This window comes from Nocardia carnea NBRC 14403 (assembly GCF_000308515.1).
Taxonomy (GTDB): Bacteria; Actinomycetota; Actinomycetes; order Mycobacteriales; family Mycobacteriaceae; genus Nocardia; species Nocardia carnea.
The window spans coordinates 1-56987 of sequence record NZ_BAFV01000067.1; the positions used below are offsets into that span (position 1 = coordinate 1).

At 66.9% G+C, this 56987-nt stretch carries 51 protein-coding genes, 4 tRNA genes and 1 pseudogene (1 of these 56 running past the window's edge); 20 read left to right on the top strand and 36 right to left on the bottom strand.

The window, feature by feature from the left end; translation table 11 throughout:
* The 3 genes from ON22_RS23300 to ON22_RS23310 all read left to right on the top strand — a co-directional run.
* Positions 1-597 (top strand): pirin family protein (locus tag ON22_RS23300; protein WP_043740540.1); only part of this gene is annotated, 597 nt, incomplete at its 5' end.
* A 129-nt stretch (positions 598-726) separates the two neighbouring features.
* Positions 727-1164 (top strand): MerR family transcriptional regulator, encoded by a 438-nt coding sequence (locus ON22_RS23305; RefSeq protein WP_033246951.1) that lies wholly within the window; start codon positions 727-729, stop codon positions 1162-1164.
* Positions 1165-1178: 14 nt separating this feature from the next.
* Positions 1179-2195 (top strand): aldo/keto reductase, encoded by a 1017-nt coding sequence (locus ON22_RS23310; protein ID WP_033246952.1) that lies wholly within the window; start codon positions 1179-1181, stop codon positions 2193-2195.
* A 146-nt stretch (positions 2196-2341) separates the two neighbouring features.
* Here ON22_RS23310 and ON22_RS23315 read toward each other — a convergent pair whose 3' ends face one another.
* Positions 2342-3244 (bottom strand): helix-turn-helix transcriptional regulator, encoded by a 903-nt coding sequence (locus ON22_RS23315; RefSeq protein ID WP_081595790.1) that lies wholly within the window; start codon positions 3242-3244, stop codon positions 2342-2344.
* A gap of 101 nt (positions 3245-3345) precedes the next feature.
* Here ON22_RS23315 and ON22_RS23320 point away from each other — a divergent pair, with 101 nt between their 5' ends.
* Positions 3346-4356, top strand: a complete 1011-nt coding sequence (locus tag ON22_RS23320; protein WP_033246953.1) for an aldo/keto reductase — start codon at positions 3346-3348, stop codon at positions 4354-4356.
* Positions 4357-4451: 95 nt separating this feature from the next.
* Here the strand turns inward: ON22_RS23320 and ON22_RS23325 are convergent, their stop codons facing one another.
* The 3 genes from ON22_RS23325 to cynS are packed head-to-tail and all read right to left on the bottom strand — an operon-like array spanning position 4452 to position 5747.
* A complete protein-coding gene (locus ON22_RS23325) occupies positions 4452-4925 on the bottom strand; it encodes an SRPBCC family protein (protein WP_033246954.1) in 474 nt (157 codons plus the stop codon).
* Positions 4922-5254 carry an ArsR/SmtB family transcription factor gene (locus ON22_RS23330; protein ID WP_033246955.1) on the bottom strand — a complete coding sequence of 111 codons (333 nt, stop codon included), beginning with the start codon at positions 5252-5254 and terminating at the stop codon, positions 4922-4924. Before ON22_RS23330 ends, ON22_RS23325 begins: the two co-directional genes overlap by 4 nt.
* Before the next feature lie 43 nt (positions 5255-5297).
* Positions 5298-5747: a cyanase gene (gene cynS, locus ON22_RS23335; RefSeq protein ID WP_033246956.1), complete on the bottom strand. Its 450-nt coding sequence runs from the start codon at positions 5745-5747 to the stop codon at positions 5298-5300.
* A gap of 249 nt (positions 5748-5996) precedes the next feature.
* On the opposite strand from cynS, the gene ON22_RS23340 reads away from it, so the two are divergent.
* Positions 5997-6866 (top strand): formate/nitrite transporter family protein, encoded by an 870-nt coding sequence (locus ON22_RS23340; RefSeq protein WP_033246957.1) that lies wholly within the window; start codon positions 5997-5999, stop codon positions 6864-6866.
* A gap of 299 nt (positions 6867-7165) precedes the next feature.
* On the opposite strand, the gene ON22_RS23350 is transcribed toward ON22_RS23340, so the two are convergent.
* From ON22_RS23350 to ON22_RS23420, 15 genes are all read right to left on the bottom strand, one after another.
* Positions 7166-11119 (bottom strand): DNA-directed RNA polymerase subunit beta', encoded by a 3954-nt coding sequence (locus ON22_RS23350; RefSeq protein WP_033246959.1) that lies wholly within the window; start codon positions 11117-11119, stop codon positions 7166-7168.
* A 105-nt stretch (positions 11120-11224) separates the two neighbouring features.
* Positions 11225-14749: a DNA-directed RNA polymerase subunit beta gene (rpoB, locus tag ON22_RS23355; RefSeq protein WP_033246960.1), complete on the bottom strand. Its 3525-nt coding sequence runs from the start codon at positions 14747-14749 to the stop codon at positions 11225-11227.
* Between the two features lie 544 nt (positions 14750-15293).
* Entirely contained in the window at positions 15294-16382 is a 1089-nt protein-coding gene (locus ON22_RS23360) for an ABC transporter ATP-binding protein (protein ID WP_174375623.1), read from the bottom strand.
* Positions 16383-16684: 302 nt separating this feature from the next.
* On the bottom strand, positions 16685-17065 hold the full coding sequence (gene rplL / locus ON22_RS23365; protein ID WP_033246961.1) for a 50S ribosomal protein L7/L12: 381 nt from the start codon (positions 17063-17065) through the stop codon (positions 16685-16687).
* Between the two features lie 75 nt (positions 17066-17140).
* A complete protein-coding gene (gene rplJ / locus ON22_RS23370) occupies positions 17141-17680 on the bottom strand; it encodes a 50S ribosomal protein L10 (RefSeq protein WP_033246962.1) in 540 nt (179 codons plus the stop codon).
* 386 nt (positions 17681-18066) lie between these two features.
* Positions 18067-18786: a 50S ribosomal protein L1 gene (gene rplA / locus ON22_RS23375; RefSeq protein ID WP_033246963.1), complete on the bottom strand. Its 720-nt coding sequence runs from the start codon at positions 18784-18786 to the stop codon at positions 18067-18069.
* A 152-nt stretch (positions 18787-18938) separates the two neighbouring features.
* The gene (gene rplK, locus ON22_RS23380; RefSeq protein WP_033246964.1) at positions 18939-19373 is read right to left on the bottom strand and encodes a 50S ribosomal protein L11; all 435 of its coding nucleotides are present in this window, start codon (positions 19371-19373) and stop codon (positions 18939-18941) included.
* Between the two features lie 86 nt (positions 19374-19459).
* Positions 19460-20236 (bottom strand): transcription termination/antitermination protein NusG, encoded by a 777-nt coding sequence (nusG, locus tag ON22_RS23385; protein WP_033246965.1) that lies wholly within the window; start codon positions 20234-20236, stop codon positions 19460-19462.
* Positions 20237-20356: 120 nt separating this feature from the next.
* Positions 20357-20728, bottom strand: coding sequence for a preprotein translocase subunit SecE (secE, locus tag ON22_RS23390; protein WP_033246966.1), 372 nt, complete (start codon positions 20726-20728; stop codon positions 20357-20359).
* Positions 20729-20754: 26 nt separating this feature from the next.
* Positions 20755-20827 (bottom strand) — tRNA-Trp (locus ON22_RS23395).
* Positions 20828-21106: 279 nt separating this feature from the next.
* The gene (locus tag ON22_RS23400) at positions 21107-22129 is read right to left on the bottom strand and encodes a fused (3R)-hydroxyacyl-ACP dehydratase subunits HadA/HadB (RefSeq protein ID WP_051157994.1); all 1023 of its coding nucleotides are present in this window, start codon (positions 22127-22129) and stop codon (positions 21107-21109) included.
* A gap of 347 nt (positions 22130-22476) precedes the next feature.
* A complete protein-coding gene (gene rpmG, locus ON22_RS23405) occupies positions 22477-22647 on the bottom strand; it encodes a 50S ribosomal protein L33 (RefSeq protein WP_011211653.1) in 171 nt (56 codons plus the stop codon).
* 44 nt (positions 22648-22691) lie between these two features.
* Positions 22692-22764, bottom strand: a tRNA-Met gene (locus ON22_RS23410).
* A gap of 69 nt (positions 22765-22833) precedes the next feature.
* A tRNA-Thr gene (locus tag ON22_RS23415) sits at positions 22834-22906 on the bottom strand.
* A 185-nt stretch (positions 22907-23091) separates the two neighbouring features.
* A tRNA-Tyr gene (locus ON22_RS23420) sits at positions 23092-23177 on the bottom strand.
* Between the two features lie 299 nt (positions 23178-23476).
* Here ON22_RS23420 and ON22_RS23430 point away from each other — a divergent pair.
* A complete protein-coding gene (locus tag ON22_RS23430) occupies positions 23477-23968 on the top strand; it encodes a YajQ family cyclic di-GMP-binding protein (protein WP_033246969.1) in 492 nt (163 codons plus the stop codon).
* 5 nt (positions 23969-23973) lie between these two features.
* Here ON22_RS23430 and htpX read toward each other — a convergent pair whose 3' ends face one another.
* The gene (gene htpX / locus ON22_RS23435) at positions 23974-24846 is read right to left on the bottom strand and encodes a zinc metalloprotease HtpX (RefSeq protein ID WP_033246970.1); all 873 of its coding nucleotides are present in this window, start codon (positions 24844-24846) and stop codon (positions 23974-23976) included.
* Positions 24847-25143: 297 nt separating this feature from the next.
* A pseudogene (locus ON22_RS23440) lies at positions 25144-26165 on the bottom strand (polyprenyl synthetase family protein).
* Positions 26166-26300: 135 nt separating this feature from the next.
* Here ON22_RS23440 and ON22_RS23445 point away from each other — a divergent pair.
* The 3 genes from ON22_RS23445 to ON22_RS23455 are packed head-to-tail and all read left to right on the top strand — an operon-like array spanning position 26301 to position 28502.
* Positions 26301-27572, top strand: coding sequence for a geranylgeranyl reductase family protein (locus tag ON22_RS23445; protein ID WP_033246972.1), 1272 nt, complete (start codon positions 26301-26303; stop codon positions 27570-27572).
* Positions 27573-27578: 6 nt separating this feature from the next.
* Positions 27579-28031 (top strand): helix-turn-helix transcriptional regulator, encoded by a 453-nt coding sequence (locus ON22_RS23450; RefSeq protein ID WP_033246973.1) that lies wholly within the window; start codon positions 27579-27581, stop codon positions 28029-28031.
* An 18-nt stretch (positions 28032-28049) separates the two neighbouring features.
* The gene (locus ON22_RS23455; protein WP_033247039.1) at positions 28050-28502 is read left to right on the top strand and encodes a VOC family protein; all 453 of its coding nucleotides are present in this window, start codon (positions 28050-28052) and stop codon (positions 28500-28502) included.
* Positions 28503-28693: 191 nt separating this feature from the next.
* On the opposite strand, the gene ON22_RS23460 is transcribed toward ON22_RS23455, so the two are convergent.
* Positions 28694-29200, bottom strand: a complete 507-nt coding sequence (locus ON22_RS23460) for a DUF2505 domain-containing protein (RefSeq protein WP_033247040.1) — start codon at positions 29198-29200, stop codon at positions 28694-28696.
* Positions 29201-29538: 338 nt separating this feature from the next.
* On the opposite strand from ON22_RS23460, the gene ON22_RS23465 reads away from it, so the two are divergent.
* The 4 genes from ON22_RS23465 (at position 29539) to ON22_RS23480 (ending at position 36502) form a co-directional block, all read left to right on the top strand.
* Positions 29539-30060 carry a DUF3592 domain-containing protein gene (locus tag ON22_RS23465; protein WP_063820648.1) on the top strand — a complete coding sequence of 174 codons (522 nt, stop codon included), beginning with the start codon at positions 29539-29541 and terminating at the stop codon, positions 30058-30060.
* A gap of 5 nt (positions 30061-30065) precedes the next feature.
* On the top strand, positions 30066-31208 hold the full coding sequence (locus ON22_RS23470; protein ID WP_081595787.1) for a glycosyltransferase family 4 protein: 1143 nt from the start codon (positions 30066-30068) through the stop codon (positions 31206-31208).
* Positions 31209-31333: 125 nt separating this feature from the next.
* Complete coding sequence (locus tag ON22_RS23475) at positions 31334-32041, top strand: demethylmenaquinone methyltransferase (protein WP_033246975.1); 708 nt, start codon at positions 31334-31336, stop codon at positions 32039-32041.
* Positions 32042-32152: 111 nt separating this feature from the next.
* Positions 32153-36502 carry a bifunctional nitrate reductase/sulfite reductase flavoprotein subunit alpha gene (locus tag ON22_RS23480; RefSeq protein ID WP_033246976.1) on the top strand — a complete coding sequence of 1450 codons (4350 nt, stop codon included), beginning with the start codon at positions 32153-32155 and terminating at the stop codon, positions 36500-36502.
* Here ON22_RS23480 and ON22_RS23485 read toward each other — a convergent pair.
* Positions 36496-37548 (bottom strand): aldo/keto reductase, encoded by a 1053-nt coding sequence (locus ON22_RS23485; protein WP_033246977.1) that lies wholly within the window; start codon positions 37546-37548, stop codon positions 36496-36498. The genes ON22_RS23480 and ON22_RS23485 overlap by 7 nt on opposite strands.
* An 82-nt stretch (positions 37549-37630) precedes the next feature.
* On the opposite strand from ON22_RS23485, the gene ON22_RS23490 reads away from it, so the two are divergent.
* A complete protein-coding gene (locus ON22_RS23490; protein WP_033246978.1) occupies positions 37631-38251 on the top strand; it encodes a TetR/AcrR family transcriptional regulator in 621 nt (206 codons plus the stop codon).
* Positions 38252-38279: 28 nt separating this feature from the next.
* Here the strand turns inward: ON22_RS23490 and ON22_RS23495 are convergent, their stop codons facing one another.
* From ON22_RS23495 to ON22_RS23515, 5 genes are all read right to left on the bottom strand, one after another.
* Positions 38280-38960, bottom strand: a complete 681-nt coding sequence (locus tag ON22_RS23495; RefSeq protein ID WP_033246979.1) for a GAP family protein — start codon at positions 38958-38960, stop codon at positions 38280-38282.
* Positions 38961-39243: 283 nt separating this feature from the next.
* Positions 39244-39852: a TIGR03086 family metal-binding protein gene (locus tag ON22_RS23500; RefSeq protein WP_033246980.1), complete on the bottom strand. Its 609-nt coding sequence runs from the start codon at positions 39850-39852 to the stop codon at positions 39244-39246.
* 252 nt (positions 39853-40104) lie between these two features.
* A complete protein-coding gene (menD, locus tag ON22_RS23505) occupies positions 40105-41736 on the bottom strand; it encodes a 2-succinyl-5-enolpyruvyl-6-hydroxy-3-cyclohexene-1-carboxylic-acid synthase (protein WP_033246981.1) in 1632 nt (543 codons plus the stop codon).
* A gap of 178 nt (positions 41737-41914) precedes the next feature.
* Positions 41915-42361, bottom strand: coding sequence for a DUF6918 family protein (locus ON22_RS23510; RefSeq protein ID WP_033246982.1), 447 nt, complete (start codon positions 42359-42361; stop codon positions 41915-41917).
* 185 nt (positions 42362-42546) lie between these two features.
* Complete coding sequence (locus ON22_RS23515; RefSeq protein ID WP_051157992.1) at positions 42547-43203, bottom strand: PaaI family thioesterase; 657 nt, start codon at positions 43201-43203, stop codon at positions 42547-42549.
* Between the two features lie 106 nt (positions 43204-43309).
* On the opposite strand from ON22_RS23515, the gene ON22_RS23520 reads away from it, so the two are divergent.
* Positions 43310-44203, top strand: a complete 894-nt coding sequence (locus ON22_RS23520) for a 1,4-dihydroxy-2-naphthoyl-CoA synthase (protein ID WP_033246983.1) — start codon at positions 43310-43312, stop codon at positions 44201-44203.
* Positions 44204-44271: 68 nt separating this feature from the next.
* On the opposite strand, the gene ON22_RS34885 is transcribed toward ON22_RS23520, so the two are convergent.
* A complete protein-coding gene (locus ON22_RS34885) occupies positions 44272-44832 on the bottom strand; it encodes a hypothetical protein (RefSeq protein WP_051157993.1) in 561 nt (186 codons plus the stop codon).
* An 86-nt stretch (positions 44833-44918) separates the two neighbouring features.
* On the opposite strand from ON22_RS34885, the gene ON22_RS23530 reads away from it, so the two are divergent.
* The gene (locus tag ON22_RS23530) at positions 44919-45302 is read left to right on the top strand and encodes a VOC family protein (RefSeq protein WP_033246984.1); all 384 of its coding nucleotides are present in this window, start codon (positions 44919-44921) and stop codon (positions 45300-45302) included.
* A gap of 287 nt (positions 45303-45589) precedes the next feature.
* Entirely contained in the window at positions 45590-46753 is a 1164-nt protein-coding gene (gene menE / locus ON22_RS23535) for an o-succinylbenzoate--CoA ligase (RefSeq protein ID WP_033247044.1), read from the top strand.
* A gap of 443 nt (positions 46754-47196) precedes the next feature.
* Here menE and ON22_RS23540 read toward each other — a convergent pair whose 3' ends face one another.
* Positions 47197-47484, bottom strand: a complete 288-nt coding sequence (locus ON22_RS23540; protein ID WP_033246985.1) for an Rv3202a family protein — start codon at positions 47482-47484, stop codon at positions 47197-47199.
* A gap of 209 nt (positions 47485-47693) precedes the next feature.
* Here ON22_RS23540 and ON22_RS23545 point away from each other — a divergent pair, with 209 nt between their 5' ends.
* The gene (locus tag ON22_RS23545) at positions 47694-48566 is read left to right on the top strand and encodes a 1,4-dihydroxy-2-naphthoate polyprenyltransferase (protein WP_033246986.1); all 873 of its coding nucleotides are present in this window, start codon (positions 47694-47696) and stop codon (positions 48564-48566) included.
* A 4-nt stretch (positions 48567-48570) separates the two neighbouring features.
* Here ON22_RS23545 and ON22_RS23550 read toward each other — a convergent pair whose 3' ends face one another.
* From ON22_RS23550 to ON22_RS23560, 3 genes are all read right to left on the bottom strand, one after another.
* On the bottom strand, positions 48571-48951 hold the full coding sequence (locus ON22_RS23550; protein WP_033246987.1) for a phage holin family protein: 381 nt from the start codon (positions 48949-48951) through the stop codon (positions 48571-48573).
* Between the two features lie 323 nt (positions 48952-49274).
* On the bottom strand, positions 49275-49841 hold the full coding sequence (locus ON22_RS23555; RefSeq protein WP_033246988.1) for a Clp protease N-terminal domain-containing protein: 567 nt from the start codon (positions 49839-49841) through the stop codon (positions 49275-49277).
* Positions 49842-50063, bottom strand: coding sequence for a hypothetical protein (locus tag ON22_RS23560; RefSeq protein WP_033246989.1), 222 nt, complete (start codon positions 50061-50063; stop codon positions 49842-49844).
* A gap of 107 nt (positions 50064-50170) precedes the next feature.
* Here ON22_RS23560 and ON22_RS23565 point away from each other — a divergent pair, with 107 nt between their 5' ends.
* Positions 50171-51154, top strand: a complete 984-nt coding sequence (locus ON22_RS23565) for a daunorubicin resistance protein DrrA family ABC transporter ATP-binding protein (protein WP_033247045.1) — start codon at positions 50171-50173, stop codon at positions 51152-51154.
* Positions 51151-51975, top strand: coding sequence for an ABC transporter permease (locus ON22_RS23570; protein ID WP_033246990.1), 825 nt, complete (start codon positions 51151-51153; stop codon positions 51973-51975). The genes ON22_RS23565 and ON22_RS23570 overlap by 4 nt, the downstream gene beginning before the upstream one ends.
* Positions 51976-51993: 18 nt before the next feature.
* Here ON22_RS23570 and ON22_RS23575 read toward each other — a convergent pair whose 3' ends face one another.
* The 3 genes from ON22_RS23575 to ON22_RS23585 all read right to left on the bottom strand — a co-directional run.
* Entirely contained in the window at positions 51994-55443 is a 3450-nt protein-coding gene (locus ON22_RS23575) for an AfsR/SARP family transcriptional regulator (RefSeq protein ID WP_033246991.1), read from the bottom strand.
* 126 nt (positions 55444-55569) lie between these two features.
* A complete protein-coding gene (cds1, locus tag ON22_RS23580; RefSeq protein ID WP_033246992.1) occupies positions 55570-56655 on the bottom strand; it encodes an L-cysteine desulfhydrase Cds1 in 1086 nt (361 codons plus the stop codon).
* Positions 56652-56987, bottom strand: partial view of a DUF4229 domain-containing protein gene (locus ON22_RS23585; protein WP_063820647.1) — the 3' portion only. The gene runs 111 nt beyond the window's last position; the window shows 336 of its 447 coding nt (coding positions 112-447); its start codon lies beyond the right edge, outside the window; it ends in the stop codon at positions 56652-56654. The genes cds1 and ON22_RS23585 overlap by 4 nt, the downstream gene beginning before the upstream one ends.

Below are 56987 nucleotides of genomic sequence, written 5' to 3' on the forward strand. Positions count from 1 at the left end.
CCGGATGCGCCGGCCGGGCGCGGACTACAACTGTGGATCGCACTGCCCGATACGCACCGCGATATCGCACCGCATTTCGAGCAGCATCGCGATCTGCCGGTGCACCACATTCCGGGTTTGCGTGCGACCGTTCTACTGGGAACGCTGGCCGGGGTCACCTCACCGGCGATGATCTACACCCCGCTGGTCGGCGCGGATATCGAGATCGATCCCGCCACCACGACCACGCTGCGGACGAATCCGGCCTACGAATACGCGGTCCTGGTGGTCGAGGGCGAAGTGACCGTGGCCGGTGTCGAGATGACCGCGGGCCCGCTGCTGTACCTGGGTACCGGGCGCGCGGATATGGAGTTGTCCAGTGCCGGCGGCGCCCGGTTCGCGTTGGTCGGTGGTGAGCCGCTGGCCGAGGAACTGGTGATGTGGTGGAATTTCGTCGCCCGCGAGCATGCGGAGATCGCCGCGGCCCGCACCGACTGGGAGCAGCGCAATACCGCCCGCTTCGGTGATATCGCGGGTCATCCACCCGAGCAGCGGATCCCCGCACCGCCGCTACCCGGCGGGGAGTTGAAACCCCGTGGCCGCCGGCCGCGCGGCTGAATAGTTCTCCGCGCCGCTTGCCTGGAGTCCACTCCAGGTGGATAGCGTTGTCACTGTTCGACGAGAGGACGCGGCGCACCCGACCAAAAGGGCTGTGGCGCACTATTTTCAGGACAAAAGGGGAATCCCGTGAGCCTTTCCGTACCGACCGGCGACGAGCCCGGCCGGGATATCCCCCGGCATACGATCGGCGCCGCCGCCCGGCACTGCGGGCTGAGCCAGGACACCCTGCGCTGGTACGAGCGTATCGGCCTGCTCTCCCATATCGGCCGCGACCACACCGGTAGACGCCGGTTCAGCGACCGAGACCTCGAATGGCTCACGCTGATCACGCGGCTGCGCACCACCGGTATGTCGGTCGCGGACATGATCCGCTACGCGCAGCTGGTCCGGGCCGGGGAGAGCACCGTCCCGGAGCGGCTCGCCATGTTCCGCGCCACCCGCGCCGAGGCCCTCGACCGTATCGCCGAACTCCAGCAGACCGTGGCGACCCTGGATTACAAGATCGCGCTCTACGAGGAACACACCGCATCCGCCGCCCGGTCTCCCGACAACGCCGCATCGTGAAGGGATTTCCACGAATGACCACCCCCGCAACACTGCCGAGCACCCCGATGGGCCCAGAAGGGATCCGGGTGGGCATCCAGGGTCTGGGCTGTATGGGTATGAGCGAGTTCTACGGCCCCACCGACCGCGCCGAAGCCCGCGCAACCCTGGACCGGGCGCTCGAACTCGGCGTCACCCTGTTCGATACCGCCGATATCTACGGTTCCGGCGACAACGAAGAATTCGTCGGCGATTTCGTCCGCGCCAACCGGGAACAGGTCGTACTGGCCACCAAGTTCGCCATCGTCCGGAAACCGGACGACCCCCACTATCGCGGTATCGACAATTCGCCGGAATACATCCGCGCCGCCGTGGACGCGAGCCTGCGCCGCTTGGGCATCGAAACCATCGACCTCTACTACATGCACCGGCGCGATCCCGGGGTGCCCATCGAGGAGACCGTCGGCGTGATGGCCGAACTCATCGGGCAGGGCAAGGTACGCGCGCTCGGGCTTTCCGAGGTCACCGGGGAAGAACTGCGCGCCGCCCACGCCGTACACCCGATCGCCGCGGTGCAATCGGAATGGTCGCTGTTCTCCCGGGATGTCGAACGCACCGCCGTACCCGCGGCAGCCGAGCTCGGCGTCACCTTCGTTCCCTACTCGCCGCTCGGCCGGGGTTTCCTCACCGGATCCTTCGCCCAGGCCGCCGAACTGAACGACACCGACTTCCGGCGTCATATGCCGCGTTTCACCGGTACCAACGCGGCACACAATGCGGCCCTGCTGGCGCCCGTGTACGCGATCGCCGAAGAACGGGGGCTCACGCCCGCACAGGTAGCCCTGGCCTGGGTACATTCCCGCGCCCAGGAACACGGGTTGCCGATCGTGCCGATTCCGGGCACCCGTCGTCGCGCCCGGCTGGAAGAGAACGTGTCAGCGGCAACGGTCGCGCTGACCGCCGCCGAACTCGCCCGGCTGGAACCGATCGGCGAACAGGTCGCCGGTCCGCGCTACGCGGATATGTCCTTCACCTCCGCGGGCCGCGAGTAGGGACCGCGATCTGGGTCCGTTCGTGCACCGGCCACACCGGTCCCCCGGGTACCGCAGCGACCCCCGGGCAACACGGCGCCCCGGCGCCCCGCACGTGCGGACTGCGGCCGAACGGTGCGCCGCCGAGCGAACAGCATTGCGGGGTGTTACTCGGGCAGCGAAGCTCGCCGCTGATCGGACACTGTGGCGGGATGCACAGGCGGCGATTCCGGTCCGTCCAAGCGCTGGGTACCGATCACGCGCAGAAGTTCCAGCTTCTCCGCGGCATCAGTTCCCGGCCGCGGCCGGTAGATCAGCAGCCGCTGGGTCGCGCTGGTGGTGAGCAGCGTTTCGCAATCGAAAGCGATCGCACCGACTTCCGGATGCACGATACTTTTCACATCGGAAAGCCGCACGCTGACCAGGTGTTCGTTCCACAGCTGTTCGAATTCGGCGCTGGCCGTACGCAGCGCGCCCACATAATCCAGCACATCGGGGTCTTTGGCGCGGCGCGCCGCGGTGGCGCGCAGATCGGCCACCTGCCGGCGTGATATCCGGTCCACGTCGTCGGGCGGGCAGAAATCGCGGGCCGCCGGGTCGGTGAACCACCGCCAGGCGAAGAAGCGGTGCCGGCCGGGCAACGCGGTCTGGTCACCGATCAACAGGGTATGCATCCGGTTCTGCACCAAGGTTTCGCCGAGATCGGTGATCACGGCCGCCGGTGTGTCGTCCAGTTTCGCCAGAACATGCAACATTCCGGGCCCCACATACTTGTCCGGGCCGCTGCTACCCGGCGGAGAGTGATCGCACAAGAAGTAGACGTGGTCGCGTTCGTCGCGGGTGTAGCGCAGCGCCCGGGTGAGCGCGGCCAGCACCTGCGTGGACGGCCGGGGCCCCCGTGCCTGTTCCAGCCGGGTGTAGTAGTCGGTGGAGATCCCGGCGAGCGATGCCACCTCGTCACGCCGCAACCCCGGCGTGCGCCGGCGCGAACCCGGCGGCAGCCCGACCTCCGCGGGCGTCAACTGTTCCCGGCGCCGGCGAAGGAAGTCGGCGAGTTCGCTGCGTTCCATATCTCCACTGTCGCGCACCGCGGCGACCGCAGCCAGGGATCGCCGCTCCCCCGATAAAGCGTCTCTGCCAACGAGGCGAGCGGGTCACCACAGTGGAACCCATGACGAATACACAGACGCAGACCTCGCGGCTGGGCGCTACCGGCCCCACGGTCGGCCGGATCGGATTCGGCGCCATGGGCCTGTCGGGCGTATACGGCCCCGCCGACGAAACGGAATCGATCGCCGCCGTGCATGCCGCGCTCGATTCCGGCGCCGGCCTCATCGACACCGGCGATTTCTACGGGAGCGGTCACAACGAGATGCTGGTCGGGCGAGCGATAGCGGGCCGGCCGCGCGATGAGATCACCCTCAGCGTGAAATTCGGTGGGATGCTCGGCCCGGATATCAGCTGGCAGGGGATGGATACCCGGCCGGCGGCGGTGAAGAACTTCCTGAGCTACAGCCTGCGCCGGCTCGGCGTGGACCATATCGATATCTATCGCCCGGCCCGGCTGGATCCGGCGGTTCCGATCGAGGACACCGTCGGTGCCGTCGCCGAAATGATCGATGCCGGATACGTCCGGCATATCGGCCTGTCCGAGGTGGGCGCCGAAACCCTGCGCCGGGCCGCTGCCGTCCACCCGATCGCCGATCTGCAGATCGAGTATTCGCTGTTCTCCCGCGGTATCGAAGCCGAAATCCTGCCCACCTGCCGTGAACTGGGGATCGGCATCACGGCCTACGGTGTGCTCAGCCGCGGGTTGCTCAGCGATGCGCTACGCGGCCGCGGCGGTGCCGCCCTATCGGATTCCCGCGCCGGAATACCGCGCTTCCAGGGCGAGAACCTCGATGCCAACCTGAAACTTGTCGACACCCTGGCGGGCCTCGCCCAGGAGCGAGGTGTCACCACTGCGCAACTCGCCATCGCCTGGGTTCTCGGCCGCGGCGACGATATCGTCCCCCTCATCGGTACTCGCAGCGCGCGACGCTGGGCCGAGTCGGTCGGCGCCGCGGCGATATCGCTCACCCCGGCCGAACAGGCCGCGATCGCCGAGGCGGTACCGGCCGCCGCGGTGATCGGCAGCCGCTACCCGGAGCCGCTGATGGCCACCTTGGACAGTGAGCGATGAGCCACTGACATCCGGCCCCCGAGCGGTGGACCGGTGGCCGGCACGCCTCGCGCCCTCGGCTCCGATTCGGCCCCGGGGGCGCGGGCGCCCACCGGTTACTTCGCCAGAAGGGCGTCCAGGGCCCGGTAACTGGCGTTGAGCCCTTCGGCCATACCGGATTGCAGCATGCCGTCCCGCTCCTCGGGTGTATGGAATTGGCTGACGGTAACCACCCGGGTACGCCCGTCACCGAGGTCCTCGAAGGTCGCGGCGTCGATGGTGATATGCGCGGGCATACCGTCCCATTCGAAGGACTGCACAATCCGTTCCTGGGGCACGATCTCCCGGAACCGGCCCTCGAATCCGTGGGACTCGCCGTCGGCGCGTTCGACGAAACGCCAGTGTCCACCTTCCCGGAACTCCCAGCGCTCGATATCGAGCTGATTGCCGCGGCCCCACCACTGGGCCAGCTGTTCGATCCGGCTGTAGGCGGCCCATACGCGTTCGCGGGATGCGTTGAAAACCCGTTCGACGCGAATCTCGCGGTCCGCGGGAGTCGTGACGACGGCTTCTTCAGTGGCAGTGCTCATTGTTCGTGCTCCGTTCGTTGCAGGAATTCACCGAGACGGTCCATCCGTGCTTCCAGCCTCTGCCGATAGCCCTGCATCCAGGCCACCTCCCGTTCGAATACGCCGGGACCGATCCGGCAATACCGGACCCGCCCCTTTTTCTCGGTGACCACCATCCCCGCGTCCTCGAGTAACTGGATGTGCTTCTTGATACCGGTGAGGGTCATCGAGAAGTCGTCGGCCAGTTCACTGACGGTGGCGGGGCCGCGGCCGAGCCGCTCGAGGATGCCCCGTCTGGTGGGGTCCGCGAGCGCCCCGAAGGAGGCGTCCAAGAATTCATACTGAACCATCTAGTTCAGTATTAGCGCTCGGTGCCGCAGTGTCAACACGACATCACCAGCGATAGTCGAGGAACTTCCCGTCGAATGTGATGACAACCCGATCACCGTCCGGATCCGGCCGGCGTGCGAAGTCGACTTTGAAGTTGATCGCGCTCATGATCCCGTCCCCGAACTCCTCGTGGATCAACTCCTTGAGCGCCGGACCGTATACGGAGATCGCCTCCACGAATCGGTAGATGGTGGGATCGCTCATCAGGGCCGGATCCGCACCGCGGGCGGGTTGCCGGCTCAGACTCTCCGCCACCGCATCGTCCAAGCCCAGCAGATCACACACCTGATGCGCCTGCTCGGCCGTCATCGGATGCTGCCCGAGCAGCGCGGCCGTCGTCCAAACCAGTGGAGCACCCAGCGCATCGGCAATGGCCGCCCAGGTCAGCCCGCGCCGGACGCGGGCCGCGACAACGAGTTCCGCAGCCGCACTCTTGCTCATGATCGGTTCCATAGAGACCTCCTGATATCGGAATCACCGGAAATATCGAAAGCCTGCCACCATCGGGTATATCCGACCGCACCGGTATCGCAGTGTTCACCTCGCCGATACATTCACCGCCGAAAACCTCGAACACACCGCCGTACCGAGAGAAACAGCGCCGGTGAGCACCCGGTTACACGGGTGCGCCCGACTCGATACGCCCCGGAAATCCGGGCACCGCACACTTCGCCCACGAGCACTACAAGCGAAGGACCTGACATGTCGTACCTCAAACCGGCGGAATTCGTCGGCGCAATGATCGACGCCGGCGAATCGAAAGCATTCATGTCCACGCGCGATACGGTGATCCGCGCCTTCATGGCGGGTGCGATTCTCGCCCTCGCCGCCGCATTCGCGGTCACCATCACCGTGCAGACGGGCAACGCGCTCGTCGGCGCGGTCCTTTTCCCGGTTGGCTTCTGCCTGTTGTACCTGCTGGGTTTCGATCTGCTGACCGGGGTATTCACGCTCGTCCCGCTGGCTTGGCTGGATAAACGGCCCGGAGTGAACTGGCGTGCGGTACTGCGGAACTGGTCCCTCGTCTTCGTCGGCAATTTCGCCGGCGCGTTCACCGTCGCTGTCATGATGGCCATCATCGTGACCATGGGTTTCTCGATGGATCCGAACGAGGTCGGTCAGCGCCTCGGCGAAATCGGCGAATCCCGCACCGTCGGTTACGCCGACCACGGCGCGTCCGGGATGCTCACCCTTTTCATCCGTGGCGTGCTGTGCAATTGGATGGTTTCCACCGGAGTCGTCGCGGCAATGATGTCGACCTCGGTATCCGGCAAGGTGATCGCCATGTGGATGCCGATCATGCTGTTCTTCTATATGGGTTTCGAGCATTCGATCGTCAACATGTTCCTGTTCCCTTCCGGTCTACTGCTGGGTGGCGATTTCTCGGTCGGCGACTACTTGCTCTGGAACGAAATCCCTACGGTGATAGGAAATCTGGTCGGTGGTCTGGCCTTCGTCGGCCTCACGCTCTACGCGACCCACGCGCGCACCGCGACCCCCCGGCCCCGCCCGGCCGGCGAGCCGGTTGCGGAAACCGACAGGGCACCGGCCGACGGCGCCGCCCGGGCTTGACCCAGATGGACCTCGGCCGAGCAGGGGAGATTCGAAGCGGGCCGGATCCCGGCCGAGCAGGGAAGATTCGAAGGTGCTCAACGAATTCTCGGCCGGGCGGGGCGGCGAATTCCGGCCGATCTACGGAATTCAGGCACCGCGGTTCACCGGCGCCGCCGAACCGGTACCCGTCACCACCGAGCTGACACCTCGGTACAGCCCGGCGACATCACCGCGATCGGTGTTCCGCCCGGCACCGACGCAATCGGCCCCGCACCGAAACGGTGCGGGGCCGATGTGGCTGTTACCGAACGAACCGACTACCGGTAATCGCTGAACCCGTAGTCGTCCAGCGGAACCGCGGCACCGGTGGTGGCGCCGAAGCCCTCGGGGCTGTAGTAGGTGTCGTCGTAGGACGGCACCGCATACGCCGCGGCACGGGCCTCTTCGGTCGGCTGGACCTGGATGTTGCGGTACCGGTTGATACCGGTACCGGCCGGGATCAGCTTACCGATGATCACGTTCTCCTTGAGGCCGATGAGCCTGTCGGAGCGGCAGTTGATCGCCGCATCCGTCAGGACTCGGGTGGTCTCCTGGAAGGACGCTGCCGACAGCCACGAATCGGTGGCCAGCGACGCCTTGGTGATACCCATCAGCACCGGACGGCCGGCCGCGGGCTCGCCGCCCTCGGCGACGACCCGGCGGTTGGACGCCTCGAACTCGGCACGCTCGGTGAGCGAACCGGGCAGGAACTCGGTGGCACCCGAATCGATGATCGTCACCCGGCGCAGCATCTGGCGGACGATGACCTCGATGTGCTTGTCGTGGATCGACACACCCTGCGAGCGGTAGACCTCCTGGACCTCGTGGACCAGGTGAATCTGCACCTGCCGGGGGCCCATCACGCGCAGCACCTCGTGCGGATCCGCCGCGCCTTCCAGCAGCTGCTGGCCGACCTCGACGTGATCGCCGTCGGACAGCAGACGCTCGGAACCGTCGTCGTGCTTGAAGACACGCAGACGCTGACGCTTGGACAGCTTGTCGTAGACCACTTCGTCGCCACCGTCATCGGGGATGATGGTGATCTTGTAGAAGCGGTCGTCGTCCTCCAGCCGGATCCGGCCCGACACCTCGGCGATGGGCGCCTTGCCCTTGGGCACACGCGCCTCGAACAGCTCCTGCACACGCGGCAGACCGCCGGTGATGTCGTCACCCGCGACACCACCCTGGTGGAAGGTACGCATGGTCAGCTGGGTACCGGGCTCACCGATGGACTGGGCGGCGACGATACCGACGGCCTCGCCGATATCGACCAGCTTGCCGGTCGCCATCGAACGGCCGTAGCAGACCGCGCAGACACCGGTACCGGTGCCACAGGTCAGCACGGAGCGGACCCGGACCTCGGTGATACCGGCTTCCAGCAGCGCCTCGATTGCCGGGTCGCCGAGGTCGGCGCCCTTGCCCACCACCACGTTGCCGGCGGTATCCATCGCGTCGGACGCGAGCGTCCGAGCGTAGGCGGAGGTCTCCACGTGCGGATCGCGGATCATGGTGCCGTCCGGCTGCTTCTCCGCGATATGCACCACGATGCCGCGCTCGGTGGCGCAGTCGGTTTCGCGCACGATCACGTCCTGCGAAACGTCCACCAGACGACGGGTCAGGTAACCCGAGTCGGCGGTACGCAGGGCGGTATCGGCCAGACCCTTACGAGCACCGTGGGTGTTGATGAAGTACTCGAGAACGGTCAGGCCCTCACGGAACGAGGACTTGATCGGCCGCGGGATGAACTCACCCTTCGGGTTCGTCACCAGGCCCTTCATACCCGCGAGGGTACGGGTCTGGGTGAAGTTACCCGTGGCGCCCGAATCGACGATCGTGATGATCGGGTTATCGGCCGGGTAGTGCGCACGCAGCGCCTTACCGACCTCTTCGGTCGCTTCCTGCCAGATCTTGACCAGGGCGTTGTTGCGCTCCTGATGATCGAGCGCACCACGCTGGTACTTCTTCTCGATCTGATCGGACTGCGCCTCGTAGCGCTCCATGATCTCGGCCTTCTCCGGCGGAACGAGCACGTCCGACATGGAGACGGTGACACCCGAACGCGTGGCCCAGTGGAAACCGGCGTCCTTGAGCTTGTCGACGGTCTGCGCGACCACGATCATCGGGTACCGCTCGGCGAGATCGTTGATGATCGTCGCCTGCCGCTTCTTGGGCATCGGTTCGTTGATGAACGCGTAGTCCCCGGGCAGCAGTTCGTTGAATAGCACCCGGCCCAGCGTGGTCTGGATGGTCCAGGCCTCACCGCGCCGCCAGCCGTCCGGGAACAGCTCCGCTTCGATCTCCTTGGGCGGACGCTGATCGGTCAGCCGGACCTTGATGTTCGACCGCACGGTCAGCTCACCACGGTCGACTGCCATCTGCGCTTCGGCCGGCGAGGAGTACACGCCCGTCTCCGGACCGTCGGCAGTGGCGGGCTGGTACTCGCCCTTGGCGCCGTCGTCGTACCGGGTCAGGTAGTACAGACCGGTCACCATGTCCAGACGGGGCATGGCCAGCGGTCGGCCGGACGCCGGCGACAGGATGTTGTTCGAGGACAGCATCAGGATGCGGGCCTCGGCCTGCGCCTCCGCCGACAGCGGCAGGTGCACGGCCATCTGGTCACCGTCGAAGTCGGCGTTGAACGCCTCACAGACCAGCGGGTGCAGCTGGATGGCCTTACCTTCCACCAGCTGCGGCTCGAAGGCCTGGATACCGAGGCGGTGCAGGGTCGGCGCACGGTTCAGCAGCACGGGATGCTCGGCGATGACCTCTTCGAGCACGTCCCACACCTGCGGCCGCTGCCGCTCCACCATCCGCTTCGCGGATTTGATGTTCTGCGCGTGGTTCAGGTCGACCAGCCGCTTCATCACGAACGGCTTGAACAGCTCCAGCGCCATCAGCTTCGGTAGACCGCACTGATGCAGTTTCAGCTGCGGGCCGACGACGATGACCGAACGGCCGGAGTAGTCGACACGCTTACCCAGCAGGTTCTGGCGGAACCGGCCCTGCTTGCCCTTGAGCAGATCGCTCAGGGACTTCAGCGGGCGGTTGCCCGGGCCGGTGACCGGCCGGCCGCGACGGCCGTTGTCGAACAGCGCGTCCACGGATTCCTGCAGCATCCGCTTCTCGTTGTTGACGATGATCTCGGGCGCACCGAGGTCGATCAGTCGCTTGAGGCGGTTGTTGCGGTTGATCACGCGACGGTAGAGGTCGTTCAGGTCGGAGGTGGCGAACCGGCCACCGTCGAGCTGAACCATCGGCCGCAGTTCCGGCGGGATCACCGGAACGGCGTCGAGCACCATCCCCATCGGCGAGTTGCCGTTGGTCTGGAAGGCAGCCACGACCTTGAGCCGCTTGAGCGCGCGCAGCTTCTTCTGACCCTTACCGCTGCGGATGGTCTCGCGCAGGTTCTCGGCCTCGGCCTGGATATCGAAGTTCTCCATCAGCTTCTGGATGGATTCCGCACCCATCGCGCCGGTGAAGTACTCGCCGTAGCGATCCTGCAGCTCGCGGTAGAGGACCTCGTCCACGATCAGCTGCTTGGGGGCCAGCTTGGTGAAGGTGTTCCAGATCTCCTCGAGCCGGTCCAGCTCACGCTGGGCGCGGTCGCGGAGCTGCTTCATCTCGCGCTCGCCACCGTCTTTCACCTTGCGGCGGACGTCGGACTTGGCGCCCTCGGCCTCCAGCTCGGCCAGGTCGGCCTCGAGCTTCTGGGCGCGGGCTTCGAGGTCGGCGTCCCGCTGATCGGTGACGGTCTTCTTCTCGACCTCCATCTCGGCTTCGAGGGTCGACAGCTCGTTGTGCCGCATCTCGTCGTCGACAGCCGTGATGACGTAGGCGGCGAAGTAGATGATCTTTTCCAGATCCTTCGGCGCCAGGTCGAGCAGGTAGCCGAGCCGGCTCGGCACACCCTTGAAGTACCAGATGTGGGTGACCGGGGCGGCCAGCTCGATATGACCCATCCGCTCACGACGCACCTTGGCGCGGGTCACCTCGACGCCGCAGCGTTCACAAATGATGCCCTTGAAGCGGACGCGCTTGTACTTACCGCAGTAGCACTCCCAGTCCCGGGTGGGACCGAAGATCTTCTCGCAGAACAAGCCATCCTTCTCCGGCTTGAGCGTGCGGTAGTTGATGGTCTCCGGTTTCTTAACCTCGCCGTAGGACCAGTTACGGATGTCCTCGGCGGTGGCCAAGCCGATCCGGAGTTCATCGAAGAAGTTGACGTCTAGCACGTAACTTCCTTTCCCCTGTGCGGGTCGAATACGAGCAAAAGTTCTCTATTGGTTCGAACGCACCAGCCGGGTGCCGAGTCGTGACTACGGCACCCGGCCGACGCCCTAGTTCGCCAGATCGTCGACGGTGGCCGCTTCGTTCCGGGACAGGTTGATGCCCAGGTTGGCCGCCGCCCGCTCCAGATCCTCGTCGTCGCCGTCGCGCATCTCGATCGCGGCGCCGTCGGAGGACAGCACCTCGACATTGAGGCACAGCGACTGGAGTTCCTTGAGCAGAACCTTGAACGATTCCGGAATGCCCGGCTCCGGAATGTTCTCGCCCTTGACGATCGCCTCGTAGACCTTCACTCGGCCCACCACGTCGTCGGACTTGATGGTCAGCAGTTCCTGCAGGGTGTAGGCGGCGCCGTAGGCCTGCATGGCCCAGCATTCCATTTCGCCGAAACGCTGACCACCGAACTGCGCCTTACCACCCAGCGGCTGCTGCGTGATCATCGAGTACGGGCCGGTCGAACGGGCGTGGATCTTGTCGTCGACCAAATGGTGCAGCTTCAGGATGTACATATAGCCGACAGCCACCGGGTACGGGAACGGTTCGCCGGACCGGCCGTCGAACAGCATCGCCTTACCGTCGTCGTTGACCATGCGCTCACCGTCGCGGTTGGGCAGGGTCGAGGCGAGCAGCCCGGTCAGCTCCTCTTCACGCGCACCGTCGAAGACCGGGGTGGCGATATTGGAGTCGGCCGGGGCACCCAGCATCTGCTCGGGCAGGGCCTGGGCCCAGTCCGGGCGGGTGCCGTCGGTGGCGATATCGACCTTCCAGCCCGCCTTGCCGATCCAGCCCAGGTGGGTTTCCAGGATCTGGCCGATATTCATACGACGCGGCACACCGTGGGTGTTCAGGATGATGTCGACCGGGGTGCCGTCCGGCAGGAACGGCATATCCTCGGTCGGCAGGATCTTGCCGATAACACCCTTGTTGCCGTGACGGCCGGCCAGCTTGTCGCCGTCCTGGATCTTGCGCTTCTGCGCGACGTACACCCGGACCAGCTCGTTCACGCCCGGAGGCAGATCGTCGTCGTCCTCGCGGGAGAACACCCGGATACCGATGACCTTGCCGGATTCGCCGTGCGGCACCTTCAGCGAGGTATCGCGCACCTCGCGCGCCTTCTCACCGAAGATCGCGCGCAGCAGCCGCTCCTCGGGAGTCAGCTCGGTTTCACCCTTCGGGGTGACCTTGCCGACCAGGATATCGCCGTCACGGACCTCGGCACCGATACGCACGATGCCCCGCTCGTCCAGATCGGCCAGCACCTCGTCGGAGACGTTCGGGATGTCCCGGGTGATCTCCTCGGCGCCCAGCTTGGTATCGCGGGCGTCGATCTCGTGCTCTTCGATATGGATCGAGGTGAGGACGTCGTCCTCCACGAGGCGCTGCGACAGGATGATCGCGTCCTCGTAGTTGTGGCCTTCCCACGGCATGATCGCGACGAGCAGGTTCTTGCCCAGCGCCATCTCACCGTTCTCGGTGCACGGCCCGTCGGCCAGGACCTGACCGAACTCGACCCGCTGGCCCTCGTCCACGATCGGCCGCTGGTTGGCGCAGGTGCCCTGGTTGGAGCGGGCGAACTTACGCATCCGGTAGCTGCGGCGGGTGCCGTCGTCGTGCATGACGGTGATGTAGTCGGCGGAGACCTCCTCCACCACACCGGGCTTCTCGTTCACGACCACATCGCCGGCGTCGACCGCGGCGCGCAGCTCCATACCGGTGCCCACCACGGGCGCCTCGGAACGGATCAGCGGCACGGCCTGACGCTGCATGTTCGCGCCCATGAGGGCACGGTTGGCGTCGTCGTGTTCGAGGAACGGGATCATGGCGGTCGCCACCGACACCATCTGGCGCGGCGAGACATCCATGTAGTCGACCTCGGCCGGGGAGACGTACTCCATCTCCTCGTTGCCCTTACGGGCCAGGATGCGATCGTCGACGAAACGTCCGTCGGCGCCGACCACCGAATTGGCCTGGGCACGGGTGTGCCGGTCCTCTTCGTCGGCGGTCAGGTACACGACATCGTCGGTGACCAGGCCGTCGATGACCTTCCGGTACGGCGTCTCGATGAAACCGAACGGGTTGACCCGCGCGTATACCGCGAGCGAACCGATCAGGCCGATGTTCGGGCCTTCCGGGGTCTCGATCGGGCACATGCGGCCGTAGTGCGACGGGTGGACGTCGCGGACCTCGAGGCCGGCACGTTCACGCGACAGACCGCCGGGGCCCAGCGCGTTCAGGCGGCGCTTATGGGTCAGGCCCGACAGCGGGTTGTTCTGGTCCATGAACTGCGACAGCTGCGAGGTGCCGAAGAATTCCTTGATCGCCGCCACGACGGGACGGATGTTGATCAAGGTCTGCGGCGTGATGGCCTCGACGTCCTGGGTGGTCATGCGCTCACGCACGACACGTTCCATCCGGGACAGGCCCACGCGGATCTGGTTCTGGATCAGTTCGCCGACGGTACGGATACGACGGTTGCCGAAGTGATCGATATCGTCGACCTCTACCGGGACCTCGACGCCGCCGGGGACGGTCATCACGCGATCGCCCTGGTGCAGACGAACCAGGTACTCGATGATGGCGACGATATCGTCCTTGGTCAGCACCGAACCGGTCACCGGGACGCCGGCGTTCACGCCCAGCTTCTTGTTGACCTTGTACCGGCCGACACGGGCCAGGTCGTAGCGCTTCTCCTTGAAGAACAGATTCTCGAGGAGGGTCTGCGCGGATTCCTTGGTCGGCGGCTCGCCCGGACGCAGTTTCCGGTAGATATCGAGCAGCGCCTCGTCCTGGCCGGCGGTGTTGTCCTTCTCCAGGGTGGACATCATGATCTCGGAGAAGCCGAAACGCTCGGCAATCTCCTCGTTGGTCCAGCCGAGGGCCTTCAGCAGAACGGTGACCGGCTGACGGCGCTTACGGTCGATACGCACACCGACGGTATCGCGCTTGTCGACGTCGAACTCCAGCCAGGCTCCGCGGCTCGGGATGACCCGGACGCTGTGCAGATCCTTTTCGGTGCTCTTGTCGACCGACTGGTCGAAGTAGACGCCCGGCGAACGGACCAGCTGAGACACCACGACGCGCTCGGTGCCGTTGATGACGAAGGTGCCCTTATCGGTCATCATCGGGAAATCACCCATGAAGACCGTCTGGCTCTTGATCTCGCCGGTGTTGTTGTTGATGAACTCCGCGGTGACGAACAACGGCGCCGCGTAGGTCATGTCCTTGTCTTTGCACTCGTCGAGAGAGGCCTTGACCTCTTCGAAGCGTGGATCGGAGAAGGACAGGGACATCGAGCCCGAGAAATCCTCGATCGGAGAGAGCTCCTCGAGGACTTCTTCGAGCCCGCCGACCAGCCCGCCGTCGCCGCGAGCGGCTGCGCGCTCACGCCATTCCGGCGTGCCGACCAGCCAGGCGAAAGATTCCGTTTGTAGATCGAGAAGTCCGGGCACCTCCAGCGGCTCCCGGAGCTTCGCGAAAGACACCCGCAACGGAGCCCCGGGGATACCTCCGGAAACTCCCAGCTTCGTATTGGCGCTTGTCTGGGTGGAGACTGCCAAGATGCGTCCTTCCAGCACCTCACGCGCGTCGCGTGGTGGTCCGCGACCGTCGCTTGTCTGCTACATTTTGGGATTCTCGCTGGTCACGACCCGAACGAGACTCGAACAGCAAACAACGGAAGCAACACCGGAAGGGTGGAACTTTCGTAGTGCGATCAAGGTATGGACAGGAGGCAGCCAGCGCAACGTCCAAACCTACACCTACCTATACGGAGGTGTCAAAGTACCACCCCCACGAACCGCTGCGCGGCTGACGCGCCGGGCCGGTTTCGCTGGCTGCGTTCCGGGCCACGGCCGGGCCGCCGAGGTAGGCGATTCGGCGTGGGTGGTCGTGCACTACCGAGGCAACTGATGCTGCCTCCAATAGCGTGACTGGTCCGGCGAAACTCGTCAAGTGCCCGTGCCGACCTGGTGGTCTGCCGGATCGACTGTCGCACTACAAGATCAGCGGCAACGGCTTCCGACGCGGTCCCGCGGTGCCGCGGACGCATCGCCGGGACGGCCGAAAAGAACAGCGCGCCGGGTACGAAACCCGACGCGCTGCTTCTCGCCAGCGAGCTGATCAGACCTTGGGATACTGCATGGTGTCGAAGTCCGAACCCGGGAAATCGTTACCTTGGTCACCCGCGCCGAGCTGTTGCCCGGAGTTGTAGGACATGACCATCGTTTCGTCGGCCTCGTCGAGCGATTCGCGGATGGCGGACTGCGCGGCATGCGGCAGGGTGTGCATGATCTCGCGCACCCGGTTCTTCCGCCGCTGGACGGCCTGCCGTACCGGCATACCGGGCTCGGCCTTCATCTGCGGGATGATGCCCTCGACCTCTTCGGCTCCGCCGTGATGGTGGCCGGCGTCCACGAGCGCCTGCTCGCGCGCCATCTGGGCTTCGTCCTTTTCCTCGGACATACCGATGGGCCCGATCATGCGACCGTTGAGGAACTGCTTCACCACCGGCTCATCGCTGGTCAGCAGCACCTCACGGGGGCCGAACATCACCAGCTGGCGGCGGAATAGCATGCCGATGTTGTCGGGCACCGTCCGCGCGAGGTTGATGTTGTGTGTCACGATCAGGATCGTGGCGTCGATCTGGGCGTTGATATTGATCAGCAACTGGCTGAGATACGAGGTACGCACCGGATCCAGGCCCGAGTCCGGCTCGTCGACCAGGATGATCTGCGGATCGAGCACCAGCGCGCGGGCCAGACCGGCACGTTTACGCATACCGCCGGAGATCTCGCCGGGCAGTTTGCCCTCGGCGCCGAGGAGGCCGGTCATTTCCAGCTTCTCCATGACGATCTTGCGGACCTCGGACTCCGATTTCTTGGTGTGCTCGCGCAGCGGGAAAGCCACATTGTCGAAGAGATTCATGGAACCGAACAACGCACCGTCCTGGAACAGCACGCCGAACAGCTTGCGGATCTCGTAGAGCTCCTTGTTCGAACAGGTGGTGATATCGGTACCACCGATGAAAATGGATCCACGCTCCGGCCGCAGCAGGCCGATGAGCGATTTCAGGAATACGGACTTACCGGTACCCGACGGGCCCAGCAGCGCGCTGACCTCACCGGCAGGCAGGGTAATAGAAACGTCCTGCCAAATCCGCTGTGAACCGAACGACTTGGTTGCACCCTCGGTCCTGACCTCGACGCCCACGCCAACCTCCACATTTCTCAGCGAGCTACCCACTCTGCACCGCTGACCCGGTCACGTCACAGTGGGTCCGGCCACTGTAACTCATGGGACCGCGGTAACACACCCGACCTGACTGAAGAGTAACCATCACGGAAGGTCCCGGCACCGCGGAATCGTCGTTAACCAGGGAACAAAAAAATGGGCGGCTCCCGCAGGAACCGCCCATTTCTGATGCTGCAGCGTGGGGTGAGTCAGGCCCGGAGGTGGCAGCGACGCGTCACCACGCAGGGCCCGTGCCCACGCTCAATAACCACAGCTCGGAATTACTTGACCGAAACCTTGGCGCCGGCAGCTTCCAGCTTCTCCTTGGCGGCGTCGGCGGCATCCTTGGCGACCTTCTCCAGGATCGGCTTCGGGGCGCCCTCGACGAGGTCCTTGGCTTCCTTCAGGCCCAGGCCGGAGACGATCTCACGGACCACCTTGATGACCTGGATCTTCTTATCGCCGGCACCCTCGAGGACGACGTCGAACTCGTCCTGCTCCTCGGCGGCCTCGGCGGCGGCCGGGGCGGCACCGGCGGCCGCGACGGCGACCGGAGCAGCGGCGGTGACCTCGAACTTCTCCTCGAACTTCTTGACGAAGTCCGACAGCTCGAGCAGGGTCATGTTGCCGAAGGTTTCGAGCAGCTCGTCAACGTTGGCCATTGTTGTTTCCTTTCGATAGTGAATGTCTGTGCGGGCGAGCCGGGATCGACCGTTCCGCGGGAATTGCGGAAGGTGTCACTCCGCGGCGGCGTCTCCGCCTTCGGCCTGCTTCTTGTCCTGCAGCGCGGCGGCCAGGCGGGCCACCTGCGAGGCGGGAGCGTTGAACAGACCGGCGGCCTTGGCCAGGTTGCCCTTCATGGCACCGGCCAGCTTGGCCAGCAGAACCTCGCGGGACTCCAGATCGGCGATCCGCTCGACCTCGGACACGGACAGCGGCGCACCGTCCATGTAGCCGCCCTTGATGACCAGCGCCTTGTGATCCTTGGCGAAGGTCTTGAGCGCCTTGGCCGCCTCGACGGGTTCACCGGAGATGAACGCGATCGCGGTGGGTCCGACGAACAGATCGTCCAGACCCTCCACACCGGCCTCGGCCGCTGCGCGCTTCACCAGGGTGTTCTTGGCGACGGAGTACGTGGTGTCGGCACCGAGCGCACGGCGCAGTTCGGTGAGGGCACCGACGGACAGGCCACGGTATTCCGTGATGACTGCTGCCGTCGAGCCCTTGAACTGCTCAGTGATCTCCGCGACCGCGGTAACCTTCTCGGGTTTCGCCATACTTCGCCTCCTCTCTGATGTCGGTTCGGGATTGCCCTACCGCATCAGGGGCCGGCGAAAGAACAAGCGCCCCGAACGCAGAGCGTTCCGGGGCGCGAAAAAGTATCCGGCACAGTGACGAATCCTGTGCTCGCTACCGGCCTCGGCTCTCCCTGCGTGGGCCGCCGGCACTCTCGCCGGACCTTCGGCCGATTCCATACGGGATCGGCAGACCTACGGTCTTCGGTAGAACAGATTGGGTGGTGCCGAACTGGTCGACAACCTCGGTAAGCCTACCTGCTGGAGCCCTGTCCTGGCAAAACGGCTTATCCGATGGCCCGGGAACGACGATAGCGGCGGGAACGGTTATCCCGTTCCCGCCGCTATCGATGTACTTGCCGAGCGCCTTACGCGGTCGCGTCCTCCTCGAGGAGGTTGCGGGTGCGGTTCGGGTCCACCGGGATGCCCGGTCCGGTGTTCGTCGAAACCGTCACCTTCTTGACGTAACGCCCCTTGGCGGTCGACGGCTTGGCACGCAGGATCTCGTCCAGCGCGGCGCCGTAGTTCTCCACCAGCTTGTTGTCGTCGAACGACGCCTTGCCGATGACGAAGTGCAGGTTGGCCTGCTTGTCGACGCGGAAGTTGATCTTGCCGCCCTTGATGTCGTTGACCGCTTTGGTCACATCGTTGGTGACCGTACCGGTCTTCGGGTTCGGCATCAGACCGCGCGGGCCCAGCACACGCGCGATCCGGCCGACCTTGGCCATCTGGTCGGGGGTGGCGATCGCGGCGTCGAAGTCCAGCCAGCCGCCCTGGATCCGTTCGATCAGATCCTCGGCGCCGACGGCGTCCGCACCGGCAGCCTCGGCCTCGGCGGCCTTCTCACCGGCCGCGAACACGATGACGCGGGCGGTTTTACCGGTGCCGTGCGGCAGGTTCACCGTGCCGCGGACCATCTGATCGGCCTTACGGGGATCCACACCGAGCCGCACGGCGACCTCGACGGTCGCGTCGGTCTTGGTGGTGGAGGTCTCCTTGGCCAGCCGCGCGGCGGCCAGCGGGGAGTACAGCTTGTCGCGATCGACCTTCTCGGCCGCGGCGAGATACGCCTTGCTTCGTTTTGCCATGTTTCTCTGTCCTTGTGTGTAGTTCAGCCGTGGTTATCGGGCCTGGCCGGCCCTCCCACCGAATGCGGGATCGTCGACGATCCTCGGCTTCAGCGCCTGCTGAAGGCTTCGCTTGCGTGATTACGCTGCGCTACCGCCTCCGGCGCCGACGCTCAGCCTTCGACAGTGATACCCATCGAGCGCGCGGTTCCGGCGATGATCTTGGCCGCCTGATCGATATCGTTGGCGTTCAGATCTTCCTGCTTGGTCTTCGCGATCTCGCGCACCTGATCCATGGTCACCGTGGCGACCTTGTTGCGGTGCGGCTCGGGCGAACCCTTCTGCACGCCGGCAGCCTTCAGCAGCAGCTTGGCGGCAGGCGGGGTCTTCAGCTTGAAGTCGAAGGACCGATCCTCGTACACCGAGATCTCGACCGGCACCACATTGCCGCGCTGCGATTCGGTCGCGGCGTTGTAGGCCTTGCAGAACTCCATGATGTTGACGCCGTGCTGACCGAGCGCCGGGCCCACCGGCGGAGCCGGATTCGCCGCGCCGGCCTGGATCTGAAGCTTGATGATCCCGGCGAGCTTCTTCTTCTTGGGGGGCATCTTTCTTTCCTAGTTGTGTGGTGTTCCTTGCGCTCTGCAAGGTCCGGCCCGGGACACAACCGCCCCGGGAGGCACAGGCGCCGCCGCTAGATCTTGGCGACCTTGGTGAATTCCAGCTCGACCGGTGTCTCGCGACCGAAGATCGAGACCAGCACCTTGAGCTTCTGCTGTTCGGCGTTGACCTCGGAGATGGTGGCGGGCAGCGTCGCGAACGGGCCGTCCATCACCGTGACCGATTCGCCGACCTCGAAATCGACTTCGATGGCCGGTTTGGCCGGGGTCTCGCCGGCGGTCTCCGAAGAACTCGCGGCCGCAGCGGGCGCGGGCGCCTTCTTCTGCTGGGAGGCCGGAACCAGGAACTTCACCACTTCGTTGATGGTCAGTGGCGAGGGGCGCGAGGTGGCACCGACGAATCCGGTGACGCCGGGGGTGTTACGCACCGCACCCCAGGATTCGTCGTTCAGATCCATCCGGACCAGGATGTAGCCCGGCAGCACCTTGCGATTGACGCTCTTGCGCTGACCGTTCTTGATCTCGGTGACCTCTTCGGTGGGCACCTCGACCTGGAAGATGTAATCCTCCAGATCCAGGTTCTGCACACGGGTCTCGAGGTTGGTCTTCACCTTGTTCTCGTAGCCGGCGTAGGAGTGGATGACGTACCAGTCTCCGGGAGCACGCCGCAGCACGGCCTTCATCTGCTCGACCGGATCCGGCTCGGCTTCGTCGGCGGATGCGGGTGCGGCCTCGTCGGCAGCCTCGGGCGCGGCATCGGACGCCGGCTCCTCGACGTGTACAGCGGCCTCCTCGGCCGTCTGATCGTCGACCGGGAACTCGTCGGTGGTGTCGTTCTCCGGGGTGCTCACTGGGCACTCGCTTCCTGTGTCGTCACGTGCATCCTCTGCGTGCCGGGTTCGGGCGCGGCGGTCTTGTCTGGCGTCCGGCCCGCGGGCGCGGATCGGGGCACCGGCGCCGATATCGCCTGGCTAGCCGAACAACCAGTCGACACCCTTGATGAACGCCAGATCCAACCCGCTGATGAACGCGACCATGAAGACCACGAACACCAGAACAACGGTCGTATAGGTGATCATCTGCTTCCGGTTGGGCCAGATAACCTTCCGCAGTTCCGCGATCACCTCACGCAGGAACTTGAACAAACGTTTGAACGGATTCCGGGACTGCTCCCGATCGGCTCGGCCGGACTTCTTCTCGTCCTTACGCGCGGGCCGATCGATGGTCGCGATCGAACCGGTATCGGACGCGCCCGACGTGGCGGACCGACCCCGCCGAGCGGAGCGCTTTCCGCTCGGCCGCTGCGCGGCGGCGGTGTCATCCCGCTCGTCGGTCACGTCGATCCTCTCTCATCGCCGGGCATCCTGGGCAGGGGCGACAGGACTTGAACCTGCAACCTGCGGTTTTGGAGACCGCTGCTCTGCCATTTGAGCTACGCCCCTTCGGCTGAACCGGACACTTGCGTGCCATCCAGCCACACTGCGGTATTCAATTATCGGTGCTGTGGTCACACAACACGCGCGCCGCTCCGGCAGATGCCGGCCCCGTCGGCGGGACCGGTTCGACCGGCTCGACCCGAGCCTACTCAGCCGGTGCGGCCGATACTCGAGAACCCCGCCTGGAACCAGCCTTGCAGAGCAGCGCGCATCGGCTGGTGACCCCAGAATCCCGAGTGTACGGCACGGCTGGCCGCGGAAGCCAATCCGGGGCGCTCGACCAGGTCAGGACAACTGGACGGTGGCCGTGGCCCGGCCGAAAATCTTGCGTCCACCGGATTTGGCCACGATGGCGATCACCGCGGTCCGGGTTTCCGGATCGACGGATTTGATCTTGCCGGTGAATTCGACCTCGGCCGGTTCGGTAGCACTCACGAACACCGGACTGGTGAACCGGACGTTGTACTCCTTCACCGCGCCCGGGTTGCCCAGCCAGGAAGTGACGAATCCGCCGCCCAGGCCCATGGAGAGCATGCCGTGGCCGACGCAGGTCTCCAGATCCACCAGCTTCACGACCTCGTCGCTCCAGTGGATGGGGTTGGCGTCGCCGGAGACACCGGCGTAGTTCACCAGATCGCCACGGGTGAGCCGTACGATCCGGGCGGGCAGCTCGTCGCCGACGGAGACCTCGTCGAACGAACGCGCAAATCGCGTGGCCACGGCCTTCTCCGCCGCGGGGGCCGGCGGGGCCGGGTGCGAACGGGGCGTGTGGTCCGGCATCGAGGCTTCCATCCCGTGCATCAGGACCTTGCGCACGGCCTCGTTGAGGTTGGGATCGATATCACCGCCGCTGCGGCCGACCAGGGTGGTGTAGGTGGTGAGCACCACCTCGTCGTGCTGATCGGTGACGATGTTCTTGGTGACGATGATGTCGCCGCCGAAGGCCTGGCGGAACGAATGCAGATAGACGTCGCAGGTCAACCGGTCGCCCACCAGGATCGGACGGTGGAACTCCAGGATCTGGTCGGTCTGCATGATCTGGCTCAGGTCGTAGCCGGTGACAACCGTCTCGAAGAGTTTGCGCTGCGCCAGGATGCCGACGAGAGAGATGAAGGTCAGCGGGGCGACCAGGCCGTCGTAGCCGTACTCCAGCGCGATATCTTCGTCCCAGTGCACCGGGTGGCTGTCCTGGACGGCACGGGCGTACTCGCGGACTTTCTCGCGGCCGACCTCGTAGTAGTCGTCCACGCGATAGTGGTGACCGACCATCGCGGCCGCATGGGTGGCGGGGTCGAACTCCGCTTCCATCGCGGCCACTTCGTCTGTTCCGGTGTTCGTTGTCACGGGAGGACTGTACCTATCTGACCCCGCAGCACGGAGTCTGCTTGGCGGCTGGACGTCAGTCCAGTAGGTGGTAGCCGGCGTAGCCGAGAGGGAGACCGCACAGCCGCCCGATCAATACCGCGGCCCATTACGGGCCACGAACGGGCGGAGAACCCGCCCGAGAGGGAACCATAACTGTAGCGAGTCGAACAGGCGCGCCACGGCGCGGCGATCACGACGATGCGAAACCGCAGATCGTCTCGATCGGCGTCACCCGGTCCGCCCCGGCAGGTGAGGCGTCGCTGCCGGAGCAGCGACGCCACATGCAGGGGTCAGCGGGATTCGCGATGGGCGCGGTGCGTACCGCAGTTCGGGCAGAACTTTTTCAGCTCCAGCCGATCCGGGTCGTTGCGCCGGTTCTTCTTGGTGATGTAGTTGCGATGCTTGCACTGCTCGCAGGCCAAGGTGATCTTTGGCCGGACATCGGTGGACTTCGCGGCCACGATATGCCTTCTTTCCGGTCAACCAGAGGGTCAATCAGTATGGGTAGCGATGGCCGGACTTGAACCGGCGACACAACGATTATGAGTCGTTTGCTCTACCGACTGAGCTACACCGCCTTACGCGCCATCTGCAACGGCGACGTCGCGGCTTGGAACGCCGAGTCGGACACCACCGGCAATCCGGCGAGCCCCCTAACGGAATCGAACCGTTGACCTTTTCCTTACCATGGAAACGCTCTGCCGACTGAGCTAAGGGGGCACGACTTCTCCGCAGCGGAACCGGATGATCTCCTGCCCGTTGCCTCGAAGACTTGAACGAGAGTACACACTCTCGGCCGACAGCACCAAACCGGGTGGTCAGAGCGTATTTTTAGGTTGCATCGGACGATGCGCGGCGCCCTGCATACGACAGAACCCCCGCCGGATTTCACCGGCGGGGGTTCGTGGTGGCAGGTGTAGGATTCGAACCTACGTAGGCTTTCACCGACAGATTTACAGTCTGCTCCCATTGGCCGCTCGGGCAACCTGCCTGGAACCACACCCGGCGATCTCGCGATCACTTTTCGAGTGCGCTGAGCAGAATACAACGTACCCGCACCCGGAATGCAAACCGGCTGGCCAGATCGCCCGAACGACCGAAATCGACACGACCACCCGGCCGGCGCGCATGTGCACAGAGGCGCAATACGACCGAGCATGTGCGGGCGCCCTGCGCGATGATGCCGCGCTGCCGCCCTTCGCGGCCCGACCCGCTCATGCCGTGCCACTTCCCGAACGAGGTAGCTTGCGTAAGCACTCAGGGTGATCCAACAGCGAACAGGAGCGCAGTGTGGCCGATTCATCATTCGATATCGTCAGCAAGGTCGAACGGCAGGAGGTCGACAACGCGCTGCATCAGGCCGAGAAGGAACTGAATACGCGCTACGACTTCCGGGGAACAGGCGCGGGCATCGAATGGTCGGGCGAGGACAAAGTGGTGCTCACCGCCGAATCCGAGGAGCGGGTCAAAGCCGCACTCGAGGTTTTCAAGGAGAAACTGATCCGCCGGGACATCTCCCTCAAAGCCTTCGATGCCGGCGAACCGGTCGCCTCGGGCAAAACCTATAAGGTCACCGGCTCGCTCGTCCAGGGCATCGACGCCGAACATGCGAAGAAGATCTCCAAGAAGATCCGCGACGAAGGCCCGAAAGGGGTCAAGGCGCAGATCCAGGGCGACGAGCTCCGCGTGACCAGTAAGAAACGCGATGATCTGCAGGCCGTGATCTCGCTGCTCAAAGGCGAGGATTTCGGAATCGCGTTGCAGTTCGTGAACTACCGCTAGCGCGTTCAGCGCCGCCCGGCCATCTGTTCCAGCCGTGCGATCCGGTCGGACATCGGCGGATGAGTGGAGAACAACCGGGCCATCCGATCACCGGCCCGGAACGGGTTGGCGATCATGAGATGCGATTGCGCGGTGAGCCGGGGTTCGGGCGGCAGCGGCGCCGCCTGTACCCCGCGCTCCAATTTACGTAGCGCCGAAGCCAGAGCCAGCGGATCACCGGTCAACTCCGCACCCGATTCGTCGGCCTGATATTCGCGGGAACGCGAAACCGCCATCTTGATCAGACCTGCCGCGATGGGCCCCAGCAGCGATACCAGCAGCACTCCGATGAAATTCGGACCGGAACCGCCCCGATTACCGCCGAATGCGGCCGCGAAATAGGCGAAATTCGCCAGACCGGATATCACCGCCGCCATCGCACCGGCGACCGAGGAGATCAGAATATCCCGGTTGTAGACGTGGGACAGTTCGTGCCCGAGTACCGCTCGTAATTCGCGCTCGTCCAGAATCTGCAGGATCCCACTGGTACAGCACACCGCCGCATGACGCGGATTACGCCCGGTCGCGAACGCATTCGGCGCATTCGTCGGACTTATGTACAGGCGCGGCACGGGTTGCCGAGCGGTGGTCGCCAGTTCGCGCACGATGCGATAGATCACCGGCGCCTCTAGCTCGCTGACCGGCTGCGCACGCATCGCTTTCAGCGCGAGTTTATCGCTGTTGAAATACGCGTAGCCGTTCATCGCGACGGCGAGTAGCACCGCGATCACCAGAATGGTGGTGTTCCGGAACGCTGCGCCCGCCAGCACGATGAGCGCGGAAAGGCCGACCATGAGCCCGAACGTTTTGACCCCATTCGCAAACCCGTGCCCGTGCATAGCACTCCTGTATAGGTGACGCGCTCAGATGCGCGAATTTCGGCCAGAACCGCTACACGGGGTCAACGACCGAGTCTGCGCCGGAGTTCCGGCGCCCACGCCCCTCGTCCGGCCGGACCGATTGCGGCCGGAATGGGGCGACACCGAACCGCCGCGCCCGGCAGCGCCACGAATTCAGGGATAACGGGGTCGAGCCCCACAGAGCCCGACGCAACCGACCGGGGCGCCGAGTCGAGCGCGGCACCCAGTGGGCTCGCCTCTCCCTATCCCCGCGAGCCGGCGCAACGAAGAGTCGGCTCAGCCGACCCGCTCGGTCGTGTACTGAACCAGCCGCACCAGGGCGTCGTTCGCCGGACCCGCGGGGAGTGCCTTCAGTTCCGCGTGAGCGATATCGCTGTACTCCCGCAGTTTCTCCTTGGCCTGCCTCATCCCCGGAGAACGGCCGAGCAGTTCGAGGGCTTCGTCCACCTCCGCGTCCGATTCGAGCGGGTGGTCCAGCAGGGTGCGCAAGCGGTCACCGTCGGGGCCGGGATCCCGGAGGGCATACAGGACCGGGAGCGTATGCACACCTTCGCGCAGGTCGGTGCCGGGAGTTTTACCCGACTGCGCGGAAACCGACGAGATATCGATGATGTCGTCGGAGATCTGGAAGGCGGTGCCCACCGCGTCGCCGAGGCGGGCGAGCCGTTCCACATGGTCGAGACCGGCACCGGAGAACGTACCGCCGAAACGGCCGGAAGCCGCGATCAGCGACCCCGTCTTCTCCCAGACCACCTTCAGGTAGTGCGCGACCGGATCGGCGGCTTCGCGGGCGCCCATGGTTTCGCGCATCTGGCCGGTGACCAGTTCGGCGAACGTTTCCGCGATGATGCGCACCGCGTCCGGGCCGAGGGTGGAGGTGAGGCGGGAGGCATGGGCGAACAGATAGTCACCGGCCAGGATCGCCACGCTGTTACCCCAGCGCGAGTTCACGCTCGGAGCGCCGCGCCGCATGGTGGCCTCGTCCATCACATCGTCGTGGTAGAGCGTGGCCAGATGCACCAGTTCGACGACGGTGCCTGCGGTGACGAGCTCCGGGTCGTCGGGGCGCGGGCCGAGCTGGCCGGTCAATATGGTGAACAGCGGGCGGAACCGTTTACCCCCGCCCTGGCCAGATGCAGCGCGGCTTCCTGCAGGAACGACGCCCCGTCCGACAATTCCTCGACCAGTAACTCCTCCACCCGGTCGAGACCCTCGCGCACTGTCGCGGCGAGGGCGGCGTCTCCGAGGTCCACCCCCGCCACCACCGTGCCGGCTTCGCTCACAGCAGATGTGCTCATACCTTCTCCCAAGGACGCGTCCGACCCCACGGTGATGAACCTAGCGTGTCCATGCCGCAGCGCCCATGAACACCGTCACTGTATTGACCGTACCGCCATCGACATCGCAGACCGCGGCCTGTAACTATTGTCCGCATGGGTGCACCCGAAGCCACACCAGCCGATAGCGACCGGGGGCCGCTGCCCGCACACGTGCAGGTGCTGGTAGTGGGTGCCGGACCCGCCGGTTCCGCGTCCGCGGCCTGGGCGGCCCGGGCGGGTCGCGATGTGCTGCTGCTCGATTCCGCGGTGTTCCCACGTGATAAGACCTGTGGGGACGGACTGACCCCACGCGCCACCGCGGAGCTCGAACATCTGGGCCTGGGTGAATGGGTGCGCGCGCATACCGTCAACCACGGTTTGCGGATGACCGGATTCGGGCGCGAGGCCCTGCTCCCGTGGCCGGCCGGTTCCTTCCCGACCTACGGCAGCGCGATACCGCGTACCGAACTGGACGACAAATTGCGCGAAACCGCCGTGAAATCCGGGGCCCGGATGTTCGACGGCACCAAAGTCGCCGACGTGGTACGCGACGGTGACCGGGTCACCGGGGTGGTGGTGCGCGCCGGCGAACGAACCGCCGAGATCCGCTGCGAGACCTTGATCGTGGCCGACGGTGTCCGCTCCCCGGTCGGTAAACAACTCGGCCGGACCTGGCACCGCAAATACGCGTACGGGGTGGCAGCACGCGCCTATATCGCGTCCGGGCGCAGCGACGACCAATGGATCACCTCGCATCTGGAGCTGCGTAACGCGCAGGGTGAACTGGTACCCGGTTACGGCTGGGTGTTCCCGCTCGCCAACGGTGAGGTGAATATCGGGGTCGGTTCGCTGGCAACCGAGCAACGGCCCTCGCATATCGCGTTGAAACCCCTGCTGGAGCACTACACCGCGCAGCGCCGCGACGAATGGGAGCTCACCGGCTCGCTGCGGGCAGTGTCCTCGGCGCTGCTGCCGATGGGCGGCGCGGTCTCCGGTATCGCGGGCCGCAACTGGGTGCTGGTGGGTGATGCCGCCGGTTGTGTGAACCCACTGAACGGCGAAGGTATCGACTACGGGCTGGAGGGCGGGCATATGCTCGCCGGCTTGCTCGACGAACCCGACCTGACCCGGCTGTGGCCGGATGTGCTGCGCCGCAAATACGGGCGCACGTACTCGGTAGCCCGCCGGATCGCCGGGTTGGCGACCCACCCCAGTATGGTGCCGATGGGCGGCCCGCCGGTGATGCGCTCGAAACTGTTGCAGCGCACAGCGGTCCGGGTGATGGGCAATCTGGTCACGGACGAGGATCTGGACCTGACGGCGCGGGCGTGGCGTACGGCGGGGCGTGCGTCGATGCGTTTCGACGAACTCGTGCCGTTCGGGTAAGCGACGATGGCAGCGCGGCCGGTACCCGAGGATCTGCTCCCACATCTGCGCCGGGCACGTGATTTCATCGACCGCGAATATGCACAACCGCTGGATCTGGCCTGGATGGCCGCGGCGGCGGGGGTCTCCAAGTATCACTTCCTGCGCTGTTTCGCCGCGACCTACGGCCGCACGCCGGCACTGTATCTGGCCGAACGGCGGATAGAGCGGGCCCAGGACCTGTTCCGCGCGACCAATACGACGGTCACCGAGGTATGCCTGCTCGTCGGGTACACCAGCCTGGGGTCGTTCTCGCGCAAGTTCACCGAACTGGTGGGGGTTTCACCGTCGGAGTACCAGGCGAAATTCGCCGACGGTGCGCCGCGGATCCCCGGCTGTTATGTGTTCATGCACGGGTTGTCCGACCGCCGGCCGGACACCGCAATTTCGGAGAAGCCGCAGCGTTCGCGGCGCGCCTAGGCTCATCTCATGACCCCGATCATCACCAACATTTCGCTGGTCACGGTGTACGTGACCGACCAGACCGAGGCAAAGAACTGGTATATCGACACCCTCGGATTCGTCGAGACCGCCGATGTGCAGATGGGCGACAACGGTTTCCGCTGGGTGACCGTGGCCCATCCGGACCATCCGGAACTCGAGGTGACCCTGATGGTGCCGGGCCCGCCCCTGGACGAGAACCTCGCCGAGGCAGTCCGGCGGTCGCTGGCCAACGGCACCCACGGTTCGCTGGGGCTCACCACGAAGGACTGCCAGCAGGCGTACAAGGAGTTGGCCGCCAAGGGCGTGGATTTCGTACAACCGCCGTCGGAGCGGCCCTACGGTGTGGAGGCCGTTTTCCGGGACAACTCCGGGAACTGGCTCGTGATGGTGGAGCCGAAGGAGTTCGACCCGGCCGTCGCGATGGAAGCACCCTGCGAAGAACTCTGAGGCGCAGGCGGCCCCGTCACGGAGCCGGGCGTCGACGATCCGCAAAGTCCTGACCGGGCCCCGGCTCGCCGAGGAACTGCGCTCTCCGTTCATCCGACGCGCATGGGTTGCGGCGCCCTCGGTACCGCTTTCCGCCCGCGATACTCACGGGCGGAAAGCAGCGATAGGCCGACAGCCCCAGCGCACGGATATCAGGCGTTCGCGCGCTCGGCGAACCATTTCAAGATGAATTTGCGTTCGCTTTCCACCACTCGCCGCTGCAACTGTTCGGCCAGGGGCTCGATGGCGCCGCCGACCAGCGGAACCTTCACCTTCACCGAACCGGAGACCGCCAGTTCCGACCCGTCGCCGGCGGACCGGAGCCGGTAGGTTCCGGCCATCTCCGAAGAGATCGCCGACGAGGTGCCTTCGAAGGTTCCCTCGGCGGTGTCGCCGGTCAGCGGCTGCCAGTTGTCCACGCGGGTGACGACCAGATCGCTTTTGAGGACCTTGCGGACGATGCCGGGGATTTTCTCCGGGCGGATCTTCTCGCTCATCGCGAGCCGGATCGTGCCCGGCCCGCCCGGATGGGTCAGGTCGAGCGTGGCTGTCTGCGCGCCGGCGAAACGGGCGCGCCACAGTTCCTCCCCGGTGAGCGCGGCGTGGAGTTCGGCGACCGGGATCGGATAGGTCAGCGTGAAGCCGAATTTTCGGGCCATGAGCGCCCACAGTAGCCGAACCTGCCGCACTCGCCTGTCCTTCGCCGAGGGCCCGGTCCGCGTCCGGATCCGGACCCGGACGCCGCGCGCCGGGTCGCCCGTTAGGCTGTTGCGGTGCCGCGAGGGGCGCTGCCTCGGCGAGGCGGTCCATGGCTTTCGTCGGCGCGGCAACTGCCGGATATCCGCCGGCCTCGCCCGGTCGCGGACGCCGACAGGGATCGAATCCGAAAGGAGACAGCGTGCCCGACCAGGCAGATGTGGCCGAGCCGCCCGATCCCGTGCACCAACTGGAGAAACCGACAGAGCCGGAACCCGCGGAAACCACCCCGGCCGGAAGTGTGTCCACAGAATCCACGCCACCCGATTCCTCGGCGCGGGCCGAACGGCTGCGGCGGATACGGGTCGGTGTGCTGATTGCCGCCGTCTCGGTGAGTGTGCTGGTGGTGCTGCTGGTCCTCGCGGCCTGGCGCAACGATTACCTGATCGAATCCGACAAGGGCGAAACAACGGGTGAGGTGCTGTCCGCCGGACGATTGCGCTCGGCGGTGATGTACGTCACCCCGGACGGCGTGACCCACAATCCCAAAGTGGGCGTGCTGTACCCGACCCACCTGACCGCGGGCGAACGGATCAACGTCGAATACAACCGCGCCGACCCCGACCTGGTGCGAGTGGCCGGCCGCGATGTGCGGGTCGCGATACCGCCGGCGCTGTCGGTGCTCGCCACGGTCTGGGCGCTGACACTGCCCACGCTGTGGCTGCTGTTGCGTGCGGAAACCGGTTCGATGAGTGTTCGCCGGATCTTCGATCCGGTGTCATATCGACGACGCGCCCCGGGATCCCACGACCCCGCACACTGACCCGTGTGCGCGTAGCCATCGTTGCCGAGTCCTTCCTCCCGAATATGAACGGTGTCGTGAACTCGGTCCTGCGGGTGCTGGATCACCTGGACCGGCACGGACATGAGGCGCTCGTCATCGCGCCCGATACGCTGCGCGGACGTCCCCCCGCGCCGCGGCACCACGGCCGATTCCCGGTGCACCGGGTACCGGCGGTGATGGTGCCGAAGATCAGTTCGCTGCCCGTGGGCCTGCCGCAGCCGGGAATGGTCGGGATTCTGGACGATTTCGGCGCCGATGTGGTGCATCTGGCGTCCCCGTTCCTGCTGGGCGCCGGTGGACTGGCCGCCGCGCTGCGACTGGACCTGCCCACGATCGCGGTGTACCAGACCGATGTGGCGGGTTTCGCCAAGAGCTACGGACTGGGACTGGCCGAGCGCGCGGCGTGGGGCTGGACCCGGCGGATCCACGAGGGCGCGACCCGCACCCTGGCACCGTCGAGCGCCGCGGCGGAGAGCTTGGCCCGGCACGGGATTCCGCGGGTGCACCGGTGGGCGCGCGGGGTCGATGCGGCGCGATTCACTCCCGCGGCCCGCAACCCGCGATTACGAAACGAGTGGCTCGGCGGAAGCGATCGGCTGCTGGTCGGATTCGTGGGCCGGCTGGCGCCGGAGAAACATGTGGAGCGGCTCGCGGTCCTGGCCCGCGATCCGGACGTTCAACTGGTGATCGTCGGCGACGGACCGCAGCGGCCGAAACTGGCCGGGATACTGCCGGGCGCGATCTTCACCGGCGAACTCGGCGGCGACGAATTGGCGCAGGCCTACGCCAGTTTGGACGTGATGGTGCACCCCGGCGAACACGAAACCTTCTGCCAGGGTGTCCAGGAGGCATTGGCCGGCGGGGTCCCGGTGATCGGTCCCGACGCCGGCGGCCCGCGCGACCTCATCTCGCCGTGCCGCAACGGCTACCTGCTGCCGGTCGCGGAGTTCACCGAACTGCTGCCGGGCGCCGTCGCCGCCCTGCGCGATCCCCGGCTGCGCACCCGGTTCGGTGCGGCCGCCCGGAAATCGGTACTGCATCGCACCTGGCCGGCCCTGTGCACCGAACTCATGGGCCACTACGCCGACGTGCTCGGCACCGACTACCAGTTGTCCCGTTCCGCCTGATCGGCAGCCCAGCGGCGGCACCCCGCAGCACCATTCTGATCAGCCGCCGGCACGATCCTGTTCGGCCCTCGAGGTGACAGCGATCAGCCCGTCGAGATGACAGTGGCGCCGAGTAGGGTCGGGCTGTGGCGAAAACGCAATCGGTTCGGGCCTCGCTGGACAAGCAACCGCACGAGGTCGCTTCGATGTTCGACGGGGTGGCGCGACGATACGATCTGACCAATACCGTGATCTCGGCCGGGCAGGACCGCTATTGGCGGTGGATGACCCGCAGGGCCATCACCCCGCGTCCCGGTGAGCAGATCCTCGATCTTGCGGCCGGGACCGGTGTCTCCACCGTGGAACTGGGCAAATCGGGTGCCTGGTGCGTGGCCGCCGATTTCTCCCAGGGCATGCTCGCCGCCGGACAGTTCCGCGACGTCCCGATGGTCGCCGGTGATGCCATGGCACTGCCGTTCGCCGACAACTCCTTCGACGCGGTGACGATCTCGTTCGGCCTGCGCAATGTCGCCGATATCGATCTGGCGATGCGGGAGATGCTGCGGGTCACCAAACCCGGGGGCCGGCTGGTGATCTGCGAGTTCTCCACCCCGGTGATCCCGGTGTTAAAGACGGTCTACATGGAGTATTTGATGAAGGCGCTCCCGCGGGTCGCGCGGACGGTCAGCAGTAATCCGGACGCCTACGTCTACCTGGCCGAATCGATCCGGGCCTGGCCGAATCAGCGGCAGCTGGGCCGGCGGGTGGCGGACGCGGGCTGGGCCGGGGTGAAATGGCGCAACCTCACCGGCGGGGTGGTGGCCCTGCACCGCGGCTACAAGCTCGGTAGCTGACGCGCCCGTTCATTTTCCTCACAGCTGTGATTTTCGCCGGTGAAGTGGAATGTGATGCGGCGATAACATCGGGCAAACCCGAGGAAACGGCTCGCGGGCACCATCGGAGACATGTCCGAGGGATACGGCACAAGCGAGAAGACCAGGACGGTGTGCTCGTACTGCGGGGTGGGCTGCGGCATCGAGGTCACCACGACCGCGGATACCACCGGCGCTCCGGTGATCGCCCGGGTCAGTGGCGATAAATTGCATCCCGCGAATGCCGGGCGGTTGTGCACGAAGGGCGCCACTCACCTCGAACTGATGCGGGCGCCGGGGCGGATGACCACCGCGTACCGGCGTCCGGGCCGCGGGGCCGAACCGGAGCCGGTGGGGGTGGACGAGGCGGTGGCCGAGGCCGCGGCGCGGTTACGGGCGATCCTGGACGAGCACGGGCCCGACGCGATCGCGCTGTATGTTTCGGGGCAGATGTCGCTGGAGGCGCAGTACCTGGCCACGAAACTCGCCAAGGGGTATCTGCGGACCGTACATATGGAGGCCAACTCCAGGCTGTGCATGGCGAGCGCCGGTACCGGCTACAAGCAGTCGCTGGGCGCCGACGGCCCGCCCGGTTCCTACGACGATTTCGACCACGCCGATCTGTTCTTCGTCATCGGCGCGAATATGGCCGATTGCCATCCCATCCTCTTTCTGCGCATGTCCGAGCGGCTCAAATCCGGCGCGAAGCTGATCGTGGTGGACCCGCGGCGTACCGATGCGGCCGCTCGCGCGGACCTGTTCCTGCAGATCCGGCCCGGCACCGATCTGGCACTGCTCAACGGCCTGCTGTATCTACTGGTCGAGGCCGGTGATATCGACGAGCAGTTCATCGCCGAGCACACCGAGGGCTGGGCGGCGATGCCGGATTTCCTCGCCGCCTACACGCCGGATCGGGTCGCCGGGATCACGGGCCTGGCCGAGGCGGATATCCGCACCGCTGCCCGCTGGATCGGCGCGGCGGGCGAATGGATGAGCCTGTGGACGATGGGCCTGAACCAGTCCACCCACGGCACCTGGAACACCAACGCACTGTGCAATCTGCATCTGGCCACCGGCGCCATCTGCCGCCCGGGCAGCGGGCCGTTCTCACTGACGGGGCAGCCGAATGCCATGGGCGGCCGGGAAATGGGGTACATGGGGCCCGGGCTGCCCGGGCAGCGCAGCGTGCTCTCCCCCGCCGACCGGACATTCGTGGAAACGGCGTGGGACCTACCGCCGGGAGCCATCCGTGCCGAGGCCGGTCCGGGCACCGTGGAGATGTTCCGGCAGCTCGCGGCCGGAACGATCAAAGCGGCGTGGATCGTCTGCACCAACCCGGTTGCCACGGTGGCCAATCGCAAAACGGTGATCGCGGGCCTGGAGGCCGCCGAACTGGTGATCACCCAGGATGCCTACACCGATACCGCCACCAATACCTACGCCGACCTGCTGCTACCCGCCACACTGTGGGCCGAGGCGGATGCTGCGATGGTCAATTCCGAACGGACCGTGACCCTGCAGCGACAGTCGGTCGAACCGGCCGGCGCGGCACGCCCGGACTGGCAGCTCATCGCCCAGGTGGCGACCGCCATGGGCTTTCCCGGGTTCGAATACGACTCCGCCGCCGAAGTATTCGACGAGATCCGCGGCTTCGCCAATCCGGCCACCGGCTACGACCTGCGCGGGATGAGTCACGACAAGCTGCGTGCGGGCCCCATGCAGTGGCCGTGCCCGGACCCGGCGCAGCGCCGCAACCCGATCCGCTACCGCAACGACGGAATCGGCGGGGAGCCGTTCGTCGACGGCGCCGGGCACCGGCCACGCCTGGCCTTCCCCACTCCCAGCCGGCGAGCGGTCTTCTGGCCGCGCCCGCATATGCCGCCGGCGGAAATGCCGGATGACGACTATCCGTTCCTGCTCAATACCGGCCGCCTGCAACATCAGTGGCATTCGATGACGAAGACCGGCCGGATCGACAAGCTCAGCAAACTGAACCGGGAACCGTTCGCCGAGGTCCATCCCGACGATGCCCGCGAACTGGGGCTGGCCGCCGGCGACCAGGTGGAGATCGCCTCCCGGCGCGGCCGTGCCGTACTCCCCGTGCGGATCAGCGACCGGGTGCTTCCCGGCGGATGTTTCGCACCGTTCCACTGGAACGACGAACAGGGCGAATACCTGACAGTCAACGCGGTCACCAACGATGCGGTGGACGCGGATTCGCTGCAACCGGAATTCAAGGCCTGCGCGGTCGCGCTGCGCCGGGTCGCGCCGGTGGTTCCCGTCGAATCGCCCGTGGCCCCCGGCATCCCGCGCGAACCCACGGCGAATGCCGGGGACCATCCCCTCGCGGCGGTCCTCGGCCTGGACGCGGCAGCCTCGCCCACCCTCAGCGAAACCGAGCGGATCTACCTCGGTGGCTATCTCGCGGCACTGCAGGCCTTGCCGGTCTCGGGGCAACCGGTGCTCCCGGAGACCGCGCCGTTGTCGCAGCAGAGCCGGCTATGGGTGGACGGGCTGCTGGCCGGTATGTATTCCCGTGCCGGCCAATCGGGTTCGACGGCAGTACCGGAACAACCGAGCCCGGCCGTGACGGTACTGTGGGCCTCGCAGACCGGAAATGCCGAAGAATTCGCGGCCACCGCGGCGCAGCGGCTCACGGAATCCGGCTACCGGCCGCGACTGATCGATATGGATTCCTGCGACCTCGCCGCATTGGCGGGTGATGTCCTGGTGGTCAGCAGTACGTTCGGCGACGGCGGCCCACCGGACAACGGCGCCGATTTCTGGACCCGGCTCGACGAGAGCGCGGGCAGGTTCACGGACATCCGTTTCGCCGTATTCGCCATGGGTGATTCCTCCTACGACGATTTCTGCGGCCATGGCCGGCGGCTCGATACGGCGTTCGCCGAACGTGGCGCGACCCGGCTCCTACCGCGCGTGGACTGCGAACCGGATTTCGCCGAACCCGGTTCGGACTGGCTGGACGAAGTGATCGCGGCGCTCGGCGGCGATATCGGTGGTAATTCAGGTGACGGCTCCCCCTCGAGCACGGTCGACCGGTCCTGCACGCCCGCCGCCGATGGATCCGGGGCGGGCGCAACCGAGCGCCCGGGCACCGAAGACAAGTTCGATGCAGCTGCGGCCGGTAGCGCCGCGGGCGCCGGCCTGGGCGGCCCTGGGACCGTTCTGCGGCCAGGGCGCGGGTTCGCCGGCGCAAGTCCGAGCGGGCGAACCGGATCCGCATTCGGTGTGGGCACCACGACGGGTCTGCTGGAGCGCGGGGTACCCGCCCGCCCCCGGCATCCCGCACCGGCTCCGTTCACCAGGGCGCTCCCGGTTCCGGCCCCGCTGGTGCGCAACGAGGTGCTGACGACTCCCGACTCGACCAAAGAGGTCCGGCGGATAGCCTTCGATCTCGGTGATTCGGCTGCGCGCTACGAGGTGGGTGATTCACTCGGGGTATGGCCGAGCAACTGCCCGTCGATGGTCGGTGAGTTCCTCGACGCGGCGGGATTGGCGGCCGGGCGGATCGTCGCCGTGGGTGATACCGAGTTGCCGCTGGAACAAGCGCTGCGGACCCGTTTCGATATCGCCCGGGTCTCCCGGGACCTGCTGGAATTCGTGGCCGACCGTAATCCCAGCAACCGGCTGGCCAAGCTGCTGCGCCGCGATAACCGCAACGAGCTGGCCGGGTACCTGTGGGACCGCCAACTGGTGGACGTCCTGCGCGATTTCCCGGTCCGCGCCGACCTCGTGGAGTGGCTCGATGTTCTGAAAAAGCTGCAGCCGCGCCAGTATTCGATCTCGTCCAGCCCGCTGGTCAGCCCGCGGGAAGTGGAGCTGACCGTCGGGATCGTCCGCTACGGCGATCCGCGGGTCGCGGGCTCGGCGGCCCGCCGCGGCGGCGTATGCTCCACCTTCCTGGCCGATCGCGCCGCCGCGCCCGTACCGATCTTCCTGCAGCGTGCCCCCCATTTCCGGCCGCCGCTGGATCCGAGCGTGCCGATGATCATGGTGGGCCCGGGCACCGGTATCGCGCCGTTCCGGGGTTTCCTGCACGAACGCCGCGCACTCGGTGCCACCGGGAAGAACTGGCTGTTCTTCGGCGACCAGCACGCGAGCCAGAACTTCTACTACCGCACCGAACTAGAGGATATGTTCCGTTCCGGTCACCTCTCGCGACTGGATCTGGCCTTCTCCCGTGATCAACGCGAACGGGTCTACGTGCAGCACCGGATGATCGAACACGGCGCGGAACTGTGGTCGTGGCTGCGCGAGGGCGCTCACTTCTATGTGTGCGGTGACGCAGCCCGGATGGCCGCGGATGTCGACGAGGCCTTGCTGCGCATCGCCCGCATCCACGGCAAACTCGACGAGGACGGCGCCCTGGCGTTCAAGAAGCAGCTGGTGGCCGAGAAGCGTTACGTCCGCGATGTCTACTGAACCGCTCCCACCGGTACGGCGGGCGGGTTCAGCCGAGTGAAATCGGGCAGGCGGTAGTACGGGTAATAGGGGTAGGGCGGGGTGAGCGCACTGGCCGCGTCCAGCCGCGCGATCTGATCGGTGGTGAGCTCCCAGCCGACGGCGCCGAGATTCTGCCGTAGCTGCTCCTCGTTGCGAGCGCCGACGATCACGGTGCCGACGGTCGGGCGGGAGAGCAGCCAGTTCAGCGCTATCTGCGGGACGGTCCGGCCGGTTTCGGCGGCGATCTCGTCCAGGGCATCGACGACGTTGTAGAGATGTTCCTGGTCCACCGGCGGGCCGGCCTCGGCCGTGCGGTGCAGCCGGCTGCCCGCGGGCAGCGGTTGGCCACGGCGGATCTTTCCGGTCAGCCGGCCCCAGCCCAGCGGACTCCAGACCACCGCACCTACCCCCTCGGCGACCCCCAGCGGCATCAGCTCCCACTCGTAGTCGCGTCCGGCCAGCGAGTAGTACACCTGGTGGGCGATATAGCGGGTGAGCCCGTGCCGATCGGCGGCGGCCAGCGATTTCATCAGCTGCCAACCGGCGAAATTGGAGGCGCCCAGATATCGGATCTTGCCCGCACGGACGAGATCGTCGAGAGCGTGCAGGACCTCCTCGACCGGGGTCCGGGCGTCGAACGCGTGCAACTGGAACAGGTCGATATGTTCGGTGCCGAGCCGGCGCAACGCGGCTTCCACGGCGCCGATCAGCCGGGCGCGGCCCGAACCCGCATCGAACGGGCCGGGTCCGGTGGGCAGGCTCGCCTTGGTGGACAGCAGCAGGCGGTCGCGCCGGCCACGGATGGCGGCCCCGAGTACTTCCTCGGAGGCGCCGTCGGAGTACACATCGGCGGTATCGAACATCGTGACCCCGGCGTCCAGGCTGATATCCACCAGGCGGCGGGCCTGTTCGACGTCGGTATCGCCCCAGGCGCCGAACAATTCCCCACGGCCCCCGAAGGTTCCGGCGCCGAAACTCAACGCGGGGACGATCAATCCGGAAGCTCCCAGGCGGCGGTATTCCATCTCGACTCCTAATGGATCTAGAGTGTCATTAGCAAGGTCGAAGATACACCGATCGACGACTAAATGAAACTGGAGTTCCTTTATGACGCTCGATGAGGCCGGACCCGGATCCGTCCGCCCCGGCGGCCGCACCGCCCGCGTCCGCGCCGCAGTACTCGAGGCGGCCGCCGATCTCCTGGCCGAACACGGCTTCGCGCGGCTCGACCTGGCCGAGGTCGCCGCCCGCGCCGAAGTCGGGAAGACAACGGTCTACCGGCGCTGGCGCACACCGGCCGGACTGACCGCCGACCTGCTCATCGATATGGCCGAACAGTCGCTACCGCGCGCGAATACGAGCTCGTTGCGCGGCGACCTCGAGGCCAACGCCCGCCTGGTCGCGAAAACCCTCACCGACCCCCGGCAGAGCCGCCTCTTCCGCGCGGTGATCGCCGCCGCGAGCTTCGACGAAGCGGCAGCGGTCGCACTCCGCCGGTTCTACGATGCGCGGCTCACCGAATGGTCACCTTGTGTCACCGAAGCCATCGACCGCGGCGAGGCACCACCCGGCACCGACCCGCGCGCGGTGCTCACCGCCGTTTCGGGACCGCTGTACTACCGCCTGCTGGCCAGCGGCGACCAGATCGATGACCAGGCTGTACGGGCCGCGGCGGAGGCCGCGGTGAACGCGGCCGCGGCAGGGGTTTTCGTCCGCACCGGAACCTGACCGCCTGCGAGCGGCCGGCCTGCCCGCATCACCAGAGATGCTCGTAATCGAGGGCCGCGGCCCCGATCAGGCCGAGTCCCAGCAGGACGAAGACGATACGCACCGACAACGGGCCATAACTGGTGACCACCCGCAGAACGGATCGATACACACGCTGGGCCCGCCGCGTGCGCCGGGTCGCCAGCGCGAGCACCACCAGCGGCGGTAGCAGCGCGAGCGCACAATAAGCGATGACGATCAGCGGCCACACCGACGGCAGCGGTTCCCGGGCCGATATCAACGCCAACCCGGCCAGATACGGAATCGCGGTCGGCGCCTGCGCCAGGCCGATGACCATACCGGCCATACCGAGCAGCCAGGGGCGCCGCCGGATGGTCACCGTCCACGCCGGAGGTTCGGCCTGCGCACCGGCGGGCACGGCGGCGATCACGAGCAGTACGAGACCGAAACCCAGGGCACCCCAGGTACGGATCGTCGGGGTGAGCTCGAAATCCACCAGATCGGTGAGGAAATCGATGCCCAGCACCGCCAGCAGCCCGAAAGTCGTGGTGACCGCGAAAACCCCGGCGATGAAACTCGCCCCACCGGGCACCGGCGATTTCCGGGCGAGCCTGCTGTCCACGACGATCGCCGCGGTAACCCCTACCAGCAGGAGATCGAGCGAATCTATGAACGCGAACCCGGCGAGGGCGAGCAGTAGAGCGATCATGGCGCCGCCAGCCTACGCGGTCACATACCGGCATCGCGTGCCGCCGGTAACCCGCCACGCAGGATCGCCGGACCCGCCCCCGATCTCCGGAGTCCTCGGGGCGCAGGCGCCATCCGCGCCGGGGCGGAAACCGATGCTCGGATTCCTGAGCTCCAGATCACGGCACGTTGTGCCGTCTCGGCGACACGCGCTGTCGAAAACCCCGGGCCGCGGCACGACCCCGGCCAACAGTGATCGACGGGGCTGCGACCGGTGACGTAGCCCGGGTGGTCACACGCCCGGCTTACCCCGAGACACGCTTCGTCGACTCACCAAGCCGAGGGAGCCAGAAGGGGTCTCGCCCGGTGAACCCCAGCACCCGGTGTAGTCCCGGCGCCGCGGACCCGATCGGCACGGTCGGGCCGAAGAGGCCGGGGGTGCCCTCGGCGGGCGTGTCCTGCAGGAAGTCCAGGAGAACGGCGAGATCGGAGTCGTCCACCTTCAGTTCCTGGCGGGTGGCGCGCGCCAGATCCCAGGCGTGGACGACGATCTCGTCCAGCGCGACCCGTGCGGTGACGGGCGCCGGCATCGTGACCCCACCCGCTTCGGTATCCCCCTCCCACGCCGCGGGCTCGCGCCAGGCCTGCGCCAGCGCCCGCAGCCGCGCCGGGACCGCCGTGCGCCACTCGGCGGACAGCGCGGCGCCGGAACCGAATTCGGGCGCGGCGGACGCGCCGAGTGATTCCTTGGCGGCAGCGGCGCGGAACGCCTCCGCCAAACCTGCCACGTGTTCGATCAATGCGCGGACCGGGATATCGGCGGGCGTGGGCGCGTCGAGCTGGGTGTCGTCGATCGCGGTGACGATATCGGCCAGCGCGTCCGCCGCGGGCGACAGGTCGAATTCCGGGTGCATGCGGTCTCCTCGATCCGGGGCTGCTGTAGTCCAGACGAGACCGCGGGCGCAAACTCATCGGCCGCACCACCGGGCGTATATCGGCCCGGCCGGCGGCAGCGCGTTCCAGGGTGCCGGTCCGCGTCGAACCGGCCGGAGGGCTGCCCGCTCTGCGCGCCGTACAGGTTGTGCGCCGGACACCGCTACGCGTCCACGAAACCCTGGACAAGACCGGCCGGGCGCTGCGCGGGCCCGAGTTCGTCCGCGCAGAGTTCAGGAGTCGATCCTGGCGCGGACCGCGGCATGCAGCTCACGCAGCCCGGAGCGATCCGTGAGAACCTCGAGCACCCGGAAACCCGAACCGGAACCCGCGAGTTCGGCGGCCAACTCCTCCGGACCCACCTGCCGGTGCGGGATCCGGTACGCCGCGCAGAGCGCGGAGAGGTCCATCCCGTGCGGGGTGCCGAAAACCCGCTCGAAGACACCAGCGTACTGGGGGTCGCCCTGTTCGAGAAGTTCGAAGATACCGCCGCCGTCGTCGTTGGCGACCACGATGGTGAGGTCGTCGGGGCGGGGTTCACCGCGGCCGATCAACAGACCGGACGCATCGTGCAGGAAGGTGAGGTCACCGATCAGGGCGATGGTCCGGCCGCGGTGGTGTAGCGCGGCACCGACCGCGGACGACACCGTTCCGTCGATACCCGCGACACCGCGGTTGGACAGCACCCGCACGCCCGGTTTCGGCGCCGCGACGAGCGCGGTGTCGCGGACCGGGTTCGAGGCGCCCAGCAGCAGCTGATCGCCTTCGCGCAAGGCATCGGTGATCACCGCGGCCACGTGCAGTCCGGTGGGTTTGGGGTGGCGGTCCAGTTCGTCGCGCACTACGGCACGGGCCCGCCGGTCCAGTTCCCGGCAACATTCCAGCCACTGCGCGGTCGGTGCGCCGCTGGTCACCGCCCGGGTACCGGTGCCGACCACATTGCCCGAGACATCGGGCCAGCGCGGGCCGGTGGTCAGCGCGTACACCGTCACCTCCGGGTCGGCCAGTACCTTCGACACCTGACGATGCAGGGTCGGGCGGCCGGTGATGATCGCCTGCCGCGGTTTCAGCAGCGGCAGCGCCAGCGGATGCAGCGCCGGACCGTGCACGGGGGCGGTGGGTTCGGCCACGGTGGGCAGGTCGGCGAGTTCGGCCCGCAGGCCGGCGCCGTGCCCGGAGATCACGACGGTATCCGGGGTGAGGTCGATATCGAGGGGAACGTCGAGGGTCGCGTACTGGGTGGCCGTCCACGGCTGGTCCACACCGCGCCCGGCGGGAGTGAATTCCGCACTGCCCGGCTCCGGGACCAGCGGTTCCCGCAGTGGGATATCGAAATGCACGGGGCCCGCGTTGCCCGAACGTGTGCCCCGCGCGGCGGCCAGTACCCGGCATACCGCGGACCGCCACACGCTGTTCTGCCGTGGATACTCGGGGCCGGATTCGGTTTCGGCGAGGCCGAGGCTGATGGTCGCCCGGACCTGGCTGCCGAACAGTCCGAGTTGTTCGACCGTCTGATTCGCGCCGGTACCGAGCATTTCGTAGGGACGGTTGGCGCTGAGCACGATCAGCGGGACCCGGGCGTAATTGGCCTCCAGGACCGCCGGGCCGAGATTGGCGACCGCGGTGCCCGAGGTCATCACCACCGGTACCGGGGCACCCGAGGCGACGGCCAGGCCGACCGCAAGGAATCCGGCGGTGCGTTCGTCGATGCGCATATGCAGCCGCAGCTGCCCTGCCGCATCGGCCGCCTGCAGCGCGAAGGCCAGTGGGGCATTACGCGAACCGGGGCACAGCACCACTTCCCGCACCCCACCGCGGGCGAGTTCGTCGACGACCACCCGGGCTTGCGCAGTTGACGGATTCACGACTCCAGACTGTCAGACCCCGGCGGCCGCGTCTGCGTCACCCTGCTCACATCGGCAAGGCCGCTCGCGGCCGGAACCCGGCCCCCGGAACCCCCTGGAACTCCCCCCGTTGGGGACCTCGTCGTCGAGGCCCCCACGGACCGCGCTGATGCGCGGCCTGATCGCTACGCGCGGAATGTTATCCGGCGTGCTTCTGCACCAGGTCGCCGACGCGGGGCAGCGCCTCGATGACATTCTTCTTGGCCGAGGAACGCATCGAGTTGTACACCTTCTGCAGGGCCGGCCGGCTGGAGGCCGCGGCACGCGCATCGGTGACGGTCAGCAGGGCCTCGGCGACCTCGTCGCCCTTGCCGGCGAGCAGTTCGCCGAAGCTCCCGGCCGCACCGGCCTTGTACTCGTTCCAGTACGGCTCGAGCTGCTCCAGCAGTTTGGGGGCCAGCGATTCCAGGGCGTCGGGAACGATGGACGGGCTGATCTTCTTGACCGCCGCGTACCCACCCTTCACGGCCAGACCCGAGGCACCACCCTTATCGGAGACCTCGGCGTCCAGGACCTGGACGGCGTCGGCGAGGAAGGCCGGGCGCGTAGGCTCGTCAAGCAGTGATTCAGACAGTGCTGCAACCAATTTAAGGATCCTCCGGATCAGTACTCGTATGGACGGGCAACGCAACTATACGCATCGCCCACACGAATGTATTTCCGCCCGTAACTGTCCACGGAGCGAGGAGGAGTACTGGACGATCGACCGAACCGGGCACGGCGCTAAGCGATCCGGAAGCACCGCGGCCGATCGTGTCCGAGCCGGCCGGGTCAGGGCTGCCAGGGCAGCAGTTGCACCATGAGACCTTCGCTGTCGGCCAGGACGGTCCCCTCCTCGTCCACCAGTTCGGCGCTGATGAAGGTTTTCCGGCCCTCGGTCCGCTCGACCCGGCCGCGCACTGTCAGCGGGGTGTCGAGCGGGGTCACCTTGCGGTAGTTCACGTGCAGGAAGGCGGTCCGGCTGATCGGCCGCCCGGCGTAGTGGACGGTCATTCCGAAGAGGTCGTCGAACAGCAGCGGCAGGACGCCACCGTGCGCGGCGGAGTTGCCGCCGAGATGGAACCGGCGGAACACACCCTTCATCACGATGCCGTCGGGTCCGGCCGAGACCGTCTTCCAGGGCAGCAGGAGCAGGCTGCCGCGGCCCGGCAGTTCGACGGCCCGGCCGGCGGGACCCTGCTGTTCCGGCGCCCGATACGGTTCGAGCAGTTCGATCAGTGCGTTCACCCGGTCGCGGGCTTCGCGATAGACCTCGTCCGGGGCGTCGACCGAGACCGTCAGGTCCTGCAGGGTGCGCATACCCGCCACGAAGTCACCGTATTCCGGGCCGACCTCGGCCGGGACGATCCTGGGAAACCCCCCGTGCCTCTCGTACCGATCCTCGTCGACAGCGCTTTCGTCGATCCTCGGTCGGGTCTGCTCGGTCATACAAGCACGGTAACCCGGGGTTTTACGGCGTCCAAACGATTCGGCCGAACTGTGGTGAAGTCAACGCGACACCGGCCGCCCCACCGCGCCTGATGTAATCACCCCCATGACGTTCAATCCGACGCTGTGGCGCGACGTGGCCGGGTTCGAGGGCCTGACCGATATCACCTACCACCGGCATACCGAACAAGGCACCGTCCGGATCGCGTTCGACCGTCCCGAAGTGCGCAACGCCTTCCGGCCGCATACGGTCGACGAACTCTACGCGGTCCTCGACCACGCCCGTACCACCTCCGATGTCGGCGCGGTTTTGCTCACCGGTAACGGACCGAGCCCCAAGGACGGTGGCTGGGCCTTCTGTTCCGGCGGCGACCAGCGCATCCGCGGCCGCAGCGGCTACCAGTACGCCAGCGGCGACACCGCCGAAACGGTCGACAAAGCTCGCGCCGGACGCCTGCACATCCTCGAGGTGCAGCGGCTCATCAGGTTCATGCCCAAAGTGGTGATCGCCCTGGTCAACGGCTGGGCCGCCGGCGGCGGGCACAGCCTGCACGTGGTCTGCGACCTCACCCTGGCCAGCCGCGAACACGCCCGGTTCAAACAAACCGACGCCGACGTCGGCAGTTTCGACGGCGGCTACGGCAGCGCCTACCTGGCCAAACTGGTGGGCCAGAAGTTCGCCCGCGAGATCTTCTTCCTCGGCCGCGCCTACACGGCCGAGGAAATGCACGCCATGGGCGCGGTGAACGCCGTCGTCGACCACGCCGAACTCGAAGACGTGGCCCTCGAATGGTCCGCGGCGATCAACGGGAAATCGCCCCAGGCGCAGCGCATGCTCAAATACGCGTTCAACCTCGCCGACGACGGACTGGTCGGGCAACAGCTCTTCGCCGGTGAGGCCACCCGGATGGCCTATATGACCGACGAAGCCGTCGAAGGCCGCGACTCCTTCCTGGAGAAACGCGCACCCGACTGGAGCCCCTACCCCTGGTACTTCTGAATCGGCCGGTTTCCGGAGTCGGCCAACTGGTATCGGGCTGGTGCGGGCAGCCGCCGGCGAGAAATCCATCATGGCCCGGCTGCACTCCGTCCGCGCTCGCGGGCGGCCAAGTACTGTCCGAAATCGCGGAGGTAGGCGTCGAACTCCGGACTGGCCAGATATGCCTCGTACTGCCCGAGACAGTCGAGGATCTCCGAGTTGCCCCCGGTCGCGAGGACATGACGGATGTAGCCCACGATGACCGCCTTGTCGTCGACCCAGGCGGCAACGCTCAGTGACGTCCAGCGATTCAGGCCGTCGAACCGATAACAGCCGAACACTTCTTCGGAGTCGGCGCTCATGATCGCCGCGAGTTCTTCCTCGTCACGAGGCTGCCGGAACACGAATTCGCGGTAGCGGTGGTCGTAGGTCACGTTCTCGGGGGCGCTGAGCCGGCCGGTCGCGCAGGTGTCACTCGAGACCGTCCAGACGACGCCCGGAACCGTCAAGAATGCTCGCGTGTCCCAATCGTCGAGCGGGTGGTCGATCTTGCCGAGGAGCCAGTCCTGAGCGCTCGGATGCCAGTTACGCAGCGATGCACGCAGGGCGACGGCCCTGATCTCCTCGAGGTCGGGCAGGTAGAGCGTCACGAGGCGATTGTCGCCGAAGCGCGGCGGCGTGGGTTCGGCGGGCGGGTCCCGCGGCAACGGTGGTACCGCCCCTACACTTGTTCAGGGTGGATATCCTCAGCAGCCGGGTCATACTGCGCCCGCGGGACTATGCGACCACCTCGGCGTTCTACCGGGACTCCTTGGGTCTGGCAGTCTTCCGGGAATACCCGGGTGGCACGGTGTTCTTTGCCGGACAGTCGCTGATCGAGGTCGCGGGCCACGGCGCGGCCGAGACCGACCCGCAGGGGTTCGCAGGGGCGATCTGGTTGCAGGTCCGTGACCTCGGGGCCGTCGCGGTCGAGTTGACGTTGCGCGGGGTCGCGATCGAACGGGCCCCGGTAACCGAACCCTGGGGGCTGATCGAGATGTGGTTGAAGGATCCGGACGGCGTGCCGATCGTGCTGGTCGAGATCCCGGAGGACCATCCGCTGCGGCGGGACAACCGCTGAGCGGGACCGGGCGCCGGTTTTCTACCGGGTTGCCAACCCATGGCCCGCCACGCGACGATACGATCGGATGGCCGCCCGATCACCGACGCCCGGTGCGACCGCTTTCGTACCGTCCGACGAGTGAATCGCAGTTCCATGCCTGGCCCAGCCCCATACCGATATCCGGCTCCGGCGCCCTGCACCGGCAGCACCGGCCCCTGCTGTCCGCGGCCCCGCCGACGTGACACCATCGCAGCCGTGAGCGAGTACACCATCGTTGTCCGGTTCACCGGGGACAAGGCGTGGCCGTGACGAAAACCTTGCGTACGCTGCCCATACCCACCGGCGGCGGAGTCAGCGATGTGCTCCCGCACCTGCGGCAGGTGCTCGACGACAGCGGTTCGGCCGCCTGGCTGCCGGTACCCGCCAGTGATCGGCGCGAAGCCCGCCGGCTGGGTGACGCACTCGCACCCGGCGAACCGATCGACGACGATATCGCGCTGGTCGTCACCACCTCCGGGACCACGGGTGTACCGAAGGGCGCCATGCTCACCGCGGCCGCGTTACGCGCCAGCGGCGACGCCACCCACGAACGGCTCGGCGGTCCGGGTAGCTGGCTGCTGGCGCTGCCCACCCATCACATCGCGGGACTCCAGGTATTGCTGCGTTCGCTGCTGGCGGGTACGGAACCGACCGTGGTGGACGTCTCCGGCGGTTTCCTGCCCGAGGCCCTCACCGGAGCCATCGCGAGTATGCGCGGGGAACGCCGCTACACCTCGCTGGTGCCGACCCAGCTGGTCAAAGTGCTGGACGCCCCCGCCGCGACCGCCGCGCTGGCCGAACTGGACGCCGTGCTGATCGGCGGCGCCGCGACCCCGCTGCCGCTCTACGAGCGGGCCCGCGCCGCCGGAATCAATATCGTCCGCACGTACGGGATGAGCGAGACCTGCGGCGGATGCGTATACGACGGTGTTCCGCTCCGCGGTGCCCGGGTGCGTATCGAGGGCGGCCGTATCCTGCTCGGCGGCGATATGCTGGCCGCCGGTTACCGCAATATGCCCGATCACCCCGCCTTCGCCGAACCCGGCTGGTTCCGCACCGACGACGCGGGCGTTTTCACCGACGGTGTCCTGCAGGTCCAGGGCCGGTTGGACGAAGCGATCTCCACCGGCGGCCTGCTGGTCATACCGCAGGTTGTGGAGGCGGTGCTGGCAACCCATCCCGCAGTCTCCGAATGCGTGGTCCTCGGCTTACCGGACGAGCGCCTGGGTCAGCGGGTCGTGGTCGCGGTGGTACCGGCCTCGGGTGCGACGCCCACCCTGGACGAACTCCGCGAGCACGTACTGGCAGAACTGGATACCGCCGCCGCGCCCCGCGAAATCACCCTCGTCGACGATATCCCGCTACTGGGTCCGGGCAAGCCGGACCGTGCCGAGCTCCGCAAATACCTGCTCGCAGGATCGGCGTCCTGAGCGGACCGGTTCCGCACCGCGTACCGGCTGAAACGCGACGGCTCACACAGCCGGCCTTCCGTTGATCGCCGGAGATTCACGGGCCGCCCACACGGGAACCATGCTGTCGGCGACCAGGATCAGTACTCCGGTCGCCGATCGGCACCACCCGATAGACGTGACTTCACGCGGTCTCGCGGCCGGGGGCCCGTGTCCTCGGCGCCCGGCTGCACGTTGAGGCGCCCGCTGGACGTTGAGTGGACCCATAGCGGGTTCGCCGAGGATGCGGAGCGCCGACGCCGGACGGAGCGGGTCGTAGCCCCGTCCGGGCATACGGTCGTAGCCCGTCCGGGCGCCGTCGTGCGTGCCCGCCGAGCGGCTACAGGTCCGCCGCTTTCCCGCCGTGGCGGCTCCCGGCCGCCGACCCGGAATGAACACGGTTCAGCGTCTCCGGCGCAACCCGTTCAGGGCTCCTCGTCGGCGTAGGAACCGTCGTAGTCATCACCCATCGGTACCGGGATGGACTGTTCGGCGATATCGACGGGGTCCGCGCTCCAGACGTCCCGGGTGCTCCCCGGAGGCGTCACCGCCTCTTCCGGAACCGGGATGTCGTCGGGGACCGAACGTGGGTCGATATCGGTGTACGGGGCGTCGTCGGGGTAGGCCGGTGCGTCCTGTTCGGCACGATCGGCCTCGGGCACCGCCTCGAAAGTGCCTGGTCCGGCCGTCCGGGAAAGCTTGCGCTCCGCCATAGTGGCTCCTCTCCTCCGTTGTGGCCTCGCCGGGCGACTACCCGCCGAGTGGAAGATCAGTCCAACGACCTCGACAATGCCCTCGTACGGCCGATCCGGCAAGTACCGTTCCGGCCACACCGGATCGCTCCCACCGCCGCGGCCGCGTAACCGGCGGCTCGGTGGTCTGCGGATGCGCCCGGCGCGGCGGAGCGGATTAGGCTTCGGGAATGGCTACCGCAGCACAATGGATCGAGGGCGCCCGGCCCCGGACTCTGCCGAACGCGATCGCCCCCGTTCTCGCCGGAACCGGCGCCGCGGCCGCCATCGACGGTGCGGTCTGGTGGAAAGCGCTGCTGGCGCTGGGAGTTTCGATGGCACTGATCATCGGGGTGAATTTCGCCAACGATTATTCCGACGGGATACGCGGCACCGACGACGAACGCGTCGGCCCGCTGCGGCTGGTGGGCTCCGGCGTGGCCACCCCCGCCGCGGTACGCGGCGCGGCGGTCGCCAGCCTGGCCCTGGGCGCGGTATTGGGCCTGGTCCTGGCCGTGCTCTCGGCCTGGTGGCTGATCCTGATCGGTGCGGTCTGCCTGGCAGGCGCCTGGTTCTACACCGGCGGCAGCAAACCGTACGGCTACCGCGGTTTCGGGGAGATCGCCGTTTTCGTATTCTTCGGGCTCGTGGCGGTCCTCGGCACCCAGTTCGTCCAAGCCGAGCGGGTCGATTGGGCAGGGTTCGCGCTCGCGGTGGGAGTCGGGGCGTTCTCCAGCGCGGTGCTGGTGGCCAACAATCTGCGCGATATCCCGACCGATACCGACACCGGGAAAACGACCCTGGCCGTGAAACTCGGCGATACCCGCACCCGCACGCTGCATCTGGCGCTGCTGGCGGCGCCGTTCGTGATGACCCTGATACTCGTCGCCCGCACCCCCTGGGCGCTGGTGGGCCTGCTGGCCGTACCCCTGGCCGTCCGCGCCAACACCCCGGTCCGGGCCGGCAAGGGCGGACTGGAGTTGATCCCCGCCCTCCGCGATTCGGGCCTGGCCATGCTGGCCTGGTCGGCCCTCAGCGCCCTGGCCCTCGGGTTCGGTGCCTGACCCCTCAGTCGTCCGGCAGGATGATGCCGATCGCCCAGTTCACGATGGTGATGATGATCGCGCCCAGCAGCGCGGCCCAGAAGCCGTCGATACGCAGACCGTAATCGGTCGCCTCGGTGATCCACGCCGTGAGCCACAGCATCAGCGCGTTGATCACCAGCAGGAACAAACCGAGGGTCACGATCACCAACGGCAGCGACAACAGTTTCACGAGCGGCTTCACGAAGGCATTCACCAGCGTGAACACCACCGCTACCGCGAGCAGTACAACGATTTTCGCGCCGTTGCCCTGATCCGGGGGCGAAGCGATCTCGATTTTGCCGACCCATAACGCGGCCAGCCAGATGGCGAAGGCGGTCCCGATCAACCGGAGCACAAGCTGCATTCCCCATGCTAATCACAGGCGGGCTTGTTTTGCTGTGTTTATTTGCGGCGCCTGCGGCGCCGCGGGTTTTGGCCCCCCTTGGTCCCTGCTTTCCGCACTCGACACTCGCGGCTGCGCCGCATCGCATCGAGCACGGAAAGCAGGGACGGGCCAAAACCTTTCAGGGCCTCGTAAGACTCGGCGGCGCTGTTGGTTACGTTGGGATGCTCTTCGACCAGATAGTCCGGCGCGGAATTGCGGCGTCTCGGCCGCCTACTCGTACGGAGGTCGAGCCGCGGGTGTGGTAGCCGGTGAAGTCCCCGCCGACGTCGGGGCCGGGCGGTTCAGGCTGCGCGGTCGAGGTGGGTGTGGACCTGCTCGCGTAGCCCGGTGAGTGCATCGGCACCGCCGAGGAGTCCGGTGGTGGCCGGGTTCGGGGCGCGCAGGATGGCAAGCAGGATATGCCCGGACTCGATGGTTTTGTCCTTACGCGCCACGGCTTCCCGCAACGAGAGTTCCAGGGCTTTCTTGGCGTCGCGGCTGAACGGGATATGCCCGAACCGCGTGCGGCTGCGGGATTCCTCCGGTGGAATCGCCCGGTCGAGGGCGTCGGCGCCGAAGTTCGCGTCGAGGCTTTCGCGTACGGCATCGAGATCGATCCCGATGGAACGCAATGCCTCGGCATCTTCCGCGCCGAGCGGTTCGGCGCGGGCCGCGGTGGTGAGTTCGGTCAGTGCGGCGTCGCGGGCGATCCCGTTGCGTTCCAGCAATGTCAGTAAGGCCGGTTCGGCCTCGGCCAGCAGACCGAGCAGCAGATGCTCGACCCGGATATCGGGCGAATGCAGTTCACGTGCGTGTTCCTGGGCCGCGACGACCGTCGACCGGGCGCTTTTGGTGAATCTCTCGAACATCTATCGGCTCCTGCCTTTCCGGTTGTACTTCTGATGGACCGCCTGCTTACTGACCTCGAGCGCGTCGGCGATGGCCTGCCAGGACCAGCCCTGGTCCCGGGCGTTGCCGACCTGGATGGACTCGAGCCGGTCCAGCAGTCTGCGCAGCGCCAGCACCGCCCGTAACCCGACCGCGGGGTCCGGACTGCCCGCCGCCGCGGCCAGTGTGGTTGCTTCCGTCATACGTCAATTTTGATTGACGAACCCCTCGGTGTCAACAAAAATTGACGACAGGTCGCCGCAATCGCCGCGCAAGGGTCGCGCAAGACGGGTACGCAACCGTGGTCACCATGACGAATCACGTATCAGCGGCACCGCCCGCCATCGAGGCGACGGACCTGGTCAAGACGTTCGGCACCCAGCGCGCTGTCGACGGAGTGAGCCTGGCGGTACCGCAGGGCTCGGTGTACGGCGTCCTGGGCCCGAACGGCGCCGGTAAGACCACCACCATCCGTATGCTCGCGACGCTGCTGCGGCCCGACGGCGGCAGCGCGCATATCTTCGGTCACGATGTACTGCGCGAACCGTCCACCGTCCGCTCGCTCATCGGGGTGACCGGTCAATACGCCTCGGTGGACGAGGATCTGACCGCCACCGAAAACCTGATGATCTTCTCCCGGCTGCTCGGACTGAGCCGGTCCGCAGCCCGCCGCCGGACCGTTGAACTACTGGAGGAATTCGCGCTCACCGAGGCCGCCGGAAAAGCGCTGAAGAACTTCTCCGGCGGTATGCGCCGGCGGCTGGACCTGGCCGCGGGCCTCATCGCGACACCCCCGCTGCTGTTCCTCGACGAACCCACCACCGGGCTGGATCCGCGCACCCGCGCCCAGATGTGGGAAACCATCCGCAAGCTGGTCCGCGAGGGCACAACGGTGCTGCTCACCACCCAATACCTCGACGAGGCCGATCAGCTCGCCGACCGGATCGCCGTGATCGACCACGGCCGGGTGATCGCCGACGGCACCGCCGACGAGCTCAAATCCTCCATCGGTGGTTCCTCGCTGCATCTCACGCTGGCGGTGAGCTCTCAGCTCGATTCCGCCCGCCGCGTCATCGCCGAAGTACTGGGCAGCGAACCGCAGTCGACCCCCGAGACCGGCCGGCTCACCGCCGCCCTGCCCGACCCGAACGACACTACCGAACTGCTGGTCCGATTGCGCGAACGCGGTATCGCGGTGGACGAGATCACCGTGAGCAAACCCAGTCTCGACGAAGTCTTCCTCACCCTCACCGGCCACCCGGCCGATACCGATACCGAACGGACGGCGGCATGACCACCACCCTCATCGAATCCCCCACCGCATCGACACGGCCGGTGCCCCCGGCGACCGGGCAGATCGGCCTGCGCCGGACCGTGGACAACACCTTGACCATGGCCTACCGCGGGTTACTGAAGATCAAACACAACCCCGAACAACTCTTCGACGTGGTCATCCAGCCGGTGATCTTCACCCTGATGTTCACCTACATCTTCGGTGGCGCCATCTCCGGTGACGTCCAGAGCTATCTGCCGGTGATCATCCCGGGGATTCTCGTGCAGACGGTGGTCCTGACCTCGGTGGTCACCGGAGTCCAGCTCAAAGAAGATATGGAGAAAGGTGTATTCGACCGGTTCAAATCTCTGCCCATCGCGCGGATCTCACCGCTGTCCGGGGCATTGACTGCCGATATGGTCCGCTATGGGATCGCCTCGGTGCTCACCGTGGTGATGGGCCTGCTCATCGGTTACCGGCCCCACGCCGCCGGCGTCGCGGTGGCCGTTGTGCTGGTTATCGCCTGCTCGTTCGCAACCAGCTGGATCTGGGCATTCTTCGGCGTGATCGCGAACAAAGCCTCCGCAGTACAGGGCTATTCGATGCTGGTGATGTTCCCGCTGACCTTCGCCTCACCGGCGTTCGTCCCGGAAGAGACGATGCCGGGCTGGTTGCAGGTGTTCATCGATATCAACCCGGTCTCTCATCTGGTGTGGGCCTGCCGCGACCTGATGAATACCGGGCATATCGGGGTACATGTGATCTGGTCGCTGGTGGGCGCCGCGGTGATCATCGCGATCTTCGCACCCCTGACCGTGCGGTCGTATATGCGCCGCGCCTGAGCGACATGCCGGACCCGTTCAGCCGACCGCGGGCCGGGCGAGCGGATCCGGTAGCTGCGCGCCCACCTCGCGGACCAGCTCCAGGATCCGCTCGGCGGCCGCGACGCGGCGTAACCCGCCCGCAGCAGCGACTGCCGCAGCCAGCCGGTCGACGCCGATCCGGTCGCGCCACAGATCCCGGTGCCGGTCCCACCGCAGCACGGGGTAGTCCTGCCGGGATACCACCCGCGGCGCCAGCGCCAGCAGTTCCACACCGGCCGCCTCATGTTCGCCCAGCATGAGCAGACCCGAGCCGACGGCACAGGCCACCGCACCGAGCTGCGGCAGGTCCAGCACATGACCGAATCGCCGCGGCGCCAGATCGACGAGCTCGGGCACCAATCGTGCGACCACATCACCGCGCTCGTACAGCACATGCGCAGCCAGCGCCGCCGACCCGGTCAGTAGCAGGCCGGGTCCCGGTGTGGTTTCGTGGACCGGCCAGCCGATCAGCTCGAGCGCACGCCGGAAATGCCGCAGTCCGGCATCGATCTCGCCCTCGACGAGCTCGATGCCGGCCAGTACGGCGGCAATGGTGGACAACCGATGATTGCGGTGGAACCCCGGATCGTCGACCACCGCCGGATCCGCGCCACCGGAACCGGAGAATCCGAGCGCGGTGGCAAGTTCCCGCCGCGCCCGCGCCGGTTCGCCGCTGCCGGCCAGCGATGCCGCGAGGTACGAGTGCACTTCCAGGCTTTCCTCGTAGGCACGGATACGGTGCAGCAGCTCCGCCGCTTCCTCGTAGAACGCAACCGATTCGCGATACCGCGCGACTTGGCCGGCCAGTGACCCCCGATGCTGAGCAAGCATCGCCCGGCTCCACACTTCCGCTTCGGTCAGGGTCGGCACGGCCGCGCGGGCATCCCGGCTCGATTCGTGGATACGGCCCATGTTCTCCCAGATGTTGGTGCGGGCCATCAGCGCCAGCGATCTGGTGTGCCGGTCGGGCGAGCGGGTCGCGCGAGCCAGCAGCCGGGCGAGCCCGAGCGAATCGGGCCGACAGGTCAGCAGCTGCGCGAGAAACCGGAACGGCGCGCGCAAACCGGTATCGCCCCGCAGCAAGAGCCGGGCCCGGCTCCGCACCAGTGCCAGCTGCCGGAGACTGCGGTCCATGAAGGCAAGATGCAAGGCGATCACAGCGTGGCAGGCCGATTCCAGTTCCGCGTACACCCCACGGGAAGCCACCGGTGGCGCCATCGCGAGCATCCGGGGAATCCAGCCCATGAGTTCGAGGTTCGCGCCGTGCATTACCCACCGCATGGCCGCGACCGGGAAAACGGCATACATGGTCTGCGAGTCGCCGGCCGATTCGGCGCGGCGCAGGACAGTGACCAGATTGTCCAGTTCGACCGCCACGGTCAACGCCGGCCTCAGCTCGTCACCGCCGCCGTAGCATTCGGCCATCAGCACTGCGAAATCCCGCGCCCAGCGCGCCATCCGTGTTTCCACCAGATCGATTTCCGCCCCCCGCCCGGTATCTGCCGCCACAAGCTCTTGTTCACCGAATTCGCGGACCGTTTCCAGCATCCGGTAGCGGAGCCCGACACCCTCGGTCTCGACGACGGTCAGCAGTGACTGCCCGACCAGCCCGTCCAACGCCGCCGCGATATCACTGACCGATGTTGCGCCGTCAGCGGCCGATATCGCACCGGCATCGGCCGACGCCGGAGGATGGCCGACCGTCGAACCACCGGCGACCGCTTCGGCCGCCGCGAGTGTGAATCCCCCTGGAAAACGGCACATCCGTCGCAACGTGACCTGCTCGTCCGGTGCCAGCAGATTCCAGCTCCAGGCAATCACCGCGTGCAGGGTGCGATGGCGCTCCGGTGAGGTCCGGTCACCGCTGCGCAGCAGCGCGAAACGCTGGTCCAGCCGCCGTTCGATATCTTCCACGCTCATCGTGCGCACGCGTGCCGCGGCGAGTTCGATGGCCAGCGGCAGTCCGTCGAGTGTGCGACACAGTCGCGCAACGACTTCCATATCGAGACGTACGGACGGACGCACCGCCCGCGCCCGTGCGGTGAACAGTTCGGTGGCCGGTGAGCCGGCGGCATCGCTGGCCAGCGGCCCCAGCGGATACACCGTCTCGGCGGTGATCGCCAGCGGCGCCCGGCTGGTGGTGAGCACAATGAGTTGCGGGCAGCTGCCCACCAGATCCGCCACGACCGCGGCCGCGGCCTCGATCAAATGCTCGCAATTGTCCAGCACCAGCAGCATCGGCCGGGCCGACAACGCGTCCCGTAGCCGCCGGCGGATATCGGGCCGGGAAATCGGCGGTAGCAGTCCCGGTTCGCGTCTGACCTCACCGAGCCCCATGGCGCCGGCGATGGCCGATTCGATATCCACCACGCCCGCGGCCGTCACACCGCCGGACCGTACCGAGGCCAGCTCCACCAGCACCACCGGCTTGTTTCCGGCTTCCTGCATCGCGAGTTCGTTGGCGACGCGGGTCTTGCCGGCACCCCCCGGCCCGAGCACGGTGGTGACGCGGGAAACCCGCAACAACCGCGACAGTTCGGCCAGATCGTCCGCCCGGCCGAGTAACGCATTCGGCGCCGCGCGTACCCCGACCGCCGACGGCACCTGGTCTGCCGCGCCGGTGCCGGACGCGGGCGGGGTCTGCCGCGGTGCGAATCGGCCGCGCAGTACGGCGGTGTTCAACTCGGTGATCGCGGCCCCGGGGTCGGTACCCAGTTCGGTGGCGAGCACCGCTCGCAAGTCGGCGAATACGGCGAGCGCCTCGCTGTCGCGGCCGACAGTGGCGAGCAGACGCATGAGCGAATGCGCGACCGCTTCGGCGGTGGGCCGGCGGCGCAGTTGTCTACGCGCCACCACTATCGCGCCGTCGTGATCACCCGCTGCCGCGCGGGTCTCCCGCTCGACCTCGTCGAGCACCTCGTCTTGCGCCACGGCTGCGGCGGACAGTTCGTCGGCGAGCAGGCCGGCGGGCAGATCCGCGCCCGGCTCACCCGACCACAGCGCGCGGGCCCGGTCGATACAACGCTGGGCCGCTTCCACCTCACCGGCGGTCAGCTGTGCTCGCGCCTGCCTCGCCAGCTCCCGCACCGCGGTGAGGTCGACCTGGTCCGCGCGCAGCGCCAGCCGGTAGCCGCCCGGCCCGGCCTCGAGCACCCCGTCCGGTAACGCCGACCGCAGCCGGGAGATCTGGGTGTGCAGGGCGTTCGCCGGCGACCGCGGCGGTTCGTCGCCCCAGACCTCTTCGATGAGGGCGGCGGCGCTACGTGTCCGGCCCGGCCGCAGGGCCAGCGCCGCCAGCAGCGAACGCGCCCGGTTGCCCGGTACATCCACCAGCGTGGAGTCGCGGCGCAGCGCGATCCGGCCCAGCAGGGTGACCACGAGCGGATCGTCCGCCGACACCGGCGTCACGGGGTATCGGCCGCCCGCGCGGCCGGGATCGAGAACCATACCGGTGTCATCGTATGCGCGTGCCCCCGCGGCGAGCCGCGCCCGAGCCGATGCAGCCGATGCGGCCGATGCGGCCGCAGCGGACTGCGCCGAAGTCCGGGCGGCGGCTCGCCGCGAAGTCCGGTATCAGCCGGACCAACGGCCGGTCGCGACGAACTCCTCCAGCGCCGCCGTAGGGCCCGCCAGATCCCAGCCCTGAGCGGCAACCCATTCGTCGTCGTAGTACGTCCCCGCGTACCGTTCGCCACCGTCGCACAGCAGTGTCACCACGCTCCCGCCCCGTCCGGCCGCCCGCATCTCTGCGATCAACGCACAGGCACCCCAGAAGTTGGTGCCGGTCGAGCCGCCGACCTTCCGGCCCAGCCCCGCACTCGCGAACCGGGCCGCGGCGATCGAGGCGGGGTCGGGTACGTGGATCATCCGGTCCACCACCTCCGGGACGAACGAGGGCTCCATCCGCGGCCGCCCGATCCCTTCGATCCTGGAAGGCAGACCGGTCGTGTAGTCGCGGGCTCCGGTTTCGTAGGCGCCGTAGAACGCAGAGTTGTCCGGGTCGACAACGGCCAGCCGGGTCGTATGCCGGCGGTAGCGCAGATAGCGGCCGATGGTCGCACTGGTGCCCCCGGTACCGGCGCCGACGACGATCCATTCCGGGACGGGATCGGTTTCCAGCCGCAGCTGGTCGAAGATCGATTCGGCGATGTTGTTGTTGCCCCGCCAGTCGGTGGCGCGTTCGGCGTTGGTGAATTGATCGAGGTAGTGACCGCCGCACTCGGCGGCGAGCCGAGCAGCCTCTGTGTACATATCCGGGGGGCGTTCCACATAGTGACACCGCCCGCCCTGCGCTTCGATGAGGGCGATCTTCTGCGGCGAGGTACGCGCGGGGACCACTGCCACGAAATCCAGCCCGAGCAGTTTGGCGAAGTACGCCTCGCTCACCGCCGTCGACCCCGAGGACGCCTCCACAATGGTGGTGCCCTCGGTGATCCAGCCGTTGCACAGTCCGTACAGGAACAGCGATCGCGCCAGCCGATGCTTCAGGCTGCCGGTGATATGGGTCGATTCGTCCTTGAGGTACAGCCGGATATTCCACTCCGGCGGCAGCGGATAGCGCAGCAGATGGGTATCGGCACTGCGCTGCGCGTCGGCGTCGATGAGCCGTACGGCGTTATCGGCCCAGTCCCGCGGGTTACCGCGAGTACAGGTTTTCATGCCGGACCGCCGGTGCCGCCCGGCTCCTCTCCTTCGGCCGCGTCCTTCGGCGGCTTACTGGATTCACCGCGGCCGACTGTTCCCGGTTCGGTGCCGGCCGATCCGCCCGTCTCCGCTTCGCCGCGCAGACGGGCTCGCAGTTGCGCTTTGTCCCGGCGGCGGCGTTCGTCGACCGCGGCGATATCGGAGTTCACCTGCCCGCGCAGCCCCTTGAACAGGGTGAGCGAAAGCGGCATGGCGATCACGATGGCGAACAGGACCGCCACGATCACGGGCACCTGCACCGACACCACCCACGCTCCGGCCATGATCACGGCGGTGAGTATCACGAC

What these genes read in the sequence shown, in the direction of transcription:
- ON22_RS23500 (WP_033246980.1), bottom strand. Translation starts at nt 39,852, where the DNA reads ATGCACCCGGAATTCGACCTGTCGCCCGCGGCGGACGCGCTGGCCGAT.
- ON22_RS23445 (WP_033246972.1), top strand. Translation starts at nt 26,301, where the DNA reads ATGGGTGCACCCGAAGCCACACCAGCCGATAGCGACCGGGGGCCGCTG.
- ON22_RS23340 (WP_033246957.1), top strand. Translation starts at nt 5,997, where the DNA reads ATGTCGTACCTCAAACCGGCGGAATTCGTCGGCGCAATGATCGACGCC.
- ON22_RS23450 (WP_033246973.1), top strand. Translation starts at nt 27,579, where the DNA reads ATGGCAGCGCGGCCGGTACCCGAGGATCTGCTCCCACATCTGCGCCGG.
- ON22_RS23485 (WP_033246977.1), bottom strand. Translation starts at nt 37,548, where the DNA reads ATGGAATACCGCCGCCTGGGAGCTTCCGGATTGATCGTCCCCGCGTTG.
- rplL (WP_033246961.1), bottom strand. Translation starts at nt 17,065, where the DNA reads ATGGCCAACGTTGACGAGCTGCTCGAAACCTTCGGCAACATGACCCTG.
- cynS (WP_033246956.1), bottom strand. Translation starts at nt 5,747, where the DNA reads ATGGAACCGATCATGAGCAAGAGTGCGGCTGCGGAACTCGTTGTCGCG.
- ON22_RS23490 (WP_033246978.1), top strand. Translation starts at nt 37,631, where the DNA reads ATGACGCTCGATGAGGCCGGACCCGGATCCGTCCGCCCCGGCGGCCGC.
- ON22_RS23310 (WP_033246952.1), top strand. Translation starts at nt 1,179, where the DNA reads ATGACCACCCCCGCAACACTGCCGAGCACCCCGATGGGCCCAGAAGGG.
- ON22_RS23480 (WP_033246976.1), top strand. Translation starts at nt 32,153, where the DNA reads ATGTCCGAGGGATACGGCACAAGCGAGAAGACCAGGACGGTGTGCTCG.
- ON22_RS23520 (WP_033246983.1), top strand. Translation starts at nt 43,310, where the DNA reads ATGACGTTCAATCCGACGCTGTGGCGCGACGTGGCCGGGTTCGAGGGC.
- ON22_RS23545 (WP_033246986.1), top strand. Translation starts at nt 47,694, where the DNA reads ATGGCTACCGCAGCACAATGGATCGAGGGCGCCCGGCCCCGGACTCTG.
- ON22_RS23325 (WP_033246954.1), bottom strand. Translation starts at nt 4,925, where the DNA reads ATGAGCACTGCCACTGAAGAAGCCGTCGTCACGACTCCCGCGGACCGC.
- htpX (WP_033246970.1), bottom strand. Translation starts at nt 24,846, where the DNA reads ATGCACGGGCACGGGTTTGCGAATGGGGTCAAAACGTTCGGGCTCATG.
- ON22_RS23460 (WP_033247040.1), bottom strand. Translation starts at nt 29,200, where the DNA reads ATGGCCCGAAAATTCGGCTTCACGCTGACCTATCCGATCCCGGTCGCC.
- rplK (WP_033246964.1), bottom strand. Translation starts at nt 19,373, where the DNA reads ATGCCCCCCAAGAAGAAGAAGCTCGCCGGGATCATCAAGCTTCAGATC.
- ON22_RS23570 (WP_033246990.1), top strand. Translation starts at nt 51,151, where the DNA reads ATGACCACCACCCTCATCGAATCCCCCACCGCATCGACACGGCCGGTG.
- rplJ (WP_033246962.1), bottom strand. Translation starts at nt 17,680, where the DNA reads ATGGCGAAACCCGAGAAGGTTACCGCGGTCGCGGAGATCACTGAGCAG.
- ON22_RS23515 (WP_051157992.1), bottom strand. Translation starts at nt 43,203, where the DNA reads ATGACCGAGCAGACCCGACCGAGGATCGACGAAAGCGCTGTCGACGAG.
- ON22_RS23495 (WP_033246979.1), bottom strand. Translation starts at nt 38,960, where the DNA reads ATGATCGCTCTACTGCTCGCCCTCGCCGGGTTCGCGTTCATAGATTCG.
- ON22_RS23400 (WP_051157994.1), bottom strand. Translation starts at nt 22,129, where the DNA reads ATGGAAGCGGAGTTCGACCCCGCCACCCATGCGGCCGCGATGGTCGGT.
- ON22_RS23315 (WP_081595790.1), bottom strand. Translation starts at nt 3,244, where the DNA reads ATGGAACGCAGCGAACTCGCCGACTTCCTTCGCCGGCGCCGGGAACAG.
- ON22_RS23560 (WP_033246989.1), bottom strand. Translation starts at nt 50,063, where the DNA reads ATGACGGAAGCAACCACACTGGCCGCGGCGGCGGGCAGTCCGGACCCC.
- cds1 (WP_033246992.1), bottom strand. Translation starts at nt 56,655, where the DNA reads ATGAAAACCTGTACTCGCGGTAACCCGCGGGACTGGGCCGATAACGCC.
- ON22_RS23555 (WP_033246988.1), bottom strand. Translation starts at nt 49,841, where the DNA reads ATGTTCGAGAGATTCACCAAAAGCGCCCGGTCGACGGTCGTCGCGGCC.
- ON22_RS23540 (WP_033246985.1), bottom strand. Translation starts at nt 47,484, where the DNA reads ATGGCGGAGCGCAAGCTTTCCCGGACGGCCGGACCAGGCACTTTCGAG.
- ON22_RS23320 (WP_033246953.1), top strand. Translation starts at nt 3,346, where the DNA reads ATGACGAATACACAGACGCAGACCTCGCGGCTGGGCGCTACCGGCCCC.
- ON22_RS23565 (WP_033247045.1), top strand. Translation starts at nt 50,171, where the DNA reads ATGACGAATCACGTATCAGCGGCACCGCCCGCCATCGAGGCGACGGAC.
- ON22_RS23575 (WP_033246991.1), bottom strand. Translation starts at nt 55,443, where the DNA reads ATGGTTCTCGATCCCGGCCGCGCGGGCGGCCGATACCCCGTGACGCCG.
- ON22_RS23550 (WP_033246987.1), bottom strand. Translation starts at nt 48,951, where the DNA reads ATGCAGCTTGTGCTCCGGTTGATCGGGACCGCCTTCGCCATCTGGCTG.
- rplA (WP_033246963.1), bottom strand. Translation starts at nt 18,786, where the DNA reads ATGGCAAAACGAAGCAAGGCGTATCTCGCCGCGGCCGAGAAGGTCGAT.
- ON22_RS23330 (WP_033246955.1), bottom strand. Translation starts at nt 5,254, where the DNA reads ATGGTTCAGTATGAATTCTTGGACGCCTCCTTCGGGGCGCTCGCGGAC.